Origin of the sequence: Micromonospora sp. CB01531 (genome assembly GCF_001905095.1) — a bacterium.
Classification (GTDB): Bacteria; Actinomycetota; Actinomycetes; order Mycobacteriales; family Micromonosporaceae; genus Micromonospora.
The window spans coordinates 115,344-172,429 of the sequence record NZ_LWLS01000046.1; the positions used below are offsets into that span (position 1 = coordinate 115,344).

Annotated in this window: 51 protein-coding genes (2 of these 51 cut by a window edge); 13 read left to right on the forward strand and 38 right to left on the reverse strand. The window is 74.7% G+C overall.

Going from position 1 to position 57,086, the window contains the following annotated elements:
* Positions 1-1,191 carry the 5' portion of a histidinol dehydrogenase gene (hisD, locus tag A6A27_RS07915; RefSeq protein ID WP_073833885.1) on the reverse strand. 132 nt of this gene lie to the left of the window's left edge, so 1,191 of the gene's 1,323 nt are visible here — the first part of the coding sequence; it begins with the start codon at positions 1,189-1,191; its stop codon lies beyond the left edge, outside the window.
* A gap of 107 nt (positions 1,192-1,298) precedes the next feature.
* On the opposite strand from hisD, the gene A6A27_RS07920 reads away from it, so the two are divergent.
* The gene (locus tag A6A27_RS07920) at positions 1,299-2,000 is read left to right on the forward strand and encodes an LON peptidase substrate-binding domain-containing protein (protein WP_073833886.1); all 702 of its coding nucleotides are present in this window, start codon (positions 1,299-1,301) and stop codon (positions 1,998-2,000) included.
* On the opposite strand, the gene A6A27_RS07925 is transcribed toward A6A27_RS07920, so the two are convergent.
* The 26 genes from A6A27_RS07925 to A6A27_RS44190 all read right to left on the reverse strand — a co-directional run bounded on the left by A6A27_RS07925 (position 1,966) and on the right by A6A27_RS44190 (position 28,867).
* Positions 1,966-2,823, reverse strand: coding sequence for a hypothetical protein (locus A6A27_RS07925; protein ID WP_073833887.1), 858 nt, complete (start codon positions 2,821-2,823; stop codon positions 1,966-1,968). The genes A6A27_RS07920 and A6A27_RS07925 overlap by 35 nt on opposite strands.
* 47 nt (positions 2,824-2,870) lie before the next feature.
* Entirely contained in the window at positions 2,871-4,430 is a 1,560-nt protein-coding gene (locus A6A27_RS07930) for an AAA family ATPase (protein ID WP_073833888.1), read from the reverse strand.
* A gap of 138 nt (positions 4,431-4,568) precedes the next feature.
* On the reverse strand, positions 4,569-5,483 hold the full coding sequence (locus tag A6A27_RS07935; protein ID WP_073833889.1) for a hypothetical protein: 915 nt from the start codon (positions 5,481-5,483) through the stop codon (positions 4,569-4,571).
* Positions 5,484-5,492: 9 nt separating this feature from the next.
* Positions 5,493-6,437: an RluA family pseudouridine synthase gene (locus tag A6A27_RS07940; RefSeq protein ID WP_073833890.1), complete on the reverse strand. Its 945-nt coding sequence runs from the start codon at positions 6,435-6,437 to the stop codon at positions 5,493-5,495.
* Positions 6,434-7,054, reverse strand: coding sequence for a signal peptidase II (gene lspA, locus A6A27_RS07945; protein WP_073833946.1), 621 nt, complete (start codon positions 7,052-7,054; stop codon positions 6,434-6,436). Before lspA ends, A6A27_RS07940 begins: the two co-directional genes overlap by 4 nt.
* Before the next feature lie 63 nt (positions 7,055-7,117).
* On the reverse strand, positions 7,118-7,537 hold the full coding sequence (locus A6A27_RS07950; protein WP_018785248.1) for a TraR/DksA family transcriptional regulator: 420 nt from the start codon (positions 7,535-7,537) through the stop codon (positions 7,118-7,120).
* Between the two features lie 224 nt (positions 7,538-7,761).
* Positions 7,762-9,264, reverse strand: coding sequence for a potassium/proton antiporter (locus A6A27_RS07955; protein WP_073833891.1), 1,503 nt, complete (start codon positions 9,262-9,264; stop codon positions 7,762-7,764).
* A gap of 22 nt (positions 9,265-9,286) precedes the next feature.
* Entirely contained in the window at positions 9,287-9,592 is a 306-nt protein-coding gene (locus A6A27_RS07960; RefSeq protein ID WP_073833892.1) for a DUF167 domain-containing protein, read from the reverse strand.
* Positions 9,589-10,290, reverse strand: a complete 702-nt coding sequence (locus A6A27_RS07965; RefSeq protein WP_073833893.1) for a hypothetical protein — start codon at positions 10,288-10,290, stop codon at positions 9,589-9,591. Before A6A27_RS07965 ends, A6A27_RS07960 begins: the two co-directional genes overlap by 4 nt.
* Before the next feature lie 72 nt (positions 10,291-10,362).
* Positions 10,363-11,166 carry a DivIVA domain-containing protein gene (locus A6A27_RS07970; protein ID WP_073833894.1) on the reverse strand — a complete coding sequence of 268 codons (804 nt, stop codon included), beginning with the start codon at positions 11,164-11,166 and terminating at the stop codon, positions 10,363-10,365.
* A 41-nt stretch (positions 11,167-11,207) separates the two neighbouring features.
* A complete protein-coding gene (locus tag A6A27_RS07975; RefSeq protein WP_073833895.1) occupies positions 11,208-11,513 on the reverse strand; it encodes a YggT family protein in 306 nt (101 codons plus the stop codon).
* A gap of 24 nt (positions 11,514-11,537) precedes the next feature.
* On the reverse strand, positions 11,538-12,230 hold the full coding sequence (locus A6A27_RS07980; RefSeq protein WP_073833896.1) for a cell division protein SepF: 693 nt from the start codon (positions 12,228-12,230) through the stop codon (positions 11,538-11,540).
* A gap of 196 nt (positions 12,231-12,426) precedes the next feature.
* The gene (locus A6A27_RS07985; RefSeq protein WP_073833897.1) at positions 12,427-13,176 is read right to left on the reverse strand and encodes a YggS family pyridoxal phosphate-dependent enzyme; all 750 of its coding nucleotides are present in this window, start codon (positions 13,174-13,176) and stop codon (positions 12,427-12,429) included.
* A gap of 9 nt (positions 13,177-13,185) precedes the next feature.
* Positions 13,186-14,301, reverse strand: a complete 1,116-nt coding sequence (ftsZ, locus tag A6A27_RS07990; protein ID WP_073833898.1) for a cell division protein FtsZ — start codon at positions 14,299-14,301, stop codon at positions 13,186-13,188.
* Positions 14,302-14,578: 277 nt separating this feature from the next.
* A complete protein-coding gene (locus A6A27_RS07995) occupies positions 14,579-15,397 on the reverse strand; it encodes a cell division protein FtsQ/DivIB (protein WP_073833899.1) in 819 nt (272 codons plus the stop codon).
* The gene (gene murC, locus A6A27_RS08000; RefSeq protein ID WP_073833900.1) at positions 15,394-16,884 is read right to left on the reverse strand and encodes a UDP-N-acetylmuramate--L-alanine ligase; all 1,491 of its coding nucleotides are present in this window, start codon (positions 16,882-16,884) and stop codon (positions 15,394-15,396) included. The genes A6A27_RS07995 and murC overlap by 4 nt, the downstream gene beginning before the upstream one ends.
* Before the next feature lie 85 nt (positions 16,885-16,969).
* Positions 16,970-18,076, reverse strand: coding sequence for an undecaprenyldiphospho-muramoylpentapeptide beta-N-acetylglucosaminyltransferase (gene murG, locus A6A27_RS08005; RefSeq protein ID WP_073833901.1), 1,107 nt, complete (start codon positions 18,074-18,076; stop codon positions 16,970-16,972).
* The gene (locus A6A27_RS08010; protein ID WP_241825147.1) at positions 18,076-19,491 is read right to left on the reverse strand and encodes an FtsW/RodA/SpoVE family cell cycle protein; all 1,416 of its coding nucleotides are present in this window, start codon (positions 19,489-19,491) and stop codon (positions 18,076-18,078) included. The genes murG and A6A27_RS08010 overlap by 1 nt, the downstream gene beginning before the upstream one ends.
* A 278-nt stretch (positions 19,492-19,769) precedes the next feature.
* On the reverse strand, positions 19,770-20,894 hold the full coding sequence (gene mraY, locus A6A27_RS08015) for a phospho-N-acetylmuramoyl-pentapeptide-transferase (protein WP_073833903.1): 1,125 nt from the start codon (positions 20,892-20,894) through the stop codon (positions 19,770-19,772).
* Entirely contained in the window at positions 20,891-22,288 is a 1,398-nt protein-coding gene (locus A6A27_RS08020; protein ID WP_073833904.1) for a UDP-N-acetylmuramoyl-tripeptide--D-alanyl-D-alanine ligase, read from the reverse strand. The genes mraY and A6A27_RS08020 overlap by 4 nt, the downstream gene beginning before the upstream one ends.
* Positions 22,285-23,898, reverse strand: coding sequence for a UDP-N-acetylmuramoyl-L-alanyl-D-glutamate--2,6-diaminopimelate ligase (locus A6A27_RS08025; protein ID WP_198940228.1), 1,614 nt, complete (start codon positions 23,896-23,898; stop codon positions 22,285-22,287). Before A6A27_RS08025 ends, A6A27_RS08020 begins: the two co-directional genes overlap by 4 nt.
* A 52-nt stretch (positions 23,899-23,950) precedes the next feature.
* A complete protein-coding gene (locus tag A6A27_RS08030) occupies positions 23,951-26,170 on the reverse strand; it encodes a peptidoglycan D,D-transpeptidase FtsI family protein (protein WP_073833906.1) in 2,220 nt (739 codons plus the stop codon).
* A 3-nt stretch (positions 26,171-26,173) separates the two neighbouring features.
* The gene (locus A6A27_RS08035; protein WP_073833907.1) at positions 26,174-26,767 is read right to left on the reverse strand and encodes a hypothetical protein; all 594 of its coding nucleotides are present in this window, start codon (positions 26,765-26,767) and stop codon (positions 26,174-26,176) included.
* Positions 26,764-27,870, reverse strand: coding sequence for a 16S rRNA (cytosine(1402)-N(4))-methyltransferase RsmH (rsmH, locus tag A6A27_RS08040; RefSeq protein WP_073833947.1), 1,107 nt, complete (start codon positions 27,868-27,870; stop codon positions 26,764-26,766). Before rsmH ends, A6A27_RS08035 begins: the two co-directional genes overlap by 4 nt.
* Before the next feature lie 203 nt (positions 27,871-28,073).
* On the reverse strand, positions 28,074-28,505 hold the full coding sequence (mraZ, locus tag A6A27_RS08045; RefSeq protein ID WP_073833948.1) for a division/cell wall cluster transcriptional repressor MraZ: 432 nt from the start codon (positions 28,503-28,505) through the stop codon (positions 28,074-28,076).
* Positions 28,506-28,720: 215 nt separating this feature from the next.
* The gene (locus A6A27_RS44190; protein WP_158073964.1) at positions 28,721-28,867 is read right to left on the reverse strand and encodes a hypothetical protein; all 147 of its coding nucleotides are present in this window, start codon (positions 28,865-28,867) and stop codon (positions 28,721-28,723) included.
* Between A6A27_RS44190 and A6A27_RS08050 the strand changes: the two genes are divergently transcribed.
* Genes A6A27_RS08050 through A6A27_RS08065 form a run of 4 tightly spaced genes read left to right on the forward strand, consistent with a single transcriptional unit; the run spans position 28,860 to position 32,428 of the window.
* A complete protein-coding gene (locus A6A27_RS08050) occupies positions 28,860-30,107 on the forward strand; it encodes a MurT ligase domain-containing protein (protein ID WP_073833908.1) in 1,248 nt (415 codons plus the stop codon). The two genes, A6A27_RS44190 and A6A27_RS08050, sit on opposite strands and share 8 nt — an antisense overlap.
* Positions 30,097-30,816 carry a type 1 glutamine amidotransferase gene (locus tag A6A27_RS08055; RefSeq protein WP_073833909.1) on the forward strand — a complete coding sequence of 240 codons (720 nt, stop codon included), beginning with the start codon at positions 30,097-30,099 and terminating at the stop codon, positions 30,814-30,816. The genes A6A27_RS08050 and A6A27_RS08055 overlap by 11 nt, the downstream gene beginning before the upstream one ends.
* A complete protein-coding gene (locus A6A27_RS08060; RefSeq protein ID WP_073833910.1) occupies positions 30,813-31,538 on the forward strand; it encodes a TVP38/TMEM64 family protein in 726 nt (241 codons plus the stop codon). The genes A6A27_RS08055 and A6A27_RS08060 overlap by 4 nt, the downstream gene beginning before the upstream one ends.
* On the forward strand, positions 31,535-32,428 hold the full coding sequence (locus A6A27_RS08065; RefSeq protein WP_073833911.1) for a phosphotransferase family protein: 894 nt from the start codon (positions 31,535-31,537) through the stop codon (positions 32,426-32,428). Before A6A27_RS08060 ends, A6A27_RS08065 begins: the two co-directional genes overlap by 4 nt.
* 78 nt (positions 32,429-32,506) lie before the next feature.
* On the opposite strand, the gene leuS is transcribed toward A6A27_RS08065, so the two are convergent.
* On the reverse strand, positions 32,507-35,347 hold the full coding sequence (gene leuS, locus A6A27_RS08070) for a leucine--tRNA ligase (RefSeq protein WP_073833912.1): 2,841 nt from the start codon (positions 35,345-35,347) through the stop codon (positions 32,507-32,509).
* A 394-nt stretch (positions 35,348-35,741) separates the two neighbouring features.
* Here leuS and A6A27_RS08075 point away from each other — a divergent pair, with 394 nt between their 5' ends.
* The 3 genes from A6A27_RS08075 to A6A27_RS08085 are packed head-to-tail and all read left to right on the forward strand — an operon-like array spanning position 35,742 to position 40,570.
* Complete coding sequence (locus A6A27_RS08075) at positions 35,742-36,791, forward strand: AAA family ATPase (protein ID WP_073833913.1); 1,050 nt, start codon at positions 35,742-35,744, stop codon at positions 36,789-36,791.
* A 1-nt stretch (position 36,792) separates the two neighbouring features.
* On the forward strand, positions 36,793-38,091 hold the full coding sequence (locus tag A6A27_RS08080) for a DUF58 domain-containing protein (protein ID WP_073833914.1): 1,299 nt from the start codon (positions 36,793-36,795) through the stop codon (positions 38,089-38,091).
* 16 nt (positions 38,092-38,107) lie between these two features.
* A complete protein-coding gene (locus A6A27_RS08085) occupies positions 38,108-40,570 on the forward strand; it encodes a transglutaminase family protein (RefSeq protein ID WP_073833915.1) in 2,463 nt (820 codons plus the stop codon).
* A 160-nt stretch (positions 40,571-40,730) separates the two neighbouring features.
* Here A6A27_RS08085 and A6A27_RS08090 read toward each other — a convergent pair whose 3' ends face one another.
* From A6A27_RS08090 to A6A27_RS08125, 9 genes are all read right to left on the reverse strand, one after another.
* Complete coding sequence (locus A6A27_RS08090; protein ID WP_073833916.1) at positions 40,731-41,123, reverse strand: DUF3040 domain-containing protein; 393 nt, start codon at positions 41,121-41,123, stop codon at positions 40,731-40,733.
* Positions 41,124-41,238: 115 nt separating this feature from the next.
* Positions 41,239-42,498, reverse strand: coding sequence for a DNA polymerase IV (locus A6A27_RS08095; RefSeq protein WP_073833917.1), 1,260 nt, complete (start codon positions 42,496-42,498; stop codon positions 41,239-41,241).
* 139 nt (positions 42,499-42,637) lie between these two features.
* Complete coding sequence (locus A6A27_RS08100; RefSeq protein ID WP_073833918.1) at positions 42,638-43,801, reverse strand: alkaline phosphatase family protein; 1,164 nt, start codon at positions 43,799-43,801, stop codon at positions 42,638-42,640.
* Positions 43,798-44,547: a methyltransferase domain-containing protein gene (locus tag A6A27_RS08105; RefSeq protein ID WP_198940229.1), complete on the reverse strand. Its 750-nt coding sequence runs from the start codon at positions 44,545-44,547 to the stop codon at positions 43,798-43,800. The genes A6A27_RS08100 and A6A27_RS08105 overlap by 4 nt, the downstream gene beginning before the upstream one ends.
* Before the next feature lie 14 nt (positions 44,548-44,561).
* Positions 44,562-44,738 (reverse strand): hypothetical protein, encoded by a 177-nt coding sequence (locus A6A27_RS44895; protein ID WP_198940230.1) that lies wholly within the window; start codon positions 44,736-44,738, stop codon positions 44,562-44,564.
* A 202-nt stretch (positions 44,739-44,940) separates the two neighbouring features.
* Positions 44,941-48,321 (reverse strand): error-prone DNA polymerase, encoded by a 3,381-nt coding sequence (locus A6A27_RS08110; protein ID WP_073833920.1) that lies wholly within the window; start codon positions 48,319-48,321, stop codon positions 44,941-44,943.
* A 24-nt stretch (positions 48,322-48,345) separates the two neighbouring features.
* Entirely contained in the window at positions 48,346-50,067 is a 1,722-nt protein-coding gene (locus tag A6A27_RS08115; RefSeq protein WP_073833921.1) for a DNA polymerase Y family protein, read from the reverse strand.
* Between the two features lie 67 nt (positions 50,068-50,134).
* Entirely contained in the window at positions 50,135-50,893 is a 759-nt protein-coding gene (locus A6A27_RS08120; protein WP_073833922.1) for a hypothetical protein, read from the reverse strand.
* A gap of 143 nt (positions 50,894-51,036) precedes the next feature.
* Positions 51,037-51,534, reverse strand: a complete 498-nt coding sequence (locus A6A27_RS08125) for an SAV_6107 family HEPN domain-containing protein (RefSeq protein ID WP_073833923.1) — start codon at positions 51,532-51,534, stop codon at positions 51,037-51,039.
* A 550-nt stretch (positions 51,535-52,084) separates the two neighbouring features.
* On the opposite strand from A6A27_RS08125, the gene A6A27_RS08130 reads away from it, so the two are divergent.
* From A6A27_RS08130 to A6A27_RS08140, 3 genes are read left to right on the forward strand one after another with little or no spacing between them, the layout of a single operon-like run.
* On the forward strand, positions 52,085-53,482 hold the full coding sequence (locus A6A27_RS08130) for a ferredoxin reductase family protein (RefSeq protein WP_073833924.1): 1,398 nt from the start codon (positions 52,085-52,087) through the stop codon (positions 53,480-53,482).
* Between the two features lie 20 nt (positions 53,483-53,502).
* Positions 53,503-54,003 carry an FMN-binding protein gene (locus A6A27_RS08135; RefSeq protein WP_073833925.1) on the forward strand — a complete coding sequence of 167 codons (501 nt, stop codon included), beginning with the start codon at positions 53,503-53,505 and terminating at the stop codon, positions 54,001-54,003.
* 14 nt (positions 54,004-54,017) lie between these two features.
* Positions 54,018-54,830, forward strand: a complete 813-nt coding sequence (locus A6A27_RS08140) for an FAD:protein FMN transferase (RefSeq protein ID WP_143193932.1) — start codon at positions 54,018-54,020, stop codon at positions 54,828-54,830.
* Here A6A27_RS08140 and A6A27_RS08145 read toward each other — a convergent pair.
* Positions 54,812-56,002 (reverse strand): FAD-dependent monooxygenase, encoded by a 1,191-nt coding sequence (locus A6A27_RS08145; protein ID WP_073833926.1) that lies wholly within the window; start codon positions 56,000-56,002, stop codon positions 54,812-54,814. The two genes, A6A27_RS08140 and A6A27_RS08145, sit on opposite strands and share 19 nt — an antisense overlap.
* Before the next feature lie 66 nt (positions 56,003-56,068).
* Here A6A27_RS08145 and A6A27_RS08150 point away from each other — a divergent pair, with 66 nt between their 5' ends.
* Entirely contained in the window at positions 56,069-56,812 is a 744-nt protein-coding gene (locus tag A6A27_RS08150) for a TetR/AcrR family transcriptional regulator (RefSeq protein WP_241825145.1), read from the forward strand.
* Positions 56,813-56,924: 112 nt separating this feature from the next.
* Positions 56,925-57,086: the beginning of a YbaK/EbsC family protein gene (locus A6A27_RS08155; RefSeq protein ID WP_073833928.1), read on the forward strand. Its footprint extends 348 nt past the window's final position; only the first 162 of its 510 coding nucleotides appear in the window; its start codon is at positions 56,925-56,927; the stop codon falls past the right edge of the window.

Sequence of the window (57,086 nt, forward strand, 5' to 3'; positions counted from 1 at the left end):
GCCGCGCAGGAAGGACTGCACGGACAGGCCGGACGAGTGCCGGGCGCAGCCGCCGGTGGGCAGCACGTGGTTGGAACCGGCGCAGTAGTCGCCGAGCGACACCGGCGACCAGGCGCCGACGAAGATCGCCCCGGCGTTGCGCACCCGCATCGCCCACTCGCGGGCCTGCGCGGTCTGGATCTCCAGGTGCTCGGCCGCGTACGCGTCGACCACCCGCAGCCCCGCCTCGAGGTCGTCGACCAGGACCACCCCGCTCTGCTCCCCGCGCAGCGCGGTGTCGATCCGCTCGGCGTGCTTGGCCGCCGACACCTGCCGGGCCAACTCCGCGTCGACCGCGTCGGCGAGCGCCACCGACGGCGTGACCAGCACGCTCGCCGCCAGGGGGTCGTGCTCGGCCTGGCTGATCAGGTCGGCGGCGACGTGCACCGGGTTGGCGGTGTCGTCGGCCAGGATGGCGATCTCGGTCGGGCCGGCCTCGGCGTCGATGCCGACCACGCCGCGCAGCAGCCGCTTCGCGGCGGTGACCCAGATGTTGCCCGGGCCGGTGATCATGTCGACCGGTACGCAGCGCTCGGCGCCGTCCGGGTCGACGGTCGCGCCGTACGCGAGCATGGCCACCGCCTGGGCGCCGCCGACCGCGTAGACCTCGTCGACGCCGAGCAGCGCGCAGGCCGCGAGGACCCGCTGGTCGGGCAGGCCGCCGTTGTCCTTCTGCGGCGGGCTCACCACCACCAGCGAGCGGACCCCGGCCGCCTGGGCGGGGACGACGTTCATCACCACGGTCGACGGATACATGGCCAGGCCGCCCGGCACGTACAGGCCGACCCGGTCGACCGGCACCCAGCGCTCGGTCACCGTGCCGCCCGGCACCACCTGGGTGGTGTGGTCGGCGCGGCGCTGGTCGGCGTGGACCTTGCGGGCCCGGGTGATGGACTCCAGCAGGGCGGCGCGCACCTGGGGGTCGAGGCCGCCCTCCGCCGCGCGGATCGTCTCCACCGGCACCCGCAGGCGCTCCGGGGAGATCCCGTCGAACCGTTCGCTCGCCTCCCGGATCGCTGGGTACCCATGCTCCCGGACCGCCTCCACCAGGGGGCGGATCCGCTCGACGGCCACCGAGACGTCGAGCTGGGCACGGGGCAGCAGCCGGCGCGGGTCGCGCACGACGCCACGCAGGTCGATCCGGTTCAGCACCCTTGCGAGTCTAGGCCGCCGCCCCGGAGCCGACCCGCGCCGCCCGCAGGCCGGGACGGTGAGCCGGGACACGCGGGATGGTGCCCGGTCCGACTACCCTCGGACGCGTGAGCGCACGGCTGCCGGTGTTCCCGCTCGGGACGGTCCTGTTCCCTGGGCTGGTCCTGCCGCTGCACATCTTCGAGGAGCGCTACCGGGCGCTGGTGCGCCACCTGGTCGGGCTGCCGGAGGGCGCGCCCCGGGAGTTCGGGGTGGTGGCGATCCAGGCCGGCTGGGAGGTCGCCGCCGGGCCGCCGGGCCGGCCGACCCTCGGCGGCGGGCAGGTCACGCTGCACGAGGTGGGCTGCACCGCGGAGCTGCGGCAGGTCACCGAGCTGGCCGACGGCGGGTTCGACATCGTCACCGTGGGCCGGCGGCGGTTCCGCATCGCCGGCGTCGACGCGGGCGCCACGCCGTACCTGACCGCCGAGGTGGAGTGGCTGCCCGAGCCGGCCGGCACCGACGAGGTAGCCGACCTGCTGGCCGCCCGGGTGATCTCGGTCTTCCGGCAGTATCTCGGGCTGATCCGGCCGGACCCGCAGGAGATCTCCGAGCAGCTGCCGGAGGATCCCACGGTGCTGTCGCACCTGGTCGCCGCGACCGCCGCGCTGACCGTCGCCGACCGGCAGCGGCTGCTCGCCATCGACGACACCGCCGCCCGGCTCCGGGCCGAGCTTCAACTGCTCCACCGGGAGACGGCGCTGCTGCGCGAGGTCCGGGCTGTGCCGGTGCCGCTCAGCGAGCTGGCGGGTCCCCCGGTGCCGAACTGAGCTCCGGGCCGCCCGGCGGCCAGCCGTCGTCCAGCTCCGGCTCCGGGCGCAGCGACGGCCACCGCGACCAGCCGGCCAGCAGGGTGTACGTCACGGCCGCGCCGAACGCGGGCAGGAGCAGGTTGCCGTACGGCACGGGCAGCAGCCCGAGCAACCAGTCGATCCCGCCGGCCCGCAGGTCGGCGGGCTTGGTGAAGACCGTCCCGTCCGGCGCGGTGGCCAGCAGCCGGTGGTAGGCGCCGAGCCCGATCCGGCGGCCGACCTGCCAGGCCACCAGGGCGGCGCCGAGGCCGCCGAGGGTCCCGGCGAACAGGCCGACCGGGCCGCGCCGGCCGCGCAGCAGGAGCCACAGCGCGATCGCGGCGAGCACCCCGAAGCCGAGCCCGAGCAGGCTGAACCAGCCGTCGGCGGCGATCGGCTGCTCCGGCTGCGGGGTGGCGTAGATGGCGCCGCCGGCGGTCTTCTGCACCGGGGTGCCGGGGGCCACCCCTGCCCAGAGCAGCCCGAGGGGCGCGCCCAGCACGGCCAGCAGGACCGCGGCGGCGAGGGTGGTCCGGGCCACCTTGAGCCGGCCACCGCCGCCGACGGCCACCGGGGTCTCCCCGGGCTCGGCACCGACCACGTCCGGATGCCCGGCGAGCTGGTCCGCGCCGGGCGCGGTCACGGCGTCGGCCGGCCGGGCCCCGTCGGACGTGTCCGCCGGCTGGTCGGTGGCCGGCTCGGGTCGGGTGGAAGGCTCCGGTCCGCCGGACGGACGTGCGGCGTCGTCGGGCGCGCCGGCACGGTCGGCGGCCCGCTCGGGATCAGGGGTGTCCGGACTCACCCGGTGATCCTCTCAGGCGGCGGGCCGGCGCGGGGCGGCGGTGGCGGTCAGCGGGCGAACGGCTCCAGCATCACCGCGACGGCCTTGAGCCACGCCTGCCGGGTCTCCGCCTGGAGCTGGTGGTAGTCGATCGAGGAGCCGGTCTCCAGCGCCGGGTCGTAGGGCACCACGGTGACCGCCCGGGTCCGGGTGGCGAAGTGCCGTTCCAGGTCGTCCTGGATCGAGGTACGCCGCGGCGTCGGGCAGGAGATCAGGGTCACCGCGTTGTCAGCCAGCTCGCCCATCCCCACCTCGTGCAGCAGGTCGAGCATCCAGTCCGCACTGAACGCGGCGTCCTCGCGGGGCACGGTGGTCACCACGAGCTGGTCGGCGGCCTGCATGACGGTACGCCAGTTCGGGCTCTCCACGTTGTTGCCGGTGTCCACGCAGACCACCTCGTGGGTACGCCGCAGCAGCTCCAACACCCGCTTGACGGTGAACTGGTCCAGCCGCTGGGCGAACCGGGGGCTCTCCTCCCCGGCCAGCACGTCGTACGAGCCGTCGGAGGCGTGCCGCAGGTAGTCGTCGAGGTGCTCCAGCAGGGTGGCGCCCTCCAGGATCTCGATCTGGGCGAGATCGTGGATCAGGTGCCGGATGGTGCGGGCGTGCCGGGCGCTGCCGGCCCGCAGGCCGAGGGTGCCGCGCAGCTCGTTGTCGTCCCAGGCGAGGACGCCGCGGCCACGGACGCTGCCCACGGTGGCCGCGGCGAGCACGGTCGCGGTGGTCTTGTGCACCCCGCCCTTGGGATTGGCGAAGGCGAGCACCCGGGGGCGGCCCAGCTCGCGGCGGAGCACACCGACGGCCCGCTCCACCTCGTCATCCGGCTTCGGGGCCCGCCACTCGACCCGGGCCGGCTCGACCCGGGCCGGCTCGACCCGGGCCGGCTCGACCCGGGCCGGGTAGCCCTCGACGGGCGGCTGCTGCGCGGGAACAGGTGGGGGCGGCGCCGGCGACTGGTGGTTCTCCGGCCGGTAGCGGCCCCGGTCCAGCAACGCGTACCGGGACTCCACCGGCGGCGGGTCGGGCCGGTAGCCGGGCTCCGGCAACCCGTACCGGGGCTCGACGGAGGCGGTGCCCCGGCCGCGCGGCTCCGGGTCCGGGTGGCCCGGCTCCGGTTCGGCGCGGTACTTCGGCTCGGCCCGCCAGGACGGCTCGGGGCCGTCCGGGTGGCCCGGCTCCGGTTCGGCGCGGTACTTCGGCTCGGCCCGCCAGGACGGCTCGGGGCCGTCCGGGTGGCCCGGCTCCGGCTCGGCGCGGTACGTCGGCTCGCCGCCGTACCGCGGTTCGAGGCGGTGGGCCGGCTCCACCCGGTAGGTCGCCTCCACCCGGTAGGGCGGCTGCTCGGCGCCGTACGGCGGCTCGGCGAGGCGCCCGACGGCCGGTGCCCGGCCGGTCCAGCCGGCGCTGCGCCGCGGCAGCGGCTCGGCGGCGGGTGGGGGCTCCGCGGGGCGGTGGTCGGCGTCGATCTGCTCCGCGCCACGGCCGCCGTGTCGGGCCCGGTCGAGCAGCGCCCGCCACCGCGGTGCCGGCTCAGCCTGCCGACCCCAGCCGGTTTCGCTGCCGTCCAAGGCTTCGTCCTCCCCAGCCGTCGATCTCCGCCTGACAGGCTACGAACGAAACCCTATTCAAACCACACCCCCGCGCGCACATCCCCCCGGTGGCCCTCCTCACCGTCGCTCCAGACGACGGCCGCCGGCGACCACGTCTCAGGAGGTGGGAGCGGGGTTCGGGGATCCCGGACCGGCGGCCGGGCCGCCGGAGGACGGTGCGGACCCGCGCATCGTCGGTGCGGCTTCCGACGAATCGCCCACCGCGCCGGCGCCGGGGGTCGGCGCGGCCAGCCCGGTGTCGACCGGCGGCCGGGCCACGTCCCGCTGCTCGGGCAGCGGTGGGGTGAACACCGTGCGGTCCAGCCGGCGCACCTCCGGCGCCGGGTCGACCACCCGTACGCCGGGGCGGGTGGCCAGGGCCCGCAGCGCCGACGGGCCGTCCCGCACCACTGCGGCGTACACGCAGGCGCAGCCCGACCGGTAGCCGGCCGCCTCCTCGGCCGAGACCGCCGCCCCCGTGTCGTACACCCGACGCAGCTCGGGATCGGCGGAGGCGGTCGGGGCGGCGGCGCGCGCCCGGTAGTCGGCGGCCTCCCGGTCCTTGCGGGCGGCCACCTCGGCCATCCCGGCGACCACGTCGTCCGGCAGCCGCAGCGCGGCGATCCGGACGATCTCGGTCTGCCGCCCGGCCAACGGCACCCGGGCGACCACCGCCGAGACCGGCGTCGCGCCGAGCGCGGTGGCCAGCTGCGCCGGCGTCAGGTACGCCGCGAACGAGACCAGCGCGTAGTCGCCCGGCCCGGGGTCGGGCGGCCCGAGCGCGGCCAGTTCGGCGGAGGCGGCCCGCAGATATGCCGGGATGGCGTCGCCCTCCGCCACCCCGACCCGGGTGACCTCGCCGACCGTGCGGTCACCCACCGGCTCGCGGCGGCGGTCCCAGACGGCGGCGACCAGTACCGCCAGCGCGCAGGCCAGCGCGATCCAGGTGAGCAGGCTGGACCGCGCCGGACCGCGCCGGGGCGGATGCGGCGGCGGTACGTCGGCGGGCGGGCTGCTCGTCGGGCGGTCCATGGCGGCGGGTCAGTCGCGGAGGGTCTCCAGCGCCCGGGCCAGGTCGTCCGGGTAGTCGCTGACGAAGGTGACCTCCTCGGCCGTCCGTGGGTGCAGGAAGCTCAGCGAGCGGGCGTGCAGCCACTGCCGGGTCAGCCCGAGGCGGGCCGCCAGGGTCGGGTCGGCACCGTAGGTGAGGTCGCCCACACAGGGGTGCCGGAGGGTGGAGAAGTGCACCCGGATCTGGTGAGTGCGCCCGGTCTCCAGCTTGACGTCGAGCAGGCTGGCCGCCGGAAACGCCTCCAGGGTGTCGTAGTGGGTGATGCTCGGCTTGCCGCCGGAGACCACCGCCCAGCGGTAGTCGTGGTGCGGGTGCCGGTCGATCGGGGCGTCGATGGTGCCGCGCAGCGGGTCCGGGTGGCCCTGCACCACGGCGTGGTAGCGCTTCTCCACCTCGCGGTACTTGAACGCCCGCTTCAACGCGGTGTACGCCGGCTCGCTCTTGGCCACCACCATGATCCCGGTGGTGCCCACGTCGAGCCGGTGCACCACGCCCTGCCGCTCGGCGGCGCCGCTGGTGGAGATCCGGTGGCCGATCGCGGCCAGCGCGCCGATGACCGTCGGCCCGGTCCAGCCGGGGCTCGGGTGGGCGGCCACGCCGACCGGCTTGTCCACCACCACGATGTCGTCGTCGGCGTGGACCACGGTCAGGCCCGGCACGGCCTGCGGCACGACGGTGGGCGGGGCGGCCGGCGCGGGCAGGGTCACCTCCAGCCAGGAGCCCGCCTTGACCTTGTGCGAGTTGGGCCGTACGACGCCGTCGACCAGCGCGTCCCCGGCGTCGACCAGGGCCGCGGCGGCGGTCCGGGAGAGCCCGAACAGCCGGGACACGGCCTGGTCCAGCCGCAGGCCCTCGAGACCGTCCGGGACGGGCAGCGACCGGTGGTCGCCGCCGGTGGCGAAGACGGAGGTCACGCGCGCTCCCGCTGCTCGCCGCCGGTGGCCGTCCCGGCGGCGTCCGCCTGCTGCGCCGACCGGGCGCCGGCCCGGCTGCCGTCCCGCTGCCGGCCGGTCAGCTCCAGCAGCACGGCCAGGATCACCCCGCAGACCAGGGAGCTGTCGGCCAGGTTGAACACCGGCCAGACCTGCCCGTACGGGTCGAACAGGCTGATCATGTCGACCACGTGGCCGACGAAGTGGCCGGGGGCCCGGAAGATCCGGTCGGTCAGGTTGCCGAGCGCCCCACCGAGCACCAGCCCGAGCGAGACGGCCCACGGCAGCGAGCGCAGTCGCAGCGCCATCCAGCCGATCCAGGCGATCACGCCGATGGTGATCAGCGGGAAAACCCAGGTGTGGTCGGAGCCGATGCTCCAGGCCGCGCCGCTGTTGCGGGTGAGGGTGAGGTAGACGGTGCCGCCGAGCAGGGACACCGGCCCCCGGCCGGTCAGCTCCGAGAGGGCGAGCTGCTTGGTGGCCAGGTCGGCGAGCAGCGCGAACAGGGCGACGCCGAGGAGGATCCCGATCGCCCTGCGGCGGGACACCCCGGCGCGTGACTCAGCGGTGCCGGACCCGGCGGGCGGTGCTGCGGTCATCTGCTCCCCATCGACGCTTTCGACGGTGACCCTCACCGTCTCCGTTCCGCCGGGGAGCGGACCTCAGCGCCGCTCCTCCAGCTGCTTGCAGGTCACGCAGAGGGTGGCCGACGGGAACGCGGCGAGCCGCTCCACCGGGATCGGGTTGCCGCACCGCTCGCACCAGCCGTACCCACCCTCGTCGAGCCGCTCCAGGGCGCGCTCGACCTGCGTGATCCGCTCCTTGATGCTGTTGGCGAGGGAGATCTCCTGCTCCCGCTCGAACGTCTTGGTGCCGGTGTCGGCCTGGTCGTCCCCGGCCGAGTCGGTCAGCCGATCGCGCTGCAGCTCGGTGATCTCGCTCAGCGTCTGATCGTACTCGGCGTTGAGCTCGTCCCGCCGGGCCGCCAGCGCGGCCCGGATCTTCTCGGTCTCCGCCGCGCTGCGGGTGGCCTTCGCCACCGGCTTTCGGCCGGCGGTCCTGGTGTCGGCTGGCTTCGCCATCGTCAGCTCCCTTGGCCGCGTGCCGCGGCGGTCGGCGGTGCCCGGGCAGGGGACACCGGCGTGGGTCTCCCCCAGTTGCAAAACGGGCGCACGGCGACGCGGGCCGTGCACTCCGGAGGGTGGCAAGAATACGGAACGTACAGGCGTCCGACAACGTGCCGCACCGTCGCACCGCGATTCAGCCCCGAACAACCACCAATCGGGGCAAAAGGAACGCTAGCAGATCATCCGTCCCGGTCCTCGCCGTACTCGCCAAACCAGCGGGCCAGTCTCCCGCGACGGCTCACCGCGCGCAGCCGTCGCTCCACCTCGTCGCGGACCTCGGCAGTGGCGACGATCAGCAGGCTGTCCCCGACCTTCAGCCGGGTGTCCAGGCCGGGCACGAAGCCCGCTCCGTCGCGCAGCACCAGAGTCACCGAGGCACCCACCGGAAGCCGCAGCTCGTCCACGTGCACCCCGCCCAGCCGGGACCCCGGGGGCACCTCGACCTGGAGCAGGTCGGCTCGCATCCGTTCCAACGGCGCGGTCTCCACGCGGATCTCGGCCGCCTCGGCCGGCGCGGTCACCCCGAGCCGGCGGGCCGCCGGGGCGAGGGTCCCGGCCTGGAGCAAGGTGAAGATCACCACCAGCACGAAGACCGCGTCGAAGAGCCTTTCCGCCCCCGGCACCCGGGCCGACAGCGGGATGGTGGCCAGCACGATGGGCACCGCGCCGCGCAGCCCGGCCCAGGACAGGAAGAGCTGCTCGCGCGGGCGGAGCCGGAACGGCAGCGCGGAGACCGCCACCGACAGCGGGCGGGCCAGGAGCAGCAGGGCCAGCCCGGTGACCACGGCCGGCAGCACCGCCGCGTCCAGCCGGCTCGGCGAGACCAGCAGGCCCAGCAGGACGAACAGGCCGATCTGCGCCAGCCAGGCCAGCCCGTCGGCGAAGCCGAGGATGGCCTGCCGGTGCGGCAGCCGGGCGTTGCCGAGCAGCACCCCGGCCACGTAGACGGCGAGGAAACCGGAGGCGTGCAGCACCGCGCCGGCCGCGTAGGCCAGCACCGTGAAGCCGACCACCGCGATCGGGTAGAGGCCGGCCGACGGGAGCGCCGCCCGGCGCAGCGTGTACCGGCCGGTGATCCCGGCAGCCACCCCGACCGCGGCGCCGACGCCCAGCTCGTACCCGACCAGGAGCACCTCGTACCACCACGGATGGGCGGCCGTCGCCCCCCGGGAGAGCAGCAGCACCACGATCACCACGGGGGCGTCGTTCATGCCCGATTCGGCCTCCAGCGTGGCCACCAGGCGGGGCGGCAGGCGCAACCGGCGCAGGGTGGCGAAGACCGCCGCCGCGTCGGTCGAGGAGAGCACCGCCCCGTAGAGCAGGGCCAGCCGCCAGTCCAGCCCCAGCAGCAGGTGCACCACGAGCCCGACCACCAGGATGCTGACCAGCACGCCGACCGTGGAGAGCGCGGCGGCCATCCCGAGCACCGGACGCAGTGTGCTCCACCGGGCGCTCAACCCGCCCTCGGCGATGATCACGATGAGGGCGCTGAACCCGAGCACCCGGGTCAGCTCGACGTCATGGAACCGGATGCCCAGCCCGGCCTCGCCGATCGCCACGCCCAGCGCGAGGTAGACCAGCAGACTCGGCACGCCGAGCCGGGTGGAGACGCGCACCGCGCCCACGGCCACCAGCAGGACGGCCGCGCCGAGCAGCAGCGCGAGATCGAGCCCGGGGGTCATCCGCGGCCGGCCCGGGCGGTCCTCACTCGGCCGATCCGTCGCGCAGCCGACGCAGCACGTCGCCCAGCCCGGCGGCCGGGCGCTCGACCAGGAAGAGCTTGTCCCGGCTGGCCGCGCCGGCGCGCAGGGAGACCGCCGCCGGCCGGACGCCGAGGGCGTCGGCCAGGGCTCGGCGGGCGGCCTCGGTGGCGCGCCCGTCCACAGCGGGGGCGTGCACGGCGATGACCAGGGCCGGCCCGTGCGGGCCGTCGAAGCGTCCGCCGACCCGGGCCCGGGCAGCGCCGGGCTTCACCCGGACGGCGACGGTGAGCGGGGCATCCATGGTCATCCCGGTCGGCCCGGCCGGGCGTCGGCGAGCAGGACGGTGGCCGGCGCGCAGCGGGCGCACGGGGTGAAGCCGAGCCCGACCGCCTCGGTGACGGGCAGCGGTTCGTCGTCCCGGCCGACCAGATGGGGGCAGCCGGGCAGGTGGAAGCGGGGGTGGCCGTCGACCACCCGGACCTCGGCACCGAGCCCGGCCAGCCGGGCCACGTCCGACGCCGGCAGGTCCTGCGCGGGCGGGTCGCCGTCGAACGGGCCGTCGGCGGCCGGCGAGGTGGGCGCCGGGGCGTCCGGCACGGCACCGGCCTCGTCGGCCGACGGCTCGCGGGGGACAGGCGGAGCGTACGGGTCGCGCGGGGAGTATGCCGCCGGCGCCTCGTCCGGATCGGTCACCGGCGACTCGGGTGGTTGCCGCCACCCGGGTCCACCGGTGCCGACCGTCGACGGAATGTGCTGGACCGGGATCTCCGGCTCCCCGACCCGGGCGCCGAACGGCGGGCCGGTCCGGGTGCGGTTACGCGGGCCGGCCACCCGGTCCGCCGTGCCCCGGGTGGCGGCCGCCTGGCGGGCGCCCGCGACGAGGGCGACGGCGGCCAGCAGGCTGACCGCGATGGAGGTGATCAGCAGCGGGCTGGATCCGTTGGCCAGCCCGGCCACCAGGAGCACGACCGCGACGAGGATGAGCAGGATGCTGGCGACTATCACGGCTCACCCCCGCCGCGTCGTGTCGGTCTGCGCGGCCGGCGGCCGTCGTACGGACGGCCGCCGGCGACGGGATCAGCGGCCGGACTCGATGGAGCCCGCGCGGCTGCCGCCGTAGGAGCCGGCGAGGCCGGCGGCGGCGAGGCCGTTGCTGCCCCCGCCGGAGCGGACGCTCTCGGTGCGGTTCATCTCGGCCTCCAGGCCCTGGCCGCGGCCGTCGAGGTCGCGGAGCTGGCTCTCCAGGTACGCCTTGAGGCGGGTGCGGTACTCGCGCTCGAACTGCTTGAGCTCCTCGATGTGCTTCTGCAGCGCGGTGCGCTTGGCGTCCAGGCCGCCCATGGCCTCCTGGTGCCGCTGGCGGGCGTCCCGCTCGAGGGCGTCGGCCTTGGCGCGGGCCTCGCGGGTGACCTCCTCGGCCTTGGTGCGGGCCTCGGAGAGCAGCTGGTCCGCCTCGCGTCGGGCGTCCGAGACGTGGTCGTCGGCGGTCCGCTGGGCCATCATCAGCACCCGCAGCGCCTGCTGCTCGCCGTCACCGCCGGCGGCCGGACCGCCCTGGGCACGGACCTGCTCCAGCTCGGCCTGCATGGCGCGCGCGGCCTGCTCGGCGGCCGCCTTGTCGCGCTGCACCCGGTCGAGCTGCGCCTTGACGTCGTTGAGCTCGGCTGCGAGCCGGGCGTCACCGCCGGGGCCGGCGGGGGCACCACCGCGACCGCCGCGCTCCACCTGGGCGCGCAGCTCGTTGTTCTCTTCGATCAGACGGGCGAGCTCGCGCTCGACCTCGTCCAGGAAGGCGTCGACCTCCTCCTCGTCATACCCCCGCTTGCCGATCGGCGGCTTTTTGAAGGCGACGTTGTGGACGTCGGCCGGGGTCAGCGGCATCGAAACTCCTCGGGTCAGTTGCGGCCGCGAAAGCGCGCTGGTCAGGCGAAAGACCTGATCAGCGGATCTAACACGAACTCCATCAGCACGAACAGGATAACCAGGAGCACAAGGGAGGCCAGGTCGATGCTCACGGTACCAATTCGCAGCGGAGGGATCACACGCCTCAACGCCCGCAGAGGCGGATCAGTGACGCTCCACACCGATTCCAGTCCCGCCGACGCTCCCCGGCCCGGTTGCCAGCGGCGGCCGTACGCCAGCACGGCGCCAAGGACAAATCGGGCCAACAGTACAAGCAGGAACACAAAAAGGAGCAGATACAGCACCTGGAACAGAATCGACAACACGGCAGGCGACGTCCCTCGGTCGGGCTAGCTCAGGCTGAAAAAGCCGCCCTCAGCGATCTTGGCCTTGTCCTCCGCGGTGACCTGGACATTGGCCGGTGAGAGCAGGAACACCCGGTTGGTCACGCGCTCGATCGTACCCCGGAGCCCGAACGCGAGCCCGGCGGCGAAGTCGACCAGCCGGCGCGCGTCCGCCTCATCCATCTCGGTGAGGTTGATGATCACCGGCACCCCGTCGCGGAAATGCTCGCCGATGGTCCGCGCCTCGCGGTAGGTGGTCGGGTGCAGGGTGGTGATCTGGTACCGCTGCTCCTCCTCGGCCGCCACCCGCTCGCGGGGCTGCACCTGCGGGGCCAGGGCCAGGTTGTCCCGGGTGTGGTAGGTCAGCGCGCCGGAGCTCTCCCCGGCGCCCGAGCGGGTGATCGACCGGACGCTGGACCGGTCGGTCCGCTCCGGGCGCTCGACGTCGGCCCGGTCGGCGTCGCCGGCCCGGCTCGAGGCGCGCTCGGACAGCCTCCCGCGGTCGCCCAGCCGGGTACGGGCCGCCGGCGGCTCCTCGGGCTCCTCGTCGTCCTCGTCGGCGAACTCCTCGGAGTACCGGCTCGACCGGTAGCGCGAGTCCCGGTAGCCACCCTTGTCGTAGCCACCGTCCTCGTAGGCCCGGTCATCGTCCTCCTCGACGAGCCCGAGCCAGACCCCCGCCTTGCGCAGTGCACCCATCCCCGCGCCCTTCCGTCCGCCGTGCGGCACGCGCCCCCGTGCCGTGTCGCTTGATCACGAGTGGACACCACAGTGCCCACCGGACCGGATCGGCAATCCCCGGACGAGCGGTTCGCGGTCCGCCCGCCACGGCCCCCGGCTACGGGAACGCCGTTCCTGAACAACACTGATGTAATTTGCTTCTTTCGCGGTCAGGCTACCGCAGCGTGGGGCGCATTCCGAGTAACGCGCTGCCGACGCGGATATGTGTCGCGCCGTACCCGATCGCGGTTTCCAGATCGCCGCTCATGCCCGCCGACAGCGCGGTCGCCTCCGGATGCCGGACGCGGAACCGCTGCGCCACCTCGGCCAGCCGGGTGAACGCCCGGTCCGGCTCCCAGCCCAGCGGAGCCACCGCCATCAGCCCGCCCAGCCGCAGCGCCCCGGCGCCGGCCACCGCCTCGGCCACCGGGCCAAGCCCCCGGTCGGGGTCCGCCGAGTCAGGCAGCGCCCCGCCCCGGGCCGGGTCGCCGTCGATGCTCACCTGCACCAGCACGTCCAGCGGCCGGTCCCGGCCGGCCGCCGCCGCGGCGGCGTCGAGGGCGGCGGCCAGCCGCACGCTGTCGACCGACTGGACGACGTCGGCGTACCGGGCCACCGAACGGCACTTGTTGCGCTGCAGCTGGCCGATGAAGTGCCACCGCGGGCTCACCCCGGCCGCGGCCACCTCGGCGGCCTTCGGGGCCGCCTCCTGGTCGCGGTTCTCCCCCACGTCGGTCACGCCGAGCCCGGCCAGCGCCACCACGTCGCCGGCCGGGTAGGTCTTCGTCACCGCGACCAGGGTGACCTCGCTGCGGTCCCGGCCGGCGGCCGCGCAGGCGTCGGCGATACGGGCCCGGACCCGGGCGAGCCCGGCCGCGAGCTCGGCGCGCCGCTCGGGTCGCACCGTGGCTGCTGTGTCGGTCATCGGCGGCGCTCAGGACCCGTTCTTGAGGAAGTCCGGCACGTCGACGTCGTCGAACAGCACCCGGCGCGGCGACTGCTGCGGTGCCGGCATGGTGGCCGGTGGGGTCACCGGCGCGTTGGGCTGGGTCGGCTGGTTCTGGTTGGTCTTGCGGCCCTGATCGACCGCCTTGTACGCGGGCGCACCGCCGTCGAAGCCCGCCGCGATCACGGTCACCCGCACCTCGTCGCCGAGCGCGTCGTCGATGACCGCACCGAAGATGATGTTGGCGTCCGGGTGGGCCGCGTCGGTGACCAGCTGGGCCGCGTCGTTGATCTCGAACAGGCCCAGGTCGGAACCGCCGGCGATGGAGAGCAGCACGCCCCGCGCGCCGTCCATGCTCTGCTCCAGCAGCGGGCTGGAGATGGCCGCCTCGGCCGCCTCGACCGCGCGGTTCTCGCCGCGGGCGCTGCCGATGCCCATCAGCGCGCTGCCGGCGCCGCTCATCACGCTCTTCACGTCGGCGAAGTCCAGGTTGATCAGACCCGGCGTGGTGATCAGGTCGGTGATGCCCTGGACACCGGAGAGCAGCACCTGATCGGCGGTGCGGAAGGCGTCCATCATGGAGATGTTGCGGTCGCCGAGCGCGAGCAGCCGGTCGTTCGGGATGACGATGAGCGTGTCGCACTGGTTGCGCAGCTCCTCGATGCCGGCCTCGGCCTGCACCTGGCGGCGCTTGCCCTCGAACGAGAACGGCCGGGTCACCACACCGATGGTGAGCGCACCGAGCTTGCGGGCGATGTTCGCCACCACCGGCGCGCCGCCGGTGCCCGTGCCGCCGCCCTCGCCGCAGGTCACGAAGACCATGTCGGCGCCCTTGAGCACCTCCTCGATCTCGTCGCGGTGGTCCTCGGCGGCGTTCTTGCCGACGTCGGGGTTGGCGCCGGCGCCCAGCCCTCGGGTCAGTTCCCGGCCGACGTCGAGCTTGACGTCGGCGTCGCTCATCAGCAGCGCCTGCGCGTCGGTGTTGATCGCGATGAACTCGACGCCCTTGAGCCCAACCTCGATCATCCGGTTGACGGCGTTGACGCCACCGCCCCCGATGCCGACGACCTTGATGACCGCCAGGTAGTTGTGCGGAGGTGTCATCTCCGGTCCTTTCCCTTCGAGATTGGCATGGGCCGACCCCACACGGCTTGGCCAGATCGGCGGCGGAGCAGAGCAGTGCCCAGCGCGGTGGAGGGCCGAAACCCTCACCCTCTACTAGAGGCTTAGAGCTATGTCAACCACTGATCTCTTCGGGGCAACGTAAGCGCCGCCGCGCGATGAGCCAAGGACCTTTCCGGCGTGTCGCCACCGGAGCGGGCGGTGACACACTCGCCGACCGGGCGATCAGCACGCGGCGACCCGCTCGCTGACCGGCGGATCACCGGAAGGTGACCACGTCCGGGGCGCTGACGTCGATCGTGTCGGCCTTCCGATCGAGCAGCGCGGTGGCCACCTTGGACTTGTCCGCGCCGCGGGTCGCGTCCCCCCAGACCACCGTCCGGCCCTTGTGCAGCCGCAGGGTGATCCGGGCCAGCCCGGCCACGTCCACCGAGACCAGCTCGGCGCGCAGCCGCGGGCTGAGTGCGGCCAGCACGTCCAGCCCGGCCCGGGTGCCCCGGTCGTCCGCCGCCGGCCGGCCGACCCGGATCACCGGCAGCCCGTCCGGGGCCTGGGGCAGGTCCTGGAACGGCACCCCGGACCCGTCGATCACCGCGTACCGGTCCCCCTGCGGCACCACCGCCACCGGGGTCCGCTCCACCACCCGGACGACCAGGGTGCCCGGCCAGTCCCGTTCCACCGTGGCGCGCTCCACCGGGGCGAGGCTGCCCACCCGCCGGGCCGCCGCCGCCAGGTCCACCCGGGCCAGCGGCGTGTCGTCCGGGATCGCCACGACGTCGCGCACCTCGACCGGGGTGACCAGCTTCGCGCCGATCACTCGGACCTGCCGGACCCCGAACAGGCCGGTGCCCAGCACGGCCCAGGCCACCAGCCCGGCGGCCGCGAGCACGCCGACGGCGACCGCCCAGGGCAGCGCCGCCCGCATCCGCCGCTGCCGGGCCCGGGCCATGAACCGCCGGGTCGACGGCGGAACGGCGTCGGCACCGGCCCGGACCAGCTGCCACCGGCGCACCGAGCTGCGCCGCCCGGCCCCGCCGTCCTGACCCGGTGTCCGGCCGCGCGCCGGGCCAGGGCTCATCCGGCCGCGGCCGCCGCGCCGTCCGGACCGACGCCGGTGCCGATCCCCGCGGCGTCGCTCGCCACGCCGGTGCGGGCCAGCAGGGCGTCGAGCAGCTGGTCGCCCATCAGCGAGATCGGCGGCGCGCCCATGGTCACCACGACGTCGCCGGGGCGGGCCCGCCGGGCCACCTCGGCCGGCACGTCGTCCCAGGCCTCGACGAAGACCTTCCGGTCGGCCGGCAGCGGCACCGCCGCGAGCAGCGCGACCGAGCCTTCACCCGGCTGGCGCAGTTCGCCCGGGCCGAACACCTCCAGCAGCACCAGCTCGTCGGCGATGCCGAGGGCGGCGGCGATCTCCGCCTGGAGGTCACGCGTGCGGTAGAGCCGGTACGGCTGGAAGACCACGATCAGTCGGCCCTCGCCGGCCACCTCGCGCAGCGTCTGCAGGGCCAGCGTCATCGACGTCGGGTGGTACGCGTACTCGTCGTAGACCAGCACGTCGTCCGCCACGCCCTTGCGCTCGAAGCGCCGCCGGACGCCGGGGAACGCGCCCAGCGCCGCCTCGGCCGCCTCGATCGGCAGCTCCAGCAGGTACGCGGCGAGCACCGCCGAGGCGCTGTTCAGCCCCATGTGCCGCCCCGGCACCGGCAGCCGGATCTCGCCCAGCGACCGGCCGTCGATCTCGGCCAGGTAGCGCACCCCCTGAGCGGAGGACGCCATCCCGCTCAGCCGCAGGTCGGCGTCGGGCGACTCGCCGTACGTCCACACCCGGCGTCCCTCGGCGCGCAGCGTCTCGGCCAGCCGCCGCCCGCCCGGGTCGTCGGCGCAGGTGATGATGAACCCCTCGGGGTCGGTGAGCCGGGCGAAGTCGGCGAACGTCGCCTCCAGGTTGGCCAGGTCGCCGTACGTGTTGAGGTGGTCCGCCTCGATGTTCGTGATGATCGAGACGTACGGGCGGTAGATGAGGAACGAGCGGTCGCTCTCGTCCGCCTCGACCACGAAGTATTCACCCGTGCCGTGGTGCGCGCCGGAGCCCACCTCGGAGATCTCCCCGCCGATCACGAAGGACGGGTCGGTGCCGGCCTGCTGGAGCACCATGGTGACCATCGAGGTGGTGGTGGTCTTGCCGTGGGTGCCGGCGACCGCCACCGTCCGGCGGCCGGTCATCGCGGCCGCGAGGGCCTCGGAGCGGTGCAGCACCCGCAGCCCGCGCCGGCGCGCCTCGACCATCTCCAGGTGGTCCTGGGGGATGGCCGAGGAGTAGACCACGGTGTCCACCCCGTCGAGGTTCGCCGCTTGGTGGCTCATGTGGATGGTGCCGCCGAGCGCCCGCAGGCCGGCCAGGGACGGCCACTCCCGCAGCTCGCTGCCGGAGACCGGCAGGCCCCGGGTGAGGAACAGCCGGGCCAGGCCGCTCATGCCGACCCCGCCGACCCCGATCAGGTGGATCCGGCCCAGGTCCTCCGCGGTCATCGTGCCGGCGGGCGTGAACTGCGCGGTGTTCATGAGGGGTACCTTCCCGTCGCGGGGGCGACCGTCACAGTGCCGTCGTTGTTCGCGACTGCGGGGCTCGCAAGCTCACTCCTCGCGCTCACCGAGCCACCGCCTCGTAGACGAAGTTCAGCAGGGCGACGTCGCCGTCGCGCCGGCCGTACGCGGCCGCGGCGGCGCCCATGGCGGCGAGCCGCTGCGGGTCCCGGACCAGCGGGATGACCGTCCGCTCCAGCCAGCTCGGGGTCAGCTCGGCGTCGTCGACGAGCAGCCCGCCGCCGGCCTCCACCACGGGCAGCGCGTTGCGCTTCTGCTCCTGGTTGCTGTGCGGGTACGGCACGTAGATGGTGGGCAGCCCGATGGCAGCCACCTCGGCACAGGTCATCGCGCCGCCCCGGGCCAGCATCAGGTCGGCGGCGGCGTAGCCCAGCTCCATCTCGGACAGGTAGGGCAGGGTCACGTACGGCACGGGCAGGTCGGTGGGGACGGAGACCGCCTCGTTGCGGGCCCCGATCACGTGCAGCACCTGCACGCCGTTGCGGGCCAGCTCCTTGGCCGCCCCGGAGACCGCCAGGTTGATCGAGCGGGCGCCCTGCGAGCCGCCGGCGACGAAGAGCACCGGCAGGTCGGGGCGGAGTCCGAAGTGGGCGCGGGCGGCGTTGCGCATGGCGGCCCGGTCCAGGCCGGCGATGCCGCGGCGCAGCGGCACCCCGACCACCCGGGCGTTGCGCAGCGACTCGGCCTGCGCCGGCTGGTGCGGGAAGCCCACCGCGACGTGCTTGGTGAACTTCATCCCGAGCCGGTTGGCCACGCCCGGCGGCACGTTCACCTCGTGGATGACGATCGGCAGCTCCCGGCGCCACGCGGCCAGGTAGCCGGGCACCGAGACGTACCCCCCGAAGCCGACCACGACGTCGGCCCGCACCTCGTCGATCACCTTGCCCGCCGCGCGGGCCGCCTTCCACATCCGGTCCGGGGTGCGGACCAGGCTCATGTTGACCGAGCGGGGCAGCTGGTAGGCGGGGATCTGTCGCAGGTCGTAGCCGGCCGGCGGGATCAGCTCGTTCTCCAGGCCCTTGGGTGTGCCGAGGCAGGTGACCCGGACGCTGGGGTCGTGTCGGCGCAGGCAGTCGGCGAAGGCGAGCAACGGGTAGATATGCCCACCCGTGCCTCCTCCGCAGAGCACCACCGAACGCAGCGGACCCATCAGCGTCTCCTCTCGCTCGCCGTCCCGGCGCGCGTCCGGCCCCGCCGGGCGGCGCGGGCTGCGGCCTGGTCGTCCTCCCGCCGCGACCGGGACCGGGGTACGGACCCACGGTCCGCCGGTGGCGTCGCCGGGCGGCGGCGCCGGCCGGGAAGCGGCGGCAACGGGGCCCAGAGTAGTCGGACCCACCGGGCCGGCGGACGGGCATGCAGGGCTCGGGCCGCGTCCGGCTCGGCCCGGGCGAAGGACGCGAGCATGCCGACCGCCGCCAGGGTGACCACCAGGGCGCTGCCGCCGTCGGAGATGAACGGCAGTGGCACGCCGGTCAGCGGCAGCAGTCCGGTGACCCCGCCGATGTTGATCACCGCCTGGCCGACCAGCCAGGCGGTTACGCCGGCCGCGGCGAGCCGGCGGAACGGGTCCTCCACCCGCCGGGCGATCCGCAACCCGGTGTACGCCAGCACGGCGAACAGCACCAGCACCACGGTGCAGCCGACCACGCCCAACTCCTCGGCGATGATCGCGAAGATGAAGTCGTTGTGCGCCTCGGGCAGCCAGGCCCACTTGAAGGTGCTCTTGCCCAGCCCGACACCGAACCAGCCGCCGTGGCCGAGCGCGTAGCGGGCCTGGACGAGCTGGTAGCAGCCCTCCAACTGCTCCTCGAAGCAGGTCTTCGGGTCGGGCGGGTCGAGAAACGAGGTGAGCCGGGTCAGCCGGTAGTTGTCGGCATCGCGGGAACCCGAGCCGGCCCCCAGGGACGCGGCGGCGACCAGCAGGCCGACGCCGAGCAGGCCGACCGCGGAGAGGGCGGCGAAGACCCGCCTCCGTACGCCGGCCGCCCAGAGCATGCCGACCACCAGGGCCAGCAGGCAGAGCATGCTGCCCAGGTCGTTGTAGCCGACCAGCACGGAGAGCAGCCCGACCACAGGGAACAGCGGGGTGGCCAGTTCCTTCCACCAGCCCAGCGCGGCGCCCTTGCGGGCCAGCACGTGCGCGCCCCAGAGCACCAGCGCGAACTTGGCCACCTCGACCGGTTGCACGGAGACCGGGCCGAACCAGAGCCAGAGCAGGTTGGCCTCGAGCGGGCCGACCGACTTCACCCGGAACAGCGCCTCCAGCGCGACCAGCAGGTTGAGGATCAGCAACAGCACCACGGCCACGCCGAGGAAGGGCCGGGCGATCGCCCGGAAGGTGCGGGCGGGCAGCCGCTGGCAGGCCCAGAACGCCACGATGCCGATCACCGCGAAGACGGTCTGCCGGACCAGCGAGGCCGAGGCGTCGCCGTCCTCGGCGTAGTCCTTCACGCTGGTCGCCGAGAAGACCATGGTGAGGCCGATCAGCAGCAGCAGGCCGGCGCTGGAGAGCAGCAGATAGTAGGAGGCCAACGGCCGGGCCAGCAGGCCGCGCAGCGCGGCCAGCCCGCCGGCGGCGTCCAGCCCGAGCGACGGGGCCGGCGGATCGGCCGGCCGGGTCGCGGCCGGTGCCCGTCTGCTCTGCGTGTCGGTGGTGCCCTCGGTGTCTCGTCCCTCCCCCACCCGCCCATCATCGCGGCTCGACCCGCCCGCCCGTGGCGCAACCGCCCGGTCGGCGTGTCGGGGCGGGAAGACGGCCCGCCAGCGGACCGGCGGTCACCACCGGGGACCTGCCGAAGAGGAAAGGGCCCCGGCCGACGGCCGGGGCCCCTGCACGGCTGCGCTCAGCTGACCGCGGCGAGGAACTCGCTGTAGAACAGGCCCAGCGCGATGGCCACCCCGATGCCGGCGATGATCCAGAACCGGACCACGATGTTGACCTCGCTCCAGCCGGCCAGCTCGAAGTGGTGCTGCAACGGCGACATCCGGAACACCCGCTTGCCGGTGGTCCGGAACGAGATGATCTGGATCACCACGGACATCGTGATGATCACGAAGAGCGCGCCGATGATCGGCAGCAGCAGGATGGTCCGGGTGGACATCGCCATACCGGCGATCAGGCCGCCCAGGCCGAGCGCCCCGGTGTCGCCCATGAAGATCCGGGCCGGCGAGGTGTTCCACCACAGGAAGCCCACACAGGCGCCGGCCGCCGCCCCGGCGATCAGGGCGATCTCCAGCGGGTCCCGGACGGTGTAGCAGTACGCCTCGGTGTAGTTCGGGTCGGCGCACCAGTGCCGGTACTGCCAGAACGCGATCAGCCCGTACGCGGCGAGCACCATCACCGAGGCGCCGGTGGCCAGGCCGTCGAGACCGTCGGTGAGGTTCACCCCGTTGGTCGCGGCCATCACCACGAAGATGAACAGGATCACCGCACCGACCTTGGTCAGGTCCAGCGCCGGGATGTCCCGGATGAAGCTCAGCGTGGTGCTGCCAACCGTCTCGGCGTTGGTCCGGTTGCCGCTGACGTCGTACATGGTGCTCGGGAAGTAGAGCGCGACGATGCCGAAGACCGCCCCGACCAGGATCTGGCCGGCCAGCTTGCCGCGCTTGTTGAGGCCGCCGCTGTGCCGCTTGCGCACCTTCAGGAAGTCGTCGATGAAGCCGACGGCGCCGGAGAACACCATCAGCCCCAGCAGCACCAGCGCGGTGATGGTCGGCTCGACCTGGGCGATCTGGAGGTCCGGCAGGGTGGTCAGGGCCAGGTGGCCGGCGACGTACGCGATCACCGTGGCCAGGATGAAGACCACGCCGCCCATCGTCGGCGTGCCCTTCTTGCCCTGGTGCATGGCCGGGCCCTCGGCCCGGATCGGCTGGCCGGCCTTGAGCCGGGTGAACACCTTGATCGCGATCGGGGTGCAGAACAGCGAGATGAGGAAGGCGACCCCGATGGCGACGATGACCGCCCTCATGAGGCGGCCTCCTCGGTGGCGTCCGCGCGCAGCGCGTCGGCCACCTCCCACGTGCGGTACCGGGAGCCCTTCACCAGGACCACGTCACCCGGACGTAGCTCGCTCCGCAGCACCTCGACGGCCGCCGCCTGATCGGTGAGCAGCACCGACTCTCCTCCCCAGTTGCCTACCGCTGTCGCCCCGTGGTGGATCGGCGCCGCCGGCTCGCCCACCACGAGCAGCCGGTCGACGCCCAACTCGGCCGCGAGCCGGCCGACCTGCTGGTGTCCCTCCCGTTCGAAGTCCCCCAGCTCAGCCATGTAGCCGAGCACCGCGACAGTACGCCCCCGCCCGCCCAGGCTGGCGAGCGCCCGGAGCGCCACGCCCATCGAGGCCGGGTTGGCGTTGTACGAATCGTCGATCACCGTGACCCCGTCGGCGCGTTCGAAGACGTCCATCCGGCGGGTGGAGACCAGGCCCAGCTCACCCAGGGCGGCGGCCAGCTCGGCCAGCGGCATCCCCAGCTCGCGGGCGACCGCCGCGGCGGCCAGTGAGTTGGAGACCTGGTGCCGCCCAGTCAGCCCGAGCCGCACCGGCACGTTCCCCTCCGGGGTCACCAGCGTGTATGACGGCCGGCCCCGCCCGTCCAGCGTCACGTCCATCGCCCGCACGTCGGCCCGCTCCGACTCGCCGTACCGGACCACCCGGGCCTCGGTGCGGGCCGCCATGGCGTCGACCAGCGGGTCGTCGGCGTTCAGCACAGCCAGCCCGTCGGCGGGCAGCGCCTCGACCAGCTCCCCCTTGGCGAGGGCGATGGTCTCCACCGAGCCGAACTCCCCGATGTGCGCGACCCCGACGTTGAGCACCACGGAGATCCGCGGCGGCACCACCTCGCACAGGTAGCGCACGTGCCCCACCCCGCGGGCGCCCTTCTCCATGACCAGGTATCGGGTCTCCGGGCCGGCCTGCAGCGCGGTGTACGGGTGCCCCAGCTCGTTGTTGAACGAGCCGGGCGGTGCCACGGTCGGGCCGAGCCGGACCGCGAGCTGGGCGATCAGGTCCTTGGTGGTGGTCTTGCCGGACGACCCGGTGAGCCCGATCACGGTCAGTCCGGGCAGCCGGTCGACCACCGTGCGGGCCAGCCGCCCCATCGCGTCGAGTGCGTCGGCCACCAGCACCATCGGCACGCCCGGCACCTCGCGGGTGCCGAGCACCGCCACCGCGCCGGCGTCGAGCGCGGCGGTCGCGTAGTCGTGCCCGTCCACCTGCTCGCCGGGGAAGGCGACGAAGAGGCCGCCCGGGCCGACCTTGCGGGAGTCGAACTCGACCGACCCGGTGACCCGGGCGTCCGGGTCGGCGGCGACCAGTCGCCCGTCGACGGCCGCGGCGACCTCGGCCAGAGTCAGCGGGATCATGGCCGCCCCACCAGGTCGCCGAACCGGACACGCAGCGCCTCGGCGAGTTCCACCCGGTCGTCGAACGGCAGCACCTCGCCGTTGATCTCCTGACCGCGTTCCTGCCCCTTGCCGAGCAGGGCCACGATGTCACCCGGTTCGGCCAACCGGACCGCCTCCTCGATCGCGGCCCGCCGGCCGGGCGCCTCGATGATCCGCGCGGCCGTGTCCGCCGCGTACGCCCCGGCCAGCACCTCGGCCCGGATCGCGGCCGGCTCCTCGGTGCGCGGGTTGTCGTCGGTCACCAGCACCACGTCGGCTCCGATCGCCGCGACCGCCCCCATCACCGGCCGCTTGCCCCGGTCCCGGTCGCCGCCGGCGCCCAGAACGCAGATCAGCCGGCCGGTGGTCAGGTCCCGCAGGGCGGTCAGCACCGCCTCGATGGCGTTGGCCTTGTGCGCGTAGTCGACCACCCCGAGCACCGGGGCATCGCCGCTGACCAGTTCCAGCCGCCCGGGCACCCCGCCGCAGGCGGCCACCCCGCGGGCCGCCGTGGCCGGGTCGACCTCGGCAGCCACCAGGGTGGCGATGGCGAGCAGGGCGTTGGCCACGTTGTGCCGCCCGGGCAGCGAGACGCCGGTGGGCAGGGTCAGCCCGTCCGGGCCGTGCACGGTGAAGCGCTGGGCGTACCCCTCGCCGTCGACGCCGTCGGCCCACCAGGTGGCGGTCGGGTCGCCGGCCGCCGAGTAGGTCACGGTCGCCGGCTTGAGCAGCGGGCGCAGCGCCGGGTCGTCGTGGTTGAGCACCTCGACCTGGCAGCGCCCGTCGAAGAGCTTCGCCTTGGCGGCGAAGTAGTCCGCCTCGTCGGCGTGGAAGTCCAGGTGGTCGGAGCCGAAGTTGGTGTAGCCGCCGACGGTGAACCGGACCCCGCCGACCCGTCCCATGGCCAGCGCGTGGCTGGACACCTCCATGACCACCGCGTCGACTCCCCGCTCCCGGGCCACGGCGAGCATGGCGTGCAGGTCGGTCGCCTCCGGGGTGGTCCGGACGCTGTCGATCACCAGGTCGCCGAGCCGGGTCTCCACGGTGCCGATCAGGCCCGTGGTGTGCCCGGCGGCGCGCAGCCCGGACTCGATCAGGTAACTGGTGGAGGTCTTGCCGGCGGTGCCGGTGACGCCGATCACGGTCAGGCCGGCGGTCGGATCGCCGTACACCGTGGCGGCGACCTCGCCGAGCACCGCCCGGGGATCGTCCACCACCACCGTGGGCAGGCCCGTGCCGGCGGCCAGCGCCACCCCGGCCGGGTCGGTCAGCACGGCCACCGCGCCGGCCTCGGCCGCGGCGGCCGCGAACTCCGCGCCGTGCCGGCGGGCGCCGGGCAGGGCCGCGTACAGGTCGCCGGGGCGGACCTCCTGGCTGGCGTGGGTCACCCCGGTGACGGCCACGTCGGCGGCCTCCGGAGGCAGCTGACCCTGCCTTTCGCTCGCGGCTGCGGGGCTCGCGAACTCGCTCCGCGCGCTCGCCCGCAACCGGGCGGCGAGGTCGCCGAGCCGGACGGGATGCACGGTACGGGGACGTGGATTGCCGGGCACGGCGTCAGACCCTACCCGGTCGTCCGGTCCCGAGCGCACAGCCGCCCCGGTGGTTCGTCGCCACTCACCGATGATGTCTCCCGGTGCCCGCTCAGCGCGGAAAGACCTCGAACTTGGGGGACTTGTTGGTCGGCGAGGCAGGCACCCGGTAGTGCGCGAGCGTGAAGCCCATCATCTCCCGGAAGGCCGGTGCGGCCACCCCGCCGACCTCCCCACCCGGGCTCCAGACGAAGACCGCCACCGCGTACCGCGGCTTCTCCGCGGGGGCCATCCCGATGAACGAGTGGACCTCGCCCGGCTGCCGTTTTCCGTCGACGTACCGCAGGCCGGTGCCGGTCTTGCCGGCCACCCGGTAGCCCGGGACCGCGGCGGCCAGGCCGGTGGCCGAGCCGTCCGGGCCGTCGACCGTGGTGACCGCCTCCAGCATGGTGCGCAGCGCGGCGGCGTTCTGCGGGCTGAGCACCGAACGGGTCTCCGGGGCGGGCCCCGGCGTCCGCTTCCCGTCCGGGCCGATCACGTCCTTGATCAGGTGCGGCTGGACGTACGTCCCGTCGTTGGCGATGGCGGCGTACGCGGCGGCCATCTGCAACGGCGTGGCGTCCACGCTGTGCCCGATCGGCACCGACCCGTACGCCGAACCACTCCACTGGTCGGCTGGGAGCAACCGCCCGGAGGCCTCCCCGGGCATCCCCTCGCCGGTGGGCTGCCCCAGCCCGAACCGCTTCTGGTAGTCGATGAGCCGATCCGGGCCCAGCTTCTCGGCGATCTCGATGGTCCCGACGTTGGACGAGAACGCCAGCATGCCGGGAATGCTCATCCGCCGCCCGTTCGCCGGGTGGGTGTCCTCGAATTTCACCCCGCCCCTGGTGATCGTGTTCGCGACGGGAAAGACCGTGTCCTTGGTGATCACGCCCTCCTGGAGGGCGGCGCCGTAGGTGATCGCCTTGTGGATCGAGCCCGGGTCCACCACGAAGCTGGTGGCGGCGTCCGCCCGGTCGCTCGGCGAGCTGACCTTCGTCGGCTCGGTCGCGCTGTAGCCGGGGTAGCTCACCTGGGCCCGCACCTCGCCGGAGGACACCTCGATGATCACCGCCGCGCCCACGCTGTCCCGGGTCTGGGCCATCCGGCTGGACAGGATCCGCTGGGCCTGGAACTGCAGGTCACGGTCGATCGTGAGCCCCAGCGAGCTGCCGGGCTTCGCCGGCGTGGTCTCGCTGTAGCCGCCGGGGATCGGCGCGGCCAGGGCGCCCTGCCCCGCCTCGTACCGTTTCCGGCCGGGCTGTCCCCGCAGCAGGTCGTCGTACTTCGCCTCCAGTCCCTCCAGGCCGTTCATGTCCTGGCTGGTGAAGCCGATCAGGTTGGCGGCCAGATCGCCGCCGGGCACCTCGCGCTTCTCGTCCCGGTGCGTGCCGATGCCGGCCAGGTCCAGTGCCATGATCTGCTTGGCCTTGTCGATGTCGACCCCGCGGGCCAGGTACTCGAACTGGGACTTGATATTGGTGCCGGGGAGGGTGCGCTCCTTCATCTTGTCGGCCAGTTCGGTGACCCGCACCCCGAGCAGCGGGGAGAGCAGCTTCGCGGTGGCCAACGGGTCCTTGACCTTGGTCGGGTCCACAAAGACGTAGCGCGCCTCGACGCTGTGCGCCAGCGGCTCGCCCTTCCAGTCGTAGATGGCCCCGCGCGGGGCCGGCAACTCGACCACGGTGAGCCGGTTCGCGAGCCCGCCGTCGGCGTACGCCGGGGTGTCCACGGTCTGCAGGAAGACCAGCCGGATGCCGATGGTGGCGAAGAGCGCGAGGGCGAGCAGCGTGCCGAGCCGCAGCCGGCGGCGCGGGTCGGCCAGCTTCGGCGGCCGGCGCGGTTTGCGGGACGGCCGGCGGGCGGCGGCCGTCCGGGCCGGCCGGCGCGGGGCCGTCCGGCGGCGCGGTGCCGGCGCCTCGTCGTCGTCGAAGGGCTCCCGGACCGGGCGCGCCGACACGGTCCGCACCACGCCGGTCCGGCCGCCCGCAGTGTCCCGGCGGCCGGCGCGGGTCGCCCCGGCCCGGCCACCGTCGAGCACCTGCAGCGCCGGCCGGAACGGGTCACCGGAGCGGCTGCTGCGCGGGGTACGCCGTTGCTCGGCACCCCCGCCGGTCCGGGCGGCGCCGCCGCCCTCCCGGATGGTCCGCCCCCGGGGCGTGTACGCCCGGGCGTCGGAGATCCCGCCGACGCCCGGTTCCCCGGAGCGCGGGTCGGCGCCCCGGCCACCCGGGGACGAACCGCGCCGGGAGCCTATGGCGTCCCGGCGCGGTTCCTCCGATCTCGGCGGCACGGCTCAGCCTCCGTTGCCCTGCTGGCTGGTGACGGCGGGCGCGCCCTGCGCCGGGTGCGGCACGCCGATCATCTGCCCGTCCGGCAACCGGATGTACGCCGGATCGCCGGACTCCACCAGGCCGAGCTTGCGGGCGTTGGCGGTCAGGTTGCCCGGTGCCTCCTGCTCCGCGATCTCCTGCTTCAGCCGCTGCTGGTCCACGTCGAGCTTGGCCTGCTCCTGCTGAAGCTTCTCCAGCTTGAACGCGTTCTCGTTGATCTTCGTGTTGATCGCCAGGATGCCCAGCACCCCACCGACCACCAGCACCAGGATCAGCCCGACGAACGGCGCCCGCGGCACGGACACCGGCGGCGGCGGGGCGACCCGCAGCCGCGGCGACGCCGCACCGGTGTTCCGGGTCCGCTCGGCCGGCCGCAGCGCGGCAGTGCCCTCGGTGGCGAACTCGCGCGCCCCCCGGGCGCGAGTCTCCTCCCGGCGGTCGCGTCGGTCGGCCCCCGCCGTCGCGGTACGCGTGGTGCGCTGCGCCGCGGTCCGGCCCCCCGACCGCGGTGCGCGCTGCCCGACGGCGTCCCGGCCGTCGCGCGTGTTGACGTTCATGTCCCCTCCCCCTCGTCGTCCGTCCCGTTCCCGTCCCCCGGGGCCGACGGGTCCGGTACGGACCCCGGTGACCCCGTCCCCGGTTGGTGCATCGCCTTCACCCGGCGGCGGTACCGTTCGCGGTCGGTACGCCCCTGCCGGGCCGCCTCCGGGTCGAGCCGTTCCGCTGCCCGCAGCCGCACCGACGCGGCGCGCGGGTTCGCGGCGACCTCCGCCTCCCCGGGAAGCTCGGCGCCCCGGCTGAGCAGCCGGAACGTCGGGCCCGACCCGGGCAGTTCGACCGGGAGGTCGACCGGGCCCTTGCTGCGGACCCGATCGGCGAGCGCCTGCTTGGTGAGCCGGTCCTCCAGCGAGTGGTAGGACAGGACCACCATGCGGCCGCCCACGGTGAGCTTGTCGAGCGCGGCCGGCAGCGCCGCTTCCAGCGCTGCCAGTTCCCGGTTTACCTCGATCCGTAAAGCCTGAAACGTTCTCTTTGCCGGGTGTCCACCGGTTCGTCGGGCTGGCGCCGGGATGCTCTCCCGGACTAGCTCGGCCAACCGGGCCGACGAGGTGATCCGGGCGCGCTCGCGCTCCCGGATGATCGCCGAGGCGATCTTGCCGGCGAACTTCTCCTCGCCGTACACCCGCAGCAGCCGGGCCAGCTCGGGGTGCGAGTAGGTGTTGACCACCTCCTCGGCGGTCACCCCCCGGGTCTGGTCCATCCGCATGTCCAGCGGCGCGTCCTGCGCGTACGCGAACCCGCGGTCGGGCGCGTCGAGTTGCAGGGACGAGACGCCGAGATCGAACAGGACCCCGTCGATCGCCGGGTACCCGAGCCGGTCGAGCACCTCGGGCAGCTCGTCGTAGACGGCGTGCTCCAGGTGGATCCGGTCGGCGAACCGGGCCAGTCGGACCCGCGCGTGGGCGAGGGCCTCGGTGTCCCGGTCCAGGCCGATCAGCACCGTGTTCGGGTGCGCCGCCAGCACCGCCTCGGCGTGCCCGGCCAGTCCCAGCGTGGCGTCGACGTGCACGGTCCGGCCCTTCCGGCCCAGCGCCGGGGCGAGCAGCTCGAGACACCGCTCGAGCAGCACTGGCACGTGCGTGCCGCGTAGCTCCCCCATGTCGACCCCCACTGGTTGAAACCTTCCGTCCGTATCGCGTCCGTCGTCGCCACGACGCCTCGTCATACCGCCAGATCCCCATCCGCTCCCGCCCGCCGGAGGCCGCGGCCCTCCGATTGGATCGTGCGCCTGGCACCGGGGAAGGGGTGCCAGGAACTCGAAAGCGGCTGGAGATCTCGCAGTACGTCGGGCGTCGTCACGCCCTACAGACCGCCGGGCAGCACCCCCTCCTCGATGTCGGCGAAGTCGTCTTCGCTCTCCGTGAGGTAGGCCTCCCAGGCCGCCCTGTCCCAGATCTCCACCCGGGTGCTCGCGCCGATCACGACCAGATCCCGGTCGAGCGCGGCGTAGGACCTCAGGTGTGCGGGGATGGTGACCCGCCCCTGCTTGTCCGGCACCTCGTCGTGCGCGCTGGCGAAGAAGACCCGGCTGTAGGCCCGGGCCGTCTTGCTCGTCATCGGCTGCGCGCGCAACTGGTCGGCGATTCGTTGGAACTCGGGCATCGGGAAGACGTAGAGGCAGCGCTCCTGCCCTTTCGTGATCACGACACCCCCCGCCAGTTCGTCCCGGAACTTCGCCGGCAGGATCAACCGGCCTTTGTCATCCAGGCGCGGGGTGTGGGTGCCGAGGAACATCGGCCCAACCCCCTCGCCCTGAGCGGCGTTCGCGGCGCCGCTGACCCCCCGGGCCGGTGTGGCCCTCCCGGCCTCACCATCGCGCCCCACTCTACTCCACTTCCCTCCACCTGCAACCAGAAACGCCCGCGTGGCGCGTCGTGTCCGCACGCAAAAGAGCACGTCAAATGGGGTGGGGCGGAGTGGAGGGCGGCGGCGGCCCCGACGCGGGTCCGCTACCCGACATAGATCGACTCCATCCGGCCGAGCGCCCGGTGGCCGTCCGCCGGGTGTCCCCGGCCGAACGGATCGCCGTCGGCGGCGATCTGGCGGGCCCCGGGGTCCGGTAACCTCGCTCGGGTGACGGACGCGAAGATGCCCATGCGGGCGAAGGTGGCCAGCTCGGTGTCGCGGACCGCAGCGGCGCTGTCGCGGGCCGCGGGTCGTGGCGACGGCTCGGTGATCGGCGGCTGGATCGGCCTCAAGATCGACCCGGACCTGCTCGCGCACCTGTCGGCGGGTCGCGCCATCGCGCTGGTGTCCGGTACCAACGGCAAGACCACCACCACCCGACTCACCGCCGCCGCCGTCGGCGTGCTCGGCCGGGTCGCCACCAACTCGTTCGGCGCCAACATGCCCACCGGCCACACCTCGGCACTCGCCAAGGCCGGCAGCACCCCGTACGCGGTGCTCGAGGTCGACGAGCACTACCTCGCCCAGGTGCTGGAGGCCACCGATCCGCACGTGGTGGCGCTGCTGAACCTCTCCCGCGACCAGCTCGACCGGGCCAAGGAGGTCGCCATGATGGCGCAGCTCTGGCGCGCCGCGCTGGTCCGGCACCCCGACGTCCGGGTGGTCGCCAACGCCGACGACCCGATGGTGGTCTGGGCCGCCACCCCGCCGGCCGACCCGGCACAGGGCCACATCCCGCCCAAGGTCACCTGGTTCAGCGCCGGCCAGCGCTGGCACGACGACTCGTGGGTCTGCCCCGAGTGCGGCGCCACCATCCAGCGCTCAGGTGACCAGTGGTGGTGCACCGGTTGCCCGCTACGCCGGCCCGCGCCGCAGTGGGCCGTCGAGGACGACGGCGTGCTCGACCCCACCGGCGCCTGGCACAAGATCCAGCTCCAGCTCCCCGGCCGGGTCAACCTGGGCAACGCGGCCACCGCCCTGGCGGTCGCCGCCGAGTTCGGCGTACGGCCGGTGGACGCGGTCTCCCGACTCGGCACGGTCACCTCGGTCGCCGGCCGCTACGCCCAGGTCGACCGGGACGGGCGCAACATCCGGCTGCTCCTGGCGAAGAACCCGGCCAGCTGGCTGGAGGCGTTCGACATGGCCGACGAGGCGCCGACCCTGCTCTCCATCAACGCGCGCGACCCCGACGGGCTGGACACCTCCTGGCTCTTCGACGTCGACTTCGCCCCGCTGCGCGGCCGGCAGGTGCTGATCACCGGCGACCGGGCGTACGACCTCGCCGTCCGGCTCGACGTCAACGGCGTGCCGTTCCAGCACGTGCGCAGCTTCGACGAGGCGGTCCGGGCGGTGCCGCCGGGCCGCCTGGAGGTCATCGCCAACTACACCGCCTTCCAGGACATCCGAGCGGAGCTGGACCGTGTCAACTGAGAGCCTGCGCATCGTCTGGATCTACCCCGACCTGCTGTCCACCTACGGGGACCGGGGCAACGCGCTGATCCTGGCCCGGCGGGCCCAGCTGCGCGGCATGCCGGTCGAGGTGCTGGAGGTCCGCTCCGACCAGCGGCTGCCCGCCACCGCCGACATCTACCTGATCGGCGGCGGCGAGGACGGCCCGCAGGCGCTGGGCGCGCAGCGGCTGATCGCCGACGGTGGCCTGCACCGGGCGGTGGCGCAGGGCTCGGTGGTGTTCGGCGTCTGTGCCGGCTACCAGCTCCTCGGCACCTCCTTCTTCGCCAAGGGCGCCAAGTACGCCGGGCTGGAGCTGCTGGACATCGCCTCCGACCGGGGTCCCAGCCGGGCGGTCGGCGAGCTGGCCGGGGAGGTCGACGCGCGGCTGGGCATCCCGTACCTCACCGGCTTCGAGAACCACGGCGGGCGTACCCACCTGGGTCCGGGGGTGTCGCCGGTGGCCCGGGTGACCGCCGGCATCGGCAACGACGGGGCGACCGAGGGCGCCTGGCGGGGCAAGCTGCTCGGCACCTACTCGCACGGCCCGGCCCTGGCCCGCAACCCGGCCCTGGCCGACCTGCTGCTGCGCTGGGCCACCGGCGCCCACCAGCTGCCCGCGCTCGACGACACCTGGGCCGAGCGGCTCCGGTCCGAGCGCCGCGCCGCGGTGGCCGCCGCCCGGGCATGATCCCGGCCGCCCGGGAGCTGCTCCGGCGGTCATCCACGCGACTCGCGCGGATGCTCCGGCAGCCGTCCGCCCGCCGGTTCGGGCTGCTGCTCCTGCTGCTCGGCGGTTTCGCCGTGGCGCTGCTGGTGCTGCCCCGGCCGGCCCCGGCCGAGCTGCCCCGGCTCGCCCACTCCCTCGGCGGGTACGCCCCGGTGGCGGCGGTCCTCGGCGGCGCGCTGCTGCTGGTGGCGCTGGTTCCGCGTACCTTCGTTACGCTCGCCGCGGGCGCGATCTTCGGCCCGGTGGCGGGTGCCGCGTACGCCCTCGGCGCGGCGCTGCTCGCGGCGGCGCTCGGCTTCGCGGTCGGCCGCCTGCTCGGCCGGGAGTTCGTGGCCGAGCGGGTCCGGGGGCGGCTGGCCCGGCTGGACGGCTGGTTCACCCGGCAGAGCGTGCTCGGGGTGGTCACCGTCCGGCTGCTGCCGATCGCCGGCTTCGGGCTGGTCAGCTACGGCTACGGCACCACCGGCGCGCGGGTGCTGCCGTTCCTGGCCGGCAGCGTGATCGCCGCGGTCCCCACCGCCGTCGGGTACGCGGCGATCGGCGCGGCGGTCAGTTCCCCCGGCGAGATCAACTGGTACGCCATCGCCCCGGCCAGCCTCGGCCTGATCGCCAGCGTGGTCATCGTGCACCGCTGGTGGCGCACCGAGCGGCGGCGCCGCGCGTCCCGAGCTGAGCCGGCGTGACCACCGACGAGCGGCTGCCGGGCGGCTTCATCGCCGAGGTGAGCAGGGTCGGCGACACCGTACGCCGCACCGCCCCGACGAACCTCGACTACGTGGCGGCCCTGCTGGGGCACCTGGCCACCGCCGCCCCGGGACTGGCGCCCCGGCATCTCGGCTTGGACGAGCACGGGCGGCAGGTGCTGACCCACCTCGACGGGCGGGTGCCCTGGCGGGAACGCGAGGATCCGGCCTTCTTCTCCGACGCCGCGCTGATCCGCCTGGCCGGGATGATCCGTGCCCTGCACGATGCCTGCGCCGGCGGCGACCTGGCCGGCGGCGCGGAGACGGTCTGCCACCGGGACCTGTCCCCGAAGAACACGGTCTACCGGGACACCCCGGCCGGGTTGCTGCCGGTGGCCCTGCTGGACTGGGACCTGGCCGGGCCGGGCCGCCGGATCGAGGACATCGCCTTCGCCGGCTGGCACTGGGCCGAGTTGGGCGACGGCGCGGACCCAGCGGAGCTCGGTCGCCACTGCCGACTGCTCTGCGACGGCTACGAGGCAGCAGGGCTTACCGTCCCACTTCCCCGCGACGAGCTGCTGGACGTCATGCTCGACCAGATCGAGGGCACCTGGCGCGGCATCGACGCCGGGGCCGACCGGGACGAGCCCGGCATGCTCCGGCTCCGCGCGGCCGGCGCGGTCGACGGGGTACGAAGCTGGCAGGAGTGGCTGCTCCGGCACCGCCCGAGGGTCGAGGTGGCGCTCGGTGTCCGCTCGGTGCGGGCCGGCCCTTCGGCGACCGGTCGGATGCTGACGGGTGCCTACGAACCTGATGACCCAGACGATTCACCCGGCGGCGGTCCGCCATCGCCCCACGCCGATGAGTCATCTACGACATCAAGTTCATAGCGTGGGAGAGGAGCCTACTTCCCCGGCACCCGACCGGGCCTGCCTCCCCGGCCAAGCGGGCCGAGGAGGCAGACCGGCTCAGGCTACGACCGAGACCATCCGGCCCTGCACCACGATGACCTTGCGGGGCTCCTTGCCGGCCAGCGAGCCGGCCACCGCCTCCAGCGCGGCCGCCCGGACCGACTCCTCCGGCGCGTCGGCCGGGACCTCGATCCGGCCCCGCACCTTGCCGTTGACCTGCACCGGGTAGGTCACCGTCTCGGCGACCAGCAGCGCCGGGTCGGCGGTCGGGAAGTCCGCGTACGCCAGGGAGGTGTCGTGGCCCAGCCGCTGCCACAGCTCCTCGGCGACGTGCGGGGCGAACGGCGCCAGCATCAGCACCAGCGGCTCGGCCACCTCGCGCGGGGTGGCGGACAGCCGGGTCAGCCCGTTGGTCAGCTCGATCAGCTTGGCGATCGCGGTGTTGAACCGCATCCCCTCCATGTCGCCGCGGACGCCGTCGACGACCCGGTGCAGCAGCCGGCGGGTCTCCTCGTCGGCCGGTGCGTCGACGACCCGCGCCGCGCCGGTCTGCTCGTCGACGATCGCCCGCCAGACCCGCTGCAGGAACCGGTACGAGCCGACCACCGCCCGGGTCTCCCACGGCCGGGAAACCTCCAGCGGGCCCATCGACATCTCGTAGACCCGGAAGGTGTCCGCGCCGTACGCGGCGCACATCTCGTCCGGGGTGACCACGTTCTTCAGCGACTTGCCCATCTTGCCGTACTCGCGGTTGACCTGGACGTCGCCCAGGAAGAAGCCGCCGTCGCTCTCCACCACGTCCGCCGCGGGCACGTAGGCGCCGCGGGCGTCGGTGTAGGCGTACGCCTGGATGTAGCCCTGGTTGAACAGCTTCCGGAACGGCTCGAAGCTGGAGACGTGGCCCAGGTCGTACAGGACCTTGTGCCAGAACCGGGCGTACAGCAGGTGCAGCACGGCGTGCTCGGCGCCGCCCACGTACAGGTCGGTGCCGCCGCAGTCGCCGGCGCCGCGCGGCCCCATCCAGTACCGCTCGTTCTCCGCGTCGACGAAGCGCTCGCCGTTCGTCGGGTCCAGGTAGCGCAGCTCGTACCAGCAGGAGCCGGCCCACTGCGGCATCACGTTGGTCTCCCGGGTGTAGCGCTTCGGCCCGTCGCCCAGGTCCAGCTCCACCTCCACCCAGTCGCGGCGGCGGGACAGCGGCGTCTCCGGGTTCGAGTCGGCGTCGTCCGGGTCGAACGTCTTCGGCGAGAAGTCATCCACCTCGGGCAGTTCGACCGGCAGCATCGAATCGGGCAGCGCGATCGGCGCGCCGCTGGAGTCGTACACGATCGGGAACGGCTCGCCCCAGTAGCGCTGCCGGCTGAACAGCCAGTCCCGCAGCCGCCAGGTCACCGCGCCGGTGCCGTGCCCGTTCGCCTCCAGCCAGTCGATGATCCGGGCCTTGGCGTCGGCCACCCCCAGGCCGTTCAGGTCCACGCCGCGGTCGGGCGCGGCGCTGTTGATCGCCGGGCCGTCCCCCGTGTACGCCTTCCCGGCGAAGCCCTCCGGCGGCTGCACGGTACGCACGATCGGCAGGTCGAACACCTCGGCGAAGTCCCAGTCCCGCTCGTCCTGGGCGGGCACCGCCATGATCGCGCCGGTGCCGTAGCCGGCCAGCACGTAGTCGGCGATGAAGATCGGGATGCGCGCGCCGGTCACCGGGTTGGTCGCGTACCCGCCGACGAAGACGCCGGTCTTCTCCCGGGTCTCCGCCTGCCGCTCCACGTCCGTCTTGGCCGCGGCGGCCTTCCGGTACGCCTCGACCGCCGCCCGGGGGCTGGCGTGCCCACCGGTCCAGGACTCCTTCGTCCCCTCCGGCCAGGCCGCCGGCACCAGCCCGTCGACCAGCTCGTGCTCGGGGGCCAGCACCAGGTAGGTAGCCCCGAAGACGGTGTCCGGCCGGGTCGTGAACACCCGGATGGACTCCCGGTCGGCGGGGAAGTCGATGTGCGCGCCCTGCGAGCGGCCGATCCAGTTGCGCTGCATCAGCTTGATCGGCTCCGGCCAGTCCAGCTTGTCCAGGTCGTCCAGCAGCCGGTCGCCGTACGCGGTGATCCGCATCATCCACTGCTTCAGGTTCCGCTTGAAGACGGGGAAGTTGCCCCGCTCGGAGCGGCCGTCGGCGGTGACCTCCTCGTTGGCCAGCACGGTGCCCAGCCCCGGGCACCAGTTCACCGGCGCCTCCGAGACGTACGCCAGCCGGTGGTCGTCGACGGCCTTCCGCCGCTCGGCCACCGTCAGCTCGGCCCACGGCCGGCCGTACGGAGTGGGCCGGTTGCCCCCCTCGAACTCGGCGATCAGCTCGGCGATCGGGCGGGCCTTCCGCGCCTGGTGGTCGTACCAGGAGTTGAAGATCTGCAGGAAGATCCACTGGGTCCAGCGGTAGAAGTCGGTGTCGATGGTGGCCACCGACCGTCGCTCGTCGTGGGCCAGCCCCAGCCGGCGCAGCTGCGCCTTGTACCGCTCGATGTTCGCCTCGGTGGTCGTCCGCGGGTGGGTGCCGGTCTGCACCGCGTACTGCTCGGCGGGCAGGCCGAACGCGTCGAAGCCCATGGCGTGCAGCACGTTGCGCCCGGCCATCCGCTGGTAGCGGGCGAAGCAGTCGGTGCCGATGTAGCCCAGCGGGTGGCCGACGTGCAGGCCGGCGCCGGACGGGTACGGGAACATGTCCAGCACGTACAGCTTCTCCGCACCCGCCCGCGGGTGACCGGGGTCGGCCAGCGGGCCGGTCGGGTTCGGCGCGTGGAAGATACCGTCCCGCTCCCAGGTGTCCTGCCAGCGGTGCTCGATCTCCTCGGCCAGGGCCGCGGTGTACCGGAACGGGGGGATGTCGGTCGCCGGTGCGGCTGCCTCACTCATGGCGTCTCCTCGGCGCGGGTCAAGTCGGGTTGTGGGAAGTCTCCTGCGGGCACAAAAAAGCCCCTCGCGCAGGAGGGGCCGCCGTGCTGTCGCGCGTTCAGCGCATCAGCACGGCTGGGTAAGAAGCAGGAAGACTCCGGCCATGTCCGGCAGTGTACCCCGCCTGCCCAGCGACTATCTCGCCCGATCCACGGGGAGGGACTCGTCCCCCGGTCCGGCGAATATTTCGGGCGTAACCGACCGACCGGCTGCGGGGGTCGGCGACAACGACAAACATGGTTAGCCTGAGAGGCCAGTGAGATTTCTGCGGCAGACGTGGCTCGACGTCGCGAACCAAACGGCGGGTCCAGGTGCTCTATTCAGCGCTGCCGTCCAGGCGACGAGGAGGAGGCCCGTGACACAACAGACCTGGGACGAGGTGGGCGGTCTGCTGCCGCACGACGAGTTCCGCGCCGCCAGCGAGGCCATCGTGGCCAACATCGAGCAGGTGATCGAGGGCAAGACCGCCACGGTCCGGCTCGCCCTGGCCGTGCTGCTCGCCGAGGGTCACCTGCTGATCGAGGACGTGCCCGGCGTCGGCAAGACCAAGCTCGCCAAGGCCCTGGCCCGCTCGATCGACTGCTCGGTGCGGCGGATCCAGTTCACCCCCGACCTGCTGCCCAGCGACGTCACCGGGGTCAGCGTCTACAACCAGGAGACGCACGACTTCGAGTTCCGGCCGGGCGCGGTCTTCGCCAACCTGGTGGTCGGCGACGAGATCAACCGGGCCTCGCCGAAGACCCAGTCCGCCCTGCTGGAGTGCATGGAGGAGCGGCAGGTCACCGTCGACGGGGTCACCTACCAGCTGCAGACCCCGTTCATGGTGATCGCGACGCAGAACCCGATCGAGATGGAGGGCACGTACCCGCTGCCGGAGGCGCAGCGCGACCGGTTCACCGCCCGGATCGCGATGGGCTACCCGGACGCCGGCGCCGAGCTGGCCATGCTGGACGGCCACGGGGCCACCGACCCGCTGACCGAGCTGCGCCCGGTCTCCGACGCGGCGACCGTCCGCCAGCTGATCGGCCACGTCCGGCAGGTGCACGTCGCCGACGCGGTCAAGCAGTACGCGATCGACCTGGTCACCGCCACCCGCGAGGCGCCCGACCTGCGGCTCGGCGCGTCCCCGCGGGCCACCCTGCAGCTGCTGCGCACCGCCCGCGCGGTGGCCGCCCTGGAGGGCCGGGACTACGTCCTCCCCGACGATCTGCAGGCCCTCGCGGTGCCGGTGCTGGCGCACCGGATCATCCCGACCGCCGACGCGCAGCTCGCCCGGCGCACCACCGATGCGATCGTCGCCGAGCTGGTGCACCGGCTGCCGCTGCCGAACGACCGCAAGCGCTCCCCGTACGACACCCGGCCCGGCGGCACCGGTCGCGGGCCGTACGAGCCACGGAGGCCGTGAGGTGCGCGACGGGCTGCGAGGACTGACCACCCGCGGCCGCTCGTTCCTGGCGGCCGCGGTCGCCGCGGCGATCTCCGCCGGCATCCTCGGCGAGAAGGACCTGCTCCGGGTAGCTGTCCTGCTCGCCGTCCTGCCGCTGCTCGCGGCGGCGTACGTGGGGCGCAGCCGGTACAAGCTCGCCTGCAGCCGGTCCCTCGAACCGCACCGGGTGCCGGTCGGGGCCAGCTCCCGGGTGGTGCTGCGGCTGCAGAACCTGTCCCGCCTGCCGACCGGCACCCTGCTGCTGGAGGACCGGCTGCCGTACGCGCTGGGCAGCCGGCCCCGGGTGGTGCTGGAGCGGCTCGGCGCGCACCAGGCCAGCTCGGTGGCGTACACCGTCCGGGCCGACGTGCGCGGCCGGTACGAGGTGGGCCCGCTGGTGGTCCGGCTGACCGACCCGTTCGGGCTCTGCGAGCTCAGCCGGGCCTTCCCCAGCATCGACCACCTCACCGTGATCCCGCAGGTCACTCCGCTGCCCGCGGTCCGCCTCCCCGGCGAGTACGCCGGCAGCGGCGACAGCCGGGCCCGGTCGGTCGCGGTGCACGGCGAGGACGACGCGGCCACCCGGGAGTACCGGGTGGGCGACGACCTGCGCCGGGTGCACTGGAAGTCCACCGCGCGCACCGGCGAGCTGATGGTGCGCCGGGAGGAGCAGCCCTGGGAGAGCCGGGCCACGGTGGTCCTGGACACCCGTGCCGCCGGCCATCGGGGCGACGGCCCGACGGCGAGCTTCGAGTGGGCGGTCTCCGCCGCCGCCAGCATCGCCGTGCACCTGCGCCAGGCCGGCTACAAGCTGCGCCTGGTCACCGGCTCCGGCGCGGACGTGGGCGCCACCGAGGCGGCCGGCGACGGCCTGCTCCTCGACCACCTCGCCGAGGTACGCCTCGACAGGCGCGGTGAGCTCGCCACGCTGGTGCAGCAGGTCCGGCAGCGGGCCGACGGTGGCCTGATCATCGCGCTGTTCGGCACCCTGAGCACCGCCGAGGCGGAGCTGCTGGCCGGGCTGCGCGGCAACGGCGCGACCTGCGTCGGCTTCCTGCTCGACAGCACCACCTGGCTCAACCTGCCGGGGAAGGCCCGCAGCGAGGCCGAGCACGCGCACGGCACCGCCGCGCTCGCCCTGTTGCACAGCGGGTGGCGGGTGATCGGCGTGGAGCACGGCAACCGGCTGCCCGTGCTCTGGCCGCAGGCGGCCCGCGGCTCGCAGGGCTTCGCGCTGCGGGCGGCGCTGGCCGAGACGGTGGCCGGAGGCGTGCGATGACCGGAAGGGTGGTCACGTGACCGCGCACCGCAACCTGGGCTTCGTCGCCGCCGCGGCGACGCTGCTGGCGGCCGCCCCGCTGTCGGCGATCTTCCTGCGCTGGACGTGGCTGATCGAGGCGGCCATCGTGGTCGCCGTGGTGGCCGGCGCCGCCGCGCTGAGCCGGCTGGCCCGGGCACCCCTGTGGGGTCAGCTCATCGCCATGCTCGCCGGCCTCACGCTGGGCCTGACCTGGGTCTTCCCGGGCGGCACCGAGCTGCTGGCGTTCCTGCCCACCCCGAGCACCTTCGCCCACTTCGGCGACCTGCTCGGCGCGTCGATGCAGGACATGCGCACCTACAGCGTGAAGGTCGACGACGTCGACTCGCTGCTCTTCCTCACCGTGCTCGGCGTCGGCGGCGTCGCCGTGCTGGTGGACGTGCTCTCCGTCGGGCTGCGCCGGCCGGCGCTGGCCGGGCTGCCGATGCTGGCCATCTACTCGGTGCCGGTGGCGGTCTACGTGGACGACGTGCCCGCCACCCCGTTCGTGGTGGGTGCCTGCGGCTTCCTGTGGCTGCTGGTCACCGACAACGTCGACCGGGTACGCCGGTTCGGCCGCCGGTTCACCGGGGAGGGCCGGGACGTCGACGTCTGGGAGGCCTCGCCGCTGGCCGCGGCGGGTCGCCGGCTGGCCGTGGTCGGGGTCGCCCTCGCGGTGGCGCTGCCGCTGGCCGTGCCCGGGATGACCAGCGGCCTGCTGAACGCCGCCGGCAACGGCACGGGCGACGGCAACGGGCGGCCGGGCCAGGGCAACTCCGGCCGGATCGACCTGTTCGCCGCGCTCAGCGGCCAGCTCAAACAGAGCACGGTGACCGAGCTGGTCAAGGTCACCACCAACGAGCCGGCCCCGTTCTACCTGCGCTTCGGCGTGGCCGACGACCTGCGTCCGAACGGCTTCCGGGATCGCACTCCCACCGGCCGGGCGGTGAACCAGGCCCTGACCGACCCGACGGAGCGGGCCGGCGTCGAGCGGCAGCGCTACCGGGCCACGGTCGAGGTGTCGAAGAGCCTCAACATGCCACTCCTGCCGGTCTACGCACAGCCGGTCAAGACCGAGGACCTCGGCCGCAGCTGGCGCTACGACACGAGTCTCCAGGTCATCTTCTCCGACCGGGAGAACTCGCGGGGCAAGCGGTACTCGTTCGACTACGTCCGCTCGACGTACAGCCCGTCGGCGCTGCGCGCGGCGCGCTCACTGCCGACCGACGACCCGCTGCGGCGCCAGCAGACCGCCACGCCGGGGGCGCCCGCGGTCGACCAGTTGGTCAGGCAGCTCGTCAAGGGCAAGCAGAACGACTACGACAAGGTCCGGGCGATCTACGACTACTTCTCCGTGGAGAACGGGTTCACCTACTCGCTCTCCACGCGGGACGGCACCAGCGGGGAGGACATCACCGACTTCCTGTCCACCAAGGCGGGCTTCTGCCAGCAGTACGCCGGCGCGATGGCGTGGCTGGTCCGGGCCGCCGGCATCCCGGCCCGGGTGGCGTTCGGCTTCACCAACGGCACCCGCTCCAGCGGCGGCACGTACGTGCTGACCAACCAGAACCTGCACGCCTGGACCGAGGTCTACTTCGGCAGCGGGATCGGCTGGGTGCCGTTCGACGCCACCCCGGCGGCGAGCGTCCCCGGGTCGGTCCGGTCGGCCTGGGCCCCCGACACCGAGGCGCCCGAGGAGGCCACCCCGTCGACCGGGGGCGCCGCCGCCCCGGACGGGGCCGACGCCTCGGCCGGCCCGAACAGTCCCGACCGGCTCGACAAGGACGCCGACCAGGGCCTCTCGGTCGGCGACGGCGGTCCCACCCAGCAGTCGCCGGTCTGGCCGTGGTGGGTCGCCGGGGCGCTCGCCCTGCTGGTGCTGCTCGCGGTGCCGGCGCTGCGCCGCTCCGCGCTGCGTCGGCGCCGGCGGGTCCGGGTTGCGGCGCCGCCGGCCACCGCGCTCGCCGCCATCCCCGGCCAGCGCGGCGAGGTACGCGACATCGTGGTCGGGGTGGACGCCGACCGGGCCCGCGCGGACGCCCACGCCGCCTGGGACGAGCTGCTCGACACCCTGGTGGACTTCCAGGTCCGGGTCGACCGGACGGAGACTCCCCGGGCGACCGCCGAGCGGCTGGTCCAGGAGACCCTCACCGAGGACGCCGGGGCGGTGACCGGGGTGCGACTGCTCGGCCGGGCCGAGGAGCGGGCCCGCTACGCCCGCGACCCGCTGGCCGGCGAGGAGCTGCACCCGGCCCTGCGGTCGGTACGCGGGGCACTGGCCGCCCGGGCCGACCGGCGTACCCGGATCATGGCGGCCCTGCTGCCGCCGTCGGTGCTGCTGCGCTGGCGGACCACGGTGTCGGAGCGGTCCGCCCGGCTGGTCACCGCCGGCGGGGAGGTGCGGCAGCGGCTGCTCCGGTGGAGCCCGCGGCGGCTGCTGGCGGGCCGTCCGGCCCGGTGAACCGGCACGGCGACACGAGCACGCTGCGTCCTGGAAGTGGTGGTGTCCGGATCCACCGGATGCCACCACTTCCGCGATGCAGCGTGAGATGCTCGCCGGTGGACGGGCCCACGGCGACACGCCGTCGCGGTGGCCCCCCGCCGTCAGCGGTCCGAGCCGGTCAGCGGTGCCCCTCCGGGCGCTGCCGCCAGCGGTCCTCCATTCGGTCGAGGAACGAACCCCGCCGGCCGGTCCGGCCACGGGTACGCCGGCTCGTCGTGCCGCCCACCACGTGCAGGTCGGGCGACTGGGCGCGCCGGTGCGACTGCACCGCGTAGCCCAGTGAGGCCAGCATGACGACGAAGCCCGCCACGGCCAGCGGGGGCGTCTTGATCACGGCACCGTAGATCAACAGGGCCAGACCAGCGATTACCACGCCGGCAGCGACGAGCAGGCGACGCCGCGCGTGGAAACGCGGGTCGCTGGCGCGCACGGCCGAGGCGAATTTGGGGTCCTCGGCAAGCGACCGCTCGATCTGCTCGAACAGCCGCTGCTCGTGCTCCGAGAGCGGCACGGCACTCCTCCCCGGTCACGTTGGTCGGCCCGGTCGGGCCGACAGACCGTGGCAGCCAACCGGCTGCTTACCCGCAAGTCTACGAGGGGGCTCGCGCGTCGGAAAGCGGGACGACCTACGGCCGGGTCGGTTTTTCGACTCGTCGCGGATCACGCCTCCCGAGAAGACTGGCCGGACCTATGACGGACCGCCCGAATCGGGCAGCCGCCGCGTCGGTGGCCACCTCCGCCTCCCGCCAGCCGCGCTCCGGCGCGCCGAGGGTGAGCTGCCGTGGGGTCTCCGCCACGGTGGCGAGCCCCTCCATGCGTACGCCGACCAGGCGGACCGGCTCGCCGGCGGCCAGGGCGGTCCAGAGGGCCCAGGCCGTGTCGAACATCTCCCGGGCGGTGTCGGTGGGCACGGTGAGGGTGCGGGACCGGGTGACCGTGCGGAAGTCGGCCAGCCGGACCTTGAGCGACACCGTCCGACCCACCTGGCCGGCGGCGCGCAGCCGGGCCCCGACCTTCTCGGCGAGGGCCAGCAGGGCGCGGCGGATCTCCACCGGGTCGGTGACGTCGACGTCGAAGGTGACCTCCGCGCCGATCGACTTCTCCACCTGCTCCGGCGAGACCCGGCGCGGGTCCCGACCCCAGGCCAGCTCGTGCAGGTGGGTCGCGGCCGCCTCACCGACCGCCCGCCGGAGCAGGCCGAGCGGCGCCTCGGCCAGGTCGCCCACGGTGTTCAGGCCGAGCCGGCGCAGCGTCTCGGCGGACCGCTCCCCCACTCCCCACAGCGCCCCCACCGGCAGCGGGTGCAGGAAGTCGAGCACCCGGGCGGCGGGCACCACGAGCAGCCCGTCCGGCTTGGCCCGGGTGGAGCCCAGCTTCGCCACGAACTTGCTCGGCGCCACCCCGACCGAGCAGGTCAGCCCCTGCTCCTCGGCGACCCGGCGGCGGATCAGCCGGGCGATCCCGGCCGGGGAGCCGAAGAGCCGGCGGGCGCCGGCCACGTCGAGGAACGCCTCGTCCAGGGAGAGCGGCTCGACCAGCGGGGTGACGTCCCGGAAGATCTGCATCACCGCCCGAGAGGCCGGCGAGTATTGCGTGAAGTCGGGCGGCAGGTAGACCGCGTCCGGGCAGAGCGCCCGGGCCCGCGCGGTCGGCATGGCGCTGCGGACGCCGTACCGTCGGGCCTCGTAGCTGGCCGAGCTGACCACCCCGCGCGGCCCCACCCCGCCCACCACGACCGGCCGGCCGCGCAGCTCGGGCCGGTGACGCACCTCGACGGAGGCGAAGAACGCGTCCATGTCGACGTGCAGGATGGGGCAGTCGGTGTCGTCGGCGTCCGGCCCGAAGCGCGGATCACCGCCCCGAGGCAACGACTGGCTGCGGCCCATTCCCGCACGCTAACCGCCCGGTCCGACAACCCGCCCGCCACCCCGCCCGAGCCGCCCGCCACGAACCGCGCCGGCGGCGACGCCAGGCGCCTCCTACCGTGAAGCTGGGCGGATCTTGCGGGCGCCGGGGGCGGGCGGGTCAGCCGCGGATGGTGAGCAGTGGGATGATCATCTCGGCGGCGGTGTCGGCGCCGTGGTACGCCACCAGCCGCGACTCCATCGGCTTCTCCGAGCGGGTGGCGACCACGGCGTACGTGTCCCGGCAGACCACCACCACGTCGCCGATCCGCTGCAGGTGCTCCTCGGCCACCGGCCCGAACCAGCCGGTGGCCACCGCCTCGTCCCGGGTCGTCACCCACGCGACGCCGTCCAGCACCGCCGACCAGGCGGCCACCACGTCGGCCGTGGCGCCCGGCTCGACGTGCAGGTAGCGGACCCGGGGCTCACCGGCGACCACCCGAACCCCCGCCCGCAGCCGGGGATCGGTGTCCAGGTCGATCCGGTGGCCCGCCGGCACGTTGAGCTGCCCGTGATCGGCGGTGACCAGCAGCGCGGCGTCCGGCGGCAGCCTGTCGACCAGCCGGACGAGCAGCCGGTCCACCTCGGCGGCGGCCAGCCGCCACGGCACGGAGTCGACGCCGCTCAGGTGTCCGTGCCGGTCCAGGTCCGGGTGGTACCCGGAGACCAGGGTCGGCCCGGCGCCGGCCGCGAGGGCGGCGAGCATCTGCCCGGCGAGCGCGTCGACGCCGGACGCCCCCCGGTAGTCGCCGCCCCGGTTCGCGGCCAGGGTCAGGCCGCTGCCGCCGTACTCGGGGCGGCTGACCACGGTCACCGCGACCCCGGCGGCGCGGGCCCGCTCGTACTGGGTGGGGACGGGCTGCCAGCGCAGCGGCTCCGGGTCGCCGGCCCACTCGATGTGGCTGAGCACCCGGTCGGTGTCCGGGACCCGGACCTTGAAGCCGAGCACCCCGTGCGCGCCGGCGGCAACGCCGGTGCCGAGGGTGACCAGGCTGGTCGGGGTGGTGGAGGGAAATCCGGAGGTGAGCGGGGTGGCGACGGTGGCGGCCAGCCCGGCCAGGGTCGGGGCGTACGGGGTGGCGGCGGGGATCTGGTACCAGCCGAGCCCGTCGACCAGCAGGACCGCGATCCGGCGTACCCCGGCCAGCCGGGGCGCCAGACCGAGCAGGTCGGCCGCGCCGGGCACGCCGAGCACCGCGAGCGCGCTGGGCAGGACGTCGGCGAGGCTGCCGCCACCGTAGCGGGGCGCGACCGGGGCGAGCGGATCCACCGCCGGGCCGGTCATACCGGGCGGCGGGCGAACAGGTGCAGCTGGGCGGCGATGTCCCGGTACGGCGGCCGGGCCGCCAGGGCCCGTTCCAGCTCGACCAGGGCGGCCGGCTGACCGTCCGCCACGGCGGCGGGCAGCAGGTCGGCCAGGACGCGTACGCCGTGGATCTCCTCGACGGTGAGCCCGGCGGCGCTGAGCAGGGCGGCGGCGCCCTCGGCGTCGTACCGCCGACGCAGGGTGTCCCGCGGGCCGGCGCTGCCGTCCGGGTCGGCGGCGAGCGCGGCGGCCACGTCGAGGTGGCCGTTCATCGCGCGGGTGAGCACCGCGGCAGCCCGCCCGGCGACCAGGACGCTGGCCGCGCCTCCGTGGCGCAACGCGCCGACCAGGGCCGAGACCACCGACGCGGGGTCGTCGACGACCTCCAGGACGGCGTGGCAAAGCACCAGGTCCATGCTGGCCGGCTCGACCAGCCCCGCGAGCGCGTCACCGTCGCCCTGCACCGCGCGTACCCGGTCGGCGACCCCGGCCTCGGCGGCGCGGCGGGTCAGCGCGGCGAGCGCGTCGGGACTGGCGTCGACCACGGTGACGTGGTGGCCCGCCTCGGCGAGCGGGACGGCGAAGCCGCCGGTCCCGCCGCCGACGTCGAGCACCGTGAGCCGCTCGCCCACCCGGCGCTGCAGCTCGGCCCGGAGCACCGCCCAGATCACGGCGGTACGGGGGGTCAGGGTTCGGGTCTGCTCCACCCCGCCGAGCCTAGTCACCCGCGCCAGCGGGGTCAGGACTCGCCGCCTCCGGCCGGGTCCTCCTCGGCGCGGGAGCGGTGGGCGTTGGCGACCGGCCCGTCCGTCACCGGGTATTCGTGCACCTCGGTGTCGTGCGCCGGGACCCAGTCCGCACCGAGCCGGGTCCGTCGGGCGTTGGCGACGCCGCGGTGGGTGTTGCTCCCCGTCATCGTTCTCCACCTTTCCCGCGTGGGCCGCTCTGCCCACGCCGGCGGACCGTATCTCCGGCCCACCGATCCAGGAAACGGAAATGTGGCCCACGACATGCCCTCTGCCGGGCCGGTGTGGCGAAGGTCTCCACGACGTGGGCCTGGTGCCGGCGCGCCGTCGGCGCCGGCACCGGGCTCGCCCCGCCGTCCGGCTGAGGCGAGGTCAGCGGAAGTCGCGGGAGGCCGGCGTGACCGGCGGGTCGATCGCGTCCAGCCGATCCGCGGTGAGGCTGGTGACCCCCTCATGCCGCTGCAACCGGCCCCGCACCACCAGCGCCCCGCTGGTGCGGGCGACCCGCCGGTAGCGCTGCCAGAGCCCCGGCGAGCAGGTGACGTTGAGCATCCCGGTCTCGTCCTCGAGGTTGAGGAAGGTGACCCCGCCCGCGGTCGCCGGCCGCTGCCGGTGGGTGACGATCCCGCCGACCCGGATCCGCTGGCCGGGCTCCACCCGGCCGAGCCGGGCGATCGGCACCGCGCCCAGGGCGTCCAGCCGGTCCCGGATGAACCGGGCCGGGTGGCTCTCCGGGGACAGGCCGGTGGCCCAGACGTCGGCGACCAGCCGGTCCACCGCCTCCATCCCGGGCAGGGTGGGCGGGGTCGCGCCGGTCACCGTGCCGGGCAGCCGGCCCGGCCGGTCCTGGGCCGCCGCGCCGGCGGCCCAGAGGGCCTGCCGCCGGGTCAGCCCGAAACAGGCGAAGGCGTCCGCGGTGGCCAGCGCCTCCAGCTGGGCGGCGGTGAGCCCGACCCGTCGGGCCAGGTCCGGCATGTCCCGGTACGGCCCGTGGGCCGTCCGCTCCGCCTCGATCCGCTCGGCCACGTCGTCGCCGAGGGTGCGTACGCTGCTCAACCCGAGCCGGACCGCCGGGCCGCCCAGCCCCCAGGCGTGCGGCGGCTCCCCCGGCTGGCTCCCCCACCGGGTCTCCGGCGTGGACTCCAGCACCGCCTTGGCGCCGCTGGCGTTGATGTCCGGCCGGCGTACCTCGACGCCGTGCCGGCGGGCGTCGTCGACCAGGGTCTGCGGCGAGTAGAAGCCCATCGGCTGGGCGTTGAGCAGGGCGGCCAGGAACGGGCCCGGGTGGTAGCGCTTGAGCCAGGAACTGGCGTACACCAGGTAGGCGAAGCTCATCGCGTGGCTCTCCGGGAAGCCGTAGCTGGCGAAGGCGGTGAGCTTGCGGTAGACGTCGTCGGCCAGTTCGCCGGTGATGCCCCGCTCGGCCATCCCGGCGTAGAGCCGGTCGGCGATCTGCGCCATCCGCTCCACCGAGCGCTTCGCCCCCATCGCCCGGCGCAGCTGGTCGGCCCCGGCCGCGTCGAAGCCGGCTAGGTCGATGGCGAGCTGCATGAGCTGCTCCTGGAACAGCGGCACGCCGAGGGTCTTCTCCAGCGCGTTGCGCATCAGCGGGTGCGGGAACGTCACCGGCTCCTGCCCGTTCTTGCGCCGGATGTACGGGTGCACCGAGCCGCCCTGGATCGGGCCGGGACGGATCAGCGCCACCTCCACCACCAGGTCGTAGAAGGCGCGGGGCTTGAGCCGGGGCAGGGTGGCCATCTGGGCGCGGCTCTCCACCTGGAACACCCCGACCGAGTCGGCCCTGCAGAGCATGTCGTAGACCTCGGGGTCGTCCAGGGTCATGTCGCCCAGGTCCAGGCTCATCCCGATCATGTCGTAGCCGTAGTGCAGCGCGGAGAGCATGCCGAGGCCGAGCAGGTCGAACTTGACCAGCCCGACGGCGGCGCAGTCGTCCTTGTCCCACTGCAGGACGCTGCGGCCGGGCATCCGCCCCCACTCGACCGGGCAGACCTCGATCACCGGCCGGTCGCAGATCACCATGCCGCCGGAGTGGATGCCCAGGTGCCGGGGGAACCTCTGCAGCTCGTTGGCGTACGCCACCACCTGCTCGGGGATGTCCGCCACGTCCACCGTCGCCACCGAGCCCCACCGGTCGATCTGCTTGCTCCAGGCGTCCTGCTGCCCGGGCGAGAAGCCGAACGCCTTGGCCACGTCCCGCACCGCCGACCGGGGCCGGTACGAGATGACGTTGGCGACCTGAGCGGTGTACTCCCGGCCGTACCGGGCGTAGACGTGCTGGATCACCTCCTCCCGGCGGTCGGACTCGATGTCCACGTCGATGTCGGGCGGGCCGTCGCGTTCCGGGGCGAGGAAACGCTCGAAGAGCAGCCGGTGCCGCACCGCGTCCACGTTGGTGATCCGCAGCGCGTAGCAGACCGCCGAGTTGGCCGCCGAGCCCCGGCCCTGGCAGTAGATGTCCTGCTCGCGACAGAACGTGACGATGTCGTAGACCACCAGGAAGTAGCCGGGGAAGCCGAGATCCTCGATCATCCGCAGCTCGTGCTCCAGCTGCGCGTACGCCTCCGGGTGCGCCTCGGGCGGGCCGTAGCGTTCCCGGGCGCCGTCCATGGTCAGCCGGCGCAGCCAGCTCATCTCGGTGTGCCCGGGCGGCACCGGGTACGCCGGCAGCTTCGGCGCGACCAGTTGCAGGTCGAAGGCGAGTTCCGCGCCGAACTCGGCGGCCCGGGCCACCGCGCCCGGGTACGCGGCGAACCGCGCCGCCATCTCCGCACCGCTGCGCAGGTGGGCGGTGCCGGCGGCGGGCAGCCAGCCGTCGATCTCGTCCAGGCTGCGCCGGGCACGCACCGCCGCCACGGTGGTGGCCAGTCGACGCCGGCCCGGGGTGGCGTAGTGCACGTTGTTCGTGGCGACCGTGGGCAGCCCCGCCGCGTCGGCCAACTCGACCAGGGCGTCGTTGCGGTCGGCGTCGATCGGGTGGCCGTGGTCGGTCAGCTCCACCGCCACCGTCTCGGCGCCGAAGAGCTCGGTGAGCCGGTCCAGCTCCCGGGCGGCGGCGTCGACGCCCTCGGTGAGCAGGGCGCCGGGCACGTGCCCCTTGCGGCAGCCGGTGAGCACCAGCACGTGGTCGCGCAGCTCCGCCGCGACCTCCTCCAGCTCGCCGTAGACCGGGCGGCCCTTCTCGCCGCCGCGGAGCTGGGCGCGGGAGATGGTGGCGGCCAGCCGGGCGTACCCCTCGTGGCCGTGGGCGAGCACCAGCAGGTGCGACCCGTGCGGGTCGGGCTCGCCGTTCTGCGGGCCGGGCAGCCCGAGGGAGAGCTCCGCGCCGAAGACCGTCGGCAGGTGCAGCGCGCGGGCCGCCTCGGCGAACCGCACCACGCCGTAGAAGCCGTCGTGGTCGGTGACGGCGAGCGCGGTGAGCCCCAGCCGGGCGGCCTCCTCGGCCAGTTCCTCGGGGTGGCTCGCGCCGTCGAGGAAGCTGAAGTTGGAGTGCGCGTGCAGCTCCGCGTAGGGCACCGGGTCGTCCGGGCGGGGCAGTTCGGGCGGCTCGTACTGCTGCCGCTTGCGGCTCCACGCCGGGGAGTCGCCGCCGTCGGCGTCGACCGCGAGCGGGTCCACCACGTGCAGGTGCCGCTCGTCCCGGGACCGCCCCTTGCCGGACCGCCCACCGCGGGGTCGGCCGGAGAGCACCTGTTCCAGCTCCGACCAGGACAGATTCGGGTTGTGGAAGCTCACCGGCCTGGCCCGGCCGCTCGGCGCTCAGTCATAGATCGCCTCCACCAGCCACTGGCCGCCCTCGACCGCGAGCAGCAGGGCGGTGCCGTCGGCCAGGCAGACCTGGAACCGGGCCCGGCGCCGGGCCTCGGCCGGCGCCCACCAGCGCTCGTCCACCGGCCACGGGCCGGCCCAGCCGACGATCTCGGCCGGCCGGCCGGTGCCGACGACCAGTCGCGCGGGCGGGGCGCTCACCGCCAACCGGGCACTGACCACGACGGGCTCACCCGCGGCGTCGTGCACGGTGGCGAGGAGCGGGGTCGGCAGCACCACGGCCGGCGCGGGCGGCGGAAGCCGCCCCGGCCAGGGCGGGACCGGCGCCCCACCCGACCGCGCCACCCCGGATCGGGTGGAGGTACCCGACGGACCCGCCGCACCCGGGCGCGGCTCGCCGCCGGGCGATCGGGCGGAAGCATCGGCCGTCCCGGCCGGCAGCGGCGGCCCGCCCGCGGGGCCGGCGGGCAGGGGCGGTGGGCCGGGGCGGGCGGGCAGTCGTTCGTCGCCCCACGGGACCAGGCGTACCTGGTCGGCCGGGGAGCGTCCGCCGCCGAGCACCGGGGTGACCACCGCCTCGGGGCCGAGGATGCCCTGCACCCGGCTCAGCGCGCGGTGCGCCCGCTCCCGCTCCTCGCCGGTCTCCCCCCACAGCCCGGGTTGCAGGCCGGCCTGGGCGAGCACCCCGTCCGGCACCAGCCGCAGCCGGATGATGCCGGCGGTGGGGCGGGCCGGGCGGGCCCCGCCCCGGCCGTTGCTGCCGGAGAGCCAGCCGTCCAACTGCCAGCGCACCCGGTCGGCGATGGCCGCGGCGGTGAGCAGGCCGTCGTGCCGCCAGACCCGGTGCAGCTCCTGGCCGTGCGCGGTGACCGCCTCGATGCCGAGCCGGGTGCAGGCCAGCCCGTACGCGGCGAGCCGCTCGTGCAGCTGCTCGGCCAGCGTCCGGGCGGCGAACGCCGCGGCGTCGACCCGGTCGATCGGCTCGTCGTACTCGGCGGTGACGGTCAGGTCGGCCGGCGGCTGCCGGACCGCGAGCGGCCGGTGGTCCCGGCCGGCGGCGAGCCGGTGGGCCAGCGCCCCGTCGAAGCCGAACCGGGCCAGCACGTCACCGGCGGGCAGCGCGGCGAAGTCCCCGAGGGTACGCACCCCCAGCCGGCGCAGCAGGTCGGTCAGGGCCGGCCGGCCGAGCGCCTCGACGGGCAGGGCGGCCAGGAACTCCGCGGTCCCGCCGGGCGGCACGATGCGCCCGTCCCGGGCGGCCAGCCCGGCGGCGAAGACCCCGTCGGCGACACCGACCTGGCTCTCCACCGCGCAGGTCTGGGCGACGTGCTCGACGATCCGCTCGGCCGCCGCCTCCTCCCCGCCGAGGTAGCGGCTCGGCCCCCGCGCGGCCAGCGCGCAGGCGCCGGGGCGGATCACCTCGACCCCGGCGGCCACCTCCTCGACGGCGGCCACCACCGGCTCGAACGCCCGGGCGTCCCGGCCGGGATCATGGTCAACGACGGTGAGCTGCGGGCAGCGCCCCTGCGCCTCCCGCTTGCGCAGCCCCCGGCGTACGCCCTCGGCGCGGGCCCGCTCGGAGCAGGCGACCACCCGGTTGGCGTGCAGCACCGCGACCGCGTCGGTGGCGGGCACCCCGTCGACGATCTCGGCGGCGAGGACCGGCCAGTCCGGGCACCAGAGCAGCAGGGTCCGCACCGGCGCCCCGGTCATGCGGCCACCTCGCTCCGCTCGGCGGCCGCAGGAGGCTCCCCTGAGCTGTGCCTGATGGTTCGCTCGCTCATGCCGACCCGACCGCGGTGAGGGCAGCCGGGGCGGGCGGCGCCACCACCCGGAGCCGGGGCGAGGTGGTGCGGGCGGCGGCACCGGTCGCCCGGGGGATGACCCGGGTCAGCTCGTCGCCGGGCAGCCAGACCTTGATCTCCTTGGGGCGGGCGGCCGCGCCCCGCCCCCGGGCCGAGACGGTCACCTCCCGGCGGCGCAGCCGCCCCCGGCCCGGGCCGAGCCCCTCCCAGACCCCGCGGACCACCTGGAGCGTGACGTCCGCGCCGTCCCACCGGCCGTACGGGACGAGCACGCTGCCGCGTTGCCGGGCCCGGGCGGCCAGCCGGTTGGCGACGGAGGCGGAGACCGTGGCCGGCACGGCGGTGACCACCACGTCGACCCCGTCGATGAGCGCGGCGACCACGGTGGGCCACTCGGGCCCGGGGTGCGGCACCAGGGCGAGCCGGTCCAGGGCGATCCCGGCCTCGGCCGCCGCGCCGGCCCCGAAGGTGGGCACGCCGACCACGGCGCACCAGGAGCCGGCCCGGGACGCCTCGGCGAGCAGGGCGAGGATCAGCGACGTCCCGCCGCTGCGCCGGGGCTGCCCGACGCCGACCGCGATGGTGCTGCCGCGCCGCAGCCCGCGGTTGGGCAGCAGCCCGGTCAGCTCGGGCCGGACGGGCAGCACCCGGTGGCCGCTCGCCGGGTCGGGCGCGCTCGCCGGGCGCACCAACTCGGCCAGCGCGGCGGAACCGACCACCATGCGGCCCGCCATCCGACCTACCCCCTGTCGTGTGTCGCCCACGGGTACGCCCCGTGGTGGTGCTGCTGGATCTCCATGTGCGGCGGACGCCGCCGGACCGGGCACGGCGACGTCCGGCCACCCGCCTCCCCGCCGAGTGGCCGGACGTCGCCGGGTCAGGCGGCGGCTGCTCCAGGTCGCGGCGTGGCGTCGGACACGCCGAGCCGGAGCGGCCGCTGCAGACCGTCGAGCGCCGGTTGCCGGCCGAGCGCGGTCTCCACCACGGCCACGAACTCCTCGGCGGCGCGGAGCAGGTCGTCGGCCTCCCGGGCGCTGACCACCCGGGGGATGCCGGCCTCGGCGGCGGCCCGCTTGCTCGCCCCGGCGGCGAAGTAGCCGGCCCACTCGTCGAGCTCGGGGGCGACGGTGGAGAGCAGGACCCAGACGCTGGTGATCCGGTTGCGCCGGCCGGGCGCGGGGCGGGCGCGGGCGGCGAGCAGCGCGGCGGCGGCGCGCAGCGCCGCGAGGTGGGCGGCGGCGTACCGGAGGCCGTCGGGGCGGGTCCGGGCGGCCTCGGCCAGCCCGTGGCGGGCCACCGCGAGCAACTGGGCGGGGGTGCGGTGCGGCAGCACGTGCGCGGGCACCGTCGGGGCCTGGGCCGGACTGGTCGGCATGGTCTCTCCTCCGCGTGGGCCGGGGCGGGCGGCCGCGTGACGGATCGGATCCGTCGGCGGGACGCCCGGAGCGGGCGGTGCGGAGGAAGACGCACCAGGTGGGGGGCCGGCCGGGTGTGGATGCTTCCCCACACCACACCCGGCCGGCGTACCGGCGGGTCCGTCGCCCGCCGCCCGGGGGTCGTGGGCGGCGGGCGACGATCCTGCCTGACGGGTCCGGACTCGCGACTGTCCGGAGCCCGGTGCGGTCCGCGGAACCGCACCTCCTCGGGAGCCGGCGCCGCGAAACACCCCTCCCGGGCGTTGGAACGAACGTACGACCGAATCGAACACTCGTTCTAACTGCCCTGACAGTACACCTCCCCTCCGACGAAAATGCAACGTGTGACGCGCCCGGGCGTGCCGATCACCCCCGGCCCGGCGCGTCGCCCGGGACACGCGAGAGGTGAGCCGGATTCTCAGCCGGCCCACAGCTTCGGCAAAGGGCGCGTCGAGTTCCCCGGCCCAGAGTGGGCTTCATGAACGTGAGCCGAACCGAAGAAACCCGCCGGTGACCGCCGCCGTCGCCGACCGGCGGACCGGGCGCCGTACCCTGCCGGCGGTCCCCGCCTGGTGGGCCGACGTCGCCGGCACGGCCGCGGTGCTCAGCCTGCTGGTCGTCACCGCCCTCTGGACCGCCGACCGCGGGGTGCAGGAGCTGCTGGGCGGCCTCGCGACCGGCCTCACCTCGCTCGGCCGGCTCGCCGGTCTGGTCAGCGCCGACCTGATGCTCATCCAGGTGGTGCTGATGGCCCGGGTGCCGCTGATCGAGCGGCGCTTCGGCCAGGACCGGATCGCCCGCTGGCACCGGCTCGCCGGCTTCACCTCGTTCCACCTGCTGCTCGCCCACGTGGTGCTGACCATCCTCGGGTACGCCGGCACCGCCCGGCAGGGCGTGCTGGCCGAGACCTGGGACCTGGTCGTCACGTACCCCGGGATGCTGCTGGCCACCGCGGCGCTGGCCCTGCTGGTGCTGGTGGTGGTGACCTCGATCCGCGCGGCCCGGCGCCGGCTGCGCTACGAGTCCTGGCACCTGCTGCACCTGTACGCGTACCTCGGCGTCGCGCTGGCGCTGCCGCATCAGCTCTGGACCGGCGCCGACTTCGTCGGCTCGGCGGCGGCCCGCGCCTACTGGTGGACGGTCAACCTGCTGGCGCTGGCCAGCGTGCTGGTCTACCGGCTCGGGCTGCCCGCCTGGCGGTCGCTGCGGCACCGGATCGAGGTGGCCGCGGTGGTGCCCGAGGCGCCCGGGGTCACCTCGGTCTGGCTGCGCGGGCGCGACCTGCACCGGCTGCCCGCCCGGGCCGGCCAGTTCCTCCGCTGGCGGTTCCTGGACGGCCCCGGCTGGTCCCGGGCGCACCCGTACTCGCTGTCGGCGCCGCCGAACGGGGACCTGATGCGGATCACCGTCAAGGACCTCGGCGACGACAGCGCCCGGGTGGCCACCCTGCGCCCCGGCACGAAGGTGCTGGTCGAGGGGCCGTACGGGCGGCTGACCGGGGAGCACTGGCGCGGCGGCGGGATCACCATGCTCGCCTGCGGGGTCGGGATCACCCCGCTGCTGGCACTGCTCTGGGAGCTGCCGTACGCCCCCGGCGAGGCGGTGCTGCTCTACCGCGCGCGCACCCCGGCGGACCTGGCCTTCCGGGCCGAGCTGGACCAGCTCGCCACCGAGCGTGGGCTGGTGGTGCACCATCTGGTCGGCCCGCGGGCGGCCCGCCCGGCGTGGCTGCCCGCGTACGCCGAGGGGCTGTCCGACGCGGAGGCGCTGCGCCGGCTCTCCCCCGGCATCTCCGGTCACGACGTCTTCCTCTGCGGACCGGACGGCTGGGTCGACGCCGCCCGCGCCGCGACCCGCGCGGCGGGGGTTCCCGACGCGCACACCCATCACGAACGGTTCGCCTGGTGACAGGCACGAAAGGAGGATCCGTGCGACGGATCACCCTCTGGCTGCTCTCCACCGTGGTCGCGCTGGTCCTGCTGTTCAGCTACAAGACCAGCACCATGGGCGCCGGCGGGGGGAACAGCGCGATCGCCTCCGGCTCCGACGGCTCGGCCGGCAGTTCCTGGACCGGCACGGACGACGGCTCCACCGGATCCGGTTCGTCGAGCGGCGATCCGTCGGGCGGCAGCGACAGCACGTCCGGCGGCAGCGGCACGGTCACCGGGTCGGTGGCGCAGACCCGGTGGGGGCCGGTGCAGGTCCGGATCACCGTCTCCGGCGGGAAGATCACCGACGTCACGACGGTGCGGGTGCCGGACGGCAACCGCCGGGACCAGGAGATCAACGACTACGCGGTGCCGGTCCTGCGGCAGGAGGCCCTGGCCACGCAGAGCGCCCGGATCGACACCGTCTCCGGGGCCACCGTCACCAGCGACGGCTACCGCGAGTCCCTCCAGTCCGCGATCGACGCGGCGCACCTGAAGTGAACGGGGTGGCGACGATGAACCTGACGATGGAACTGGACCGGCGGGCCTGGGTGGTGCAGGTGATGGGGCTGCCGGTGAGCGTGCACCTGCGCGGACCGGAGGTGCACACCGACGCGGTGGCGGCCCGGGTAGAGCGGGTCTTCGCCGAGCTGGGTGAGGTGGACGCGGTGTTCAGCACGTACCGGCCGGAGAGCGTGCTGGGCCGGCTCGGCGGCGCGCTGCCCGACCCGGCCACCGCCGAGCCGGTGGTGCGCGAGGTGGTGGAGCTCTGCGAGCTGGCCCGCGCCCGCACCGGCGGGTGGTTCGACGCCCGGCGCCTGCCGCTGCCCGGCGGCGGCACCGGCTTCGACCCGTCCGGGCTGGTCAAGGGATGGGCGGTGGAGCGCGCCGCCCGGCACCTCGCCGATCTGCCCGAGCACGACCTCTGCCTCAACGCCGGCGGGGACGTGCTGCTGCGTACCGCGCCGGGCCGGCCGGCCTGGCGGGTCGGGGTGGAGGACCCCGACCACCCCGAGCGGATGCTCGACGTGGTCGAGCGGGCGGGCGGCGCCGTCGCCACCTCGGGCACCGCGCGGCGCGGCGCGCACATCCTGGACCCGCGCGCCGGCCGGCCCGCCGAGGCCGTCCGGTCGGTCACCGTGGTCGGCCCCGAGCTGCTCTGGGCCGACGTGTACGCCACCGCGGCCGCCGCCCGGGGCGCGGACGCACTCGACTGGCTGGCCACCCTGGACGGCTACGCGGCCCTGCTGGTGGACACCACCGGCCGGGTCCGGGCCACCTCGAACTGGCCCGGCTCCCGACCAGCCGTTCAGACCCGCGCCGCGTAGTCGGGCAGGTCGGCCTCGGTGGCCAGCGACCCGGTGCTGCGCACCAGCATCGACTGGACCGGGCGGGCGGCCAGCAGCCGGTCGCGCAGCCACAGCCCCCAGCCGCTGGCCGGGGCCAGGAAGTGGCCGGGGTTGGCGCCGCGCTGCCAGCGGGACGCGTACCCCCGCATCCGCCGCTCGTACGCCGGGAGCGCGACCCGGTGGTCGCCGCCGGCCAGGGCCAGCTCGCCGGCGAGCACGTACGCCCCGACGAGGCCGGTGCCGACCCCCATCCCGCCGAGGGTGACCCCCCACGCCGCGTCGCCGAGCAGCACGGTCCGGCCGGTGTGCCAGTGGGGCACGCGGACCCGGGCGATCGCGTCGAAGTAGAGCTCCGGCGCGGCGCGCAGGCCGGCCAGCAGCCGGGGCACGTGCCAGCCCAGCCCGGCGAAGGCGTCGGCGATCAGCGCCTTCTGCCGGTCGGGGTCGAGCCGGTCGTGGTCCTGCCGGGGCCCGGCGAAGACGGCCAGGGCGGTGGCCCGGTCGGGGTCGCGCGGATCGGCGGAGACGCTGGCCATCCGGCCGGGCACGTTGTACTGCCGGGGGACGGCGTCCGCCCCCAGGTCGTTCGGCAGGTCCCAGCCGGCCAGGTGGTAGCCGAGGTGGGTGACGTACGCCGACTCCGGGCCGAGGGTCAGCCGGCGCACCCCGGAATGCATGCCGTCCGCGCCGACCACCAGGTCGACCGTGCGGGAGGCACCCCGGGCGAGGTCGACGTGCACCCCGTCGCCGGTGTCGGTGAGCGCGGTGATCTGGTCGCCGAACAGGTACTCGACCCGGTCGGCGCCGCGCTCGTACAGGATCCGGGACAGGTCCCGGCGGCGGACCTCCAGCTCGCCGCCGGCGAACTCGGCCGGCAGCCGGAAGATCTCCCGGTCGTGCTCGTCCACCCGGCTCATCGCGCCGGCGTGGGTCTGCACCGCGCGCAGCTCGTCGAGCACCCCCATGGCGGCGAGCACGCCGAGGTGGGTCGGCCCGCGGAAGTCGACCGCGAAGCCGCTGGTCCGCAGCGCCGGGGCGGCCTCGACGACGATGACCTCGGCCCCGTGCCGGGCCAGCCACCAGGCCACCGCCGGGCCGGCCACCCCGGCGCCGGAGACGAGCACCCGGAAGCCGCGCAGTGAAGAGGACATGTCTTCCCCCTTGGGATCTAAACTGTGTCCGTCAGATACAGAGTACTGTAGACACAGTTTCGATCCGTGGACAAGTGTGAGGTGCGCGTGGAGACCGGTGGCACCGACAACCGACGGCTCTACGAGCTGCTGTGGGGCACGCCCAGCGGGCCTCGCCGGGGCCCCCGGCCCACGCTGACCCTCGACGCGATCGCCCGGTCCGGCATCGCCATCGCCGACGCTGACGGGCTCGACGGGCTGACCATGCAGCGGGTCGCCGAGTCGCTGGACGTCACCAAGATGGCCCTCTACCGGTACGTGCCCGGCAAGGCGGAGCTGGTCGCCCTCATGCTGGAGACGGCGATGGGCGAGCCGCCCCCGCCCCGGACGGGCGCGGACTGGCGCGGGCAGCTCGACGACTGGGCCCGGCAGTTGTTCGATCGGTTCCGCCGCCATCCGTGGGCCAACGCGGCGACGGTCGGCCCCCGGCTGCCCGGCCCCAACGAGCTGGCCTGGTTGGAGCGGGTCGTCGCCGCACTGACCGGCACCGGGCTGACCGGCGGCGAACAGCTCGACGTCGCGGTGCTCCTGGTCGGACACGCCCGCAACCTGGCCCAGCACGCGACGGCGACCGCCGAGACGCCCAGACAGCCTCGGGAGGCCGGGTTCGCCACGCTGCTGCGGGGCCGGGAGGAACGCTTCCCGGCGCTCGACGCCGCGCTGCGCTCGGCCGCCGCCGAGGCCGCCGGCGACCAGGCGCTCGACTTCGGCCTCGCCCGCATCCTCGACGGCATCGAGGCGCTGATCGCCGCCCGCGCCGCCACCCGTTGACCATGAAGTTGTTGCCGCGACACGCCCGGGGACGAGGGCGACAACATCATGATCGACGCACCGGGGCGGGGCGGGACGGGCCGGACGGGGTGAGGCAGGGAGAATGAGCGGCATGCAGCCACACCCGAACGTGCCGGCGGTACACCCGAACGTGCAGGCGGTGCAGCGGACGCTCGACGACGCGGACGCCCGCGACGGCTCCGGCGGGCCGAGCCAGGTCCGCCTGCTGCCCGAGGCGGTGCACACCGCCTCGGCGGCCGCCGAGGCGCTCGGC

What these genes read in the sequence shown, in the direction of transcription:
- A6A27_RS07935 (WP_073833889.1), bottom strand. Translation starts at nt 5,483, where the DNA reads ATGGACCGCCCGACGAGCAGCCCGCCCGCCGACGTACCGCCGCCGCAT.
- lspA (WP_073833946.1), bottom strand. Translation starts at nt 7,054, where the DNA reads ATGACCGCAGCACCGCCCGCCGGGTCCGGCACCGCTGAGTCACGCGCC.
- A6A27_RS07950 (WP_018785248.1), bottom strand. Translation starts at nt 7,537, where the DNA reads ATGGCGAAGCCAGCCGACACCAGGACCGCCGGCCGAAAGCCGGTGGCG.
- A6A27_RS07955 (WP_073833891.1), bottom strand. Translation starts at nt 9,264, where the DNA reads ATGACCCCCGGGCTCGATCTCGCGCTGCTGCTCGGCGCGGCCGTCCTG.
- A6A27_RS07960 (WP_073833892.1), bottom strand. Translation starts at nt 9,592, where the DNA reads ATGACCATGGATGCCCCGCTCACCGTCGCCGTCCGGGTGAAGCCCGGC.
- A6A27_RS07970 (WP_073833894.1), bottom strand. Translation starts at nt 11,166, where the DNA reads ATGCCGCTGACCCCGGCCGACGTCCACAACGTCGCCTTCAAAAAGCCG.
- A6A27_RS07980 (WP_073833896.1), bottom strand. Translation starts at nt 12,230, where the DNA reads ATGGGTGCACTGCGCAAGGCGGGGGTCTGGCTCGGGCTCGTCGAGGAG.
- A6A27_RS07985 (WP_073833897.1), bottom strand. Translation starts at nt 13,176, where the DNA reads ATGACCGACACAGCAGCCACGGTGCGACCCGAGCGGCGCGCCGAGCTC.
- ftsZ (WP_073833898.1), bottom strand. Translation starts at nt 14,301, where the DNA reads ATGACACCTCCGCACAACTACCTGGCGGTCATCAAGGTCGTCGGCATC.
- A6A27_RS07995 (WP_073833899.1), bottom strand. Translation starts at nt 15,397, where the DNA reads ATGAGCCCTGGCCCGGCGCGCGGCCGGACACCGGGTCAGGACGGCGGG.
- murC (WP_073833900.1), bottom strand. Translation starts at nt 16,884, where the DNA reads ATGAACACCGCGCAGTTCACGCCCGCCGGCACGATGACCGCGGAGGAC.
- murG (WP_073833901.1), bottom strand. Translation starts at nt 18,076, where the DNA reads ATGGGTCCGCTGCGTTCGGTGGTGCTCTGCGGAGGAGGCACGGGTGGG.
- mraY (WP_073833903.1), bottom strand. Translation starts at nt 20,894, where the DNA reads ATGAGGGCGGTCATCGTCGCCATCGGGGTCGCCTTCCTCATCTCGCTG.
- A6A27_RS08020 (WP_073833904.1), bottom strand. Translation starts at nt 22,288, where the DNA reads ATGATCCCGCTGACTCTGGCCGAGGTCGCCGCGGCCGTCGACGGGCGA.
- A6A27_RS08035 (WP_073833907.1), bottom strand. Translation starts at nt 26,767, where the DNA reads ATGAACGTCAACACGCGCGACGGCCGGGACGCCGTCGGGCAGCGCGCA.
- rsmH (WP_073833947.1), bottom strand. Translation starts at nt 27,870, where the DNA reads ATGGGGGAGCTACGCGGCACGCACGTGCCAGTGCTGCTCGAGCGGTGT.
- mraZ (WP_073833948.1), bottom strand. Translation starts at nt 28,505, where the DNA reads ATGTTCCTCGGCACCCACACCCCGCGCCTGGATGACAAAGGCCGGTTG.
- A6A27_RS08050 (WP_073833908.1), top strand. Translation starts at nt 28,860, where the DNA reads ATGCCCATGCGGGCGAAGGTGGCCAGCTCGGTGTCGCGGACCGCAGCG.
- A6A27_RS44190 (WP_158073964.1), bottom strand. Translation starts at nt 28,867, where the DNA reads ATGGGCATCTTCGCGTCCGTCACCCGAGCGAGGTTACCGGACCCCGGG.
- A6A27_RS08060 (WP_073833910.1), top strand. Translation starts at nt 30,813, where the DNA reads ATGATCCCGGCCGCCCGGGAGCTGCTCCGGCGGTCATCCACGCGACTC.
- leuS (WP_073833912.1), bottom strand. Translation starts at nt 35,347, where the DNA reads ATGAGTGAGGCAGCCGCACCGGCGACCGACATCCCCCCGTTCCGGTAC.
- A6A27_RS08095 (WP_073833917.1), bottom strand. Translation starts at nt 42,498, where the DNA reads ATGGGCCGCAGCCAGTCGTTGCCTCGGGGCGGTGATCCGCGCTTCGGG.
- A6A27_RS08100 (WP_073833918.1), bottom strand. Translation starts at nt 43,801, where the DNA reads ATGACCGGCCCGGCGGTGGATCCGCTCGCCCCGGTCGCGCCCCGCTAC.
- A6A27_RS44895 (WP_198940230.1), bottom strand. Translation starts at nt 44,738, where the DNA reads ATGACGGGGAGCAACACCCACCGCGGCGTCGCCAACGCCCGACGGACC.
- A6A27_RS08115 (WP_073833921.1), bottom strand. Translation starts at nt 50,067, where the DNA reads ATGACCGGGGCGCCGGTGCGGACCCTGCTGCTCTGGTGCCCGGACTGG.
- A6A27_RS08120 (WP_073833922.1), bottom strand. Translation starts at nt 50,893, where the DNA reads ATGGCGGGCCGCATGGTGGTCGGTTCCGCCGCGCTGGCCGAGTTGGTG.
- A6A27_RS08125 (WP_073833923.1), bottom strand. Translation starts at nt 51,534, where the DNA reads ATGCCGACCAGTCCGGCCCAGGCCCCGACGGTGCCCGCGCACGTGCTG.
- A6A27_RS08140 (WP_143193932.1), top strand. Translation starts at nt 54,018, where the DNA reads ATGAACCTGACGATGGAACTGGACCGGCGGGCCTGGGTGGTGCAGGTG.
- A6A27_RS08145 (WP_073833926.1), bottom strand. Translation starts at nt 56,002, where the DNA reads ATGTCCTCTTCACTGCGCGGCTTCCGGGTGCTCGTCTCCGGCGCCGGG.